This is a genomic window from Ammoniphilus sp. CFH 90114 (assembly GCF_004123195.1).
Classification (GTDB): domain Bacteria; phylum Bacillota; class Bacilli; order Aneurinibacillales; family RAOX-1; genus YIM-78166.
Genome location: NZ_SDLI01000001.1, coordinates 749731 through 807401 on the forward strand (window position 1 = coordinate 749731; position 57671 = coordinate 807401).

Below are 57671 nucleotides of genomic sequence, written 5' to 3' on the forward strand. Positions count from 1 at the left end.
GTTTAGTATGAGTGCGACCTCCATTTTGCCTGCTAGAAATCAACTAAGGAAGCTGTCGAAACAGGAAGTGGAGAGCTTGAGAGAGAAGATACTTTCCATGAGGACCTCGGATGATGTTGCTTCATTTATTAAAACTACATTTTTAAAATAAACAAAACAAGAAGCCTGACATTAGTCGGCTTCTTGTTTGTTTTTCGGGATGAAAGTGAAGATCTCATGGGATTCGAATGAATCAATTAATCGTTCTAACCATTCATAATAAGCGAGGTAATGAACAATTCGTTCAATGTCTCTCTCCGCTTTCTCTCGCAGATCTGGTGGAAGGTCCTCTTGTTTCAGAAGATTGGTGAGTTCTTGGGAAGACTTCCGCAAAGACATCTGATTGGCGTCTGTTGCCTTGCGCCACTTCAGTGAAAAATAATCGATGAAGGTCTGGTACCAATCATGCTCAACTTCATAGTGATCTTTTCTTGTACCCTTCATCCAAACTTTATTCACCATCTTCAGGTCAAGCAAAGTACGTACTCCAGTACTCATGCTTGTCTTGCTCATCCCTAAGGCGTCTCCCATTTCATCTAAGTTCATAGGCTTATCTTGGAAAATCAATGTACCGTAAAGGTGACCCACGGAGTGGGTAATCCCGTATAACTCCATATTTTGTGCTAAAGTTTCGACGATGCGGTCTTCAGCCTTTTTCACGATTTGTTCGTACTTGCTATGTTCACTCATGTGAAGAAAGGGACCTCCTGGTCATCATAATGCTTACATATTACTTTTAATTAAAGGAAAAGTAAAGAAACGCATTTGACAGGATTTTCGAGTATTTTTGAGTATACGCCACAAGAACTACGTACAGTATTTTCTGTACATAAATTATAAACTAAATTAGTGGAATATACGGTTTGTTCATTTATTGTCTATTGGTTAAAATTGTTATAGTAATTGTTGGGAAGTAAGGTGAGGTGCAGCGATGTCAATTATTAAGGTGGAGCAATTATCCAAGGTTTTCGGACGTCACCCAAGTAAAGCAATAGAAGCCTTGAATAAGGGCTGGTCCAAAAAAGAGATCTTAGATAAAATCGGTCAAACGGTCGGAGTGAACCAAGCCAGCTTCGAAGTAGAAAAGGGTGAAATCTTTGTTATTATGGGCCTCTCAGGAAGTGGAAAATCGACGCTTGTTCGATTGCTGAATCGTCTGATTGAGCCAACAGCGGGGAGAGTGCTCATTGACGGCAAAGACATCGTCAAGATGAGCCCAGAGGAATTAAGGGAAGTACGAAGGAAGAAGCTCAGCATGGTGTTTCAACGGTTCGCTTTATTTCCTCACCGTACCATTCTTGAAAATGTGGAATATGGACTTGAAGTTCAAGGCGTGGAGAAAGAGATTCGAGGTAAAAAAGCGAAAGAATCCCTTGAGTTGGTTGGGCTCTCGGGTTGGGAGAACCATCTGCCAGACCAACTGAGCGGAGGAATGCAACAGAGGGTGGGTCTTGCCAGAGCACTGGCTAATGATCCGGACGTGCTTTTAATGGATGAAGCTTTTAGTGCCTTAGATCCCTTAATTCGCAAAGACATGCAAGATGAGCTATTAGAACTACAGTCCAAAATGCAGAAGACGATTATCTTTATTACTCACGATTTAGATGAAGCTTTAAAAATTGGAGATCGAATTGCTCTCATGAAGGATGGCTCTATTGTACAGATAGGGTCGGCTGAGGAGATTATGACGAATCCGGCTAATGAATATGTAGAGCGGTTTGTCGAGGATGTAGATTTATCTAAGGTATTAACGGCAGGGCATGTGATGAAACGAGCGGAGACCATTACGGCGGATAAAGGACCTCGAGTGGCTTTGCAGCTCATGAGAGAGCGTGGGATCTCAAGTCTATTTGTCGTTGATAAAAAGAAAACGTTGCTTGGGGTGGTTACGGCTGACTTAGTTTCAAGCTCTGAATCCCAAGGGAAGACACTCGAAGAGATCATGGAAAGGAATGTTCCTTTGGTTCGTCCGGATACTCTTTTGCATGATCTGTTTGACATTGTTGCCTTTTCTCAGGTTCCAGTTGCCGTAGCGAATGAAGAGAACCGCTTATTAGGGATATTGGTAAGAGGTTCTGTTCTAGGAGGATTAGCTGGAAAGGTGAATGATCAACGCGATACCATTCTTTCCACTCTACCGGGAAAGGAGGCAAAGATAAATGGAAATCAAGTTTCCTAAACTGCCATTGGACCAATGGATTGAGGGGCTAGTTAAGTTTTTGGATAGTAACCTAGGAGGACTATTCAAAGCCATAAGTCTAAGTATAGGCAGTATGGTAGATTTATTTGCCTGGGTGTTTACATCGCTACCAGCATTTGCTTTTATTCTTGTATTTTCTTTTCTTGCATTTAAGTTAAGCGGAAAAGGCGTTGGGTTATTCACCTTGATTGGCCTTGTCCTCATTGATAATTTAGGATATTGGACGAATACCATGCAGACTTTAGCTCTCGTGCTTACTTCGGCTTTTATTTCCGTAGTCATTGGTGTGCCTTTAGGGATATTGAGCGCACGCAAGGATTCTGTAAGGAATGTGGTTACGCCTATCCTAGACTTTATGCAAACGATGCCTGCGTTTGTCTATTTAATCCCTGCTATATTCTTCTTCGGTTTAGGTAAGGTACCGGGAGTTATTGCATCTGTCATATTTGCCATGCCGCCCACCATAAGGCTAACTAACCTTGGGATCCGTCAAGTTCCAACCGAGTTAGTGGAAGCTGCTGATGCGTTTGGATCTACCCCAACGCAAAAGCTGTTTAAGGTTCAGCTTCCCTTAGCTAAAGCAACGATCATGGCAGGAGTGAATCAGAGTATTATGTTGGCTTTATCTATGGTTGTTATTGCTTCGATGATCGGAGCCAAGGGATTAGGAGCGGACGTCTATCGTGCGGTAACTCAAATTAAAATAGGGGCAGGATTTGAAGCAGGATTGGCCATTGTTATTTTAGCCATTATGTTAGACCGCCTCACACAATCTATTGGTAAGACAAAAAAAATATAAGGGGAGATTTTTTATGTTAAAAGGAAAATTGAAATCATCAATACTTACTGCGATGCTAGGTGCAGGAATGCTTCTTGCTGGATGTTCCTCAGAGACCACTCAGCCACAATCAAACACAGAAACTCCACAACAGGATGCCCCAAGCGCAGAAGCTAACATTGGGGATCAAGTTAACTTTCAATTAATTGGAATAGATCCTGGTGCCGGACTTATGAAGGCAACAGCGCAAGCGATAGAAGATTACGGTTTAGCGGATTGGGAACTAGTCGAAGGGTCAGGTGCAGCGATGACAGCGGCCCTGACTAAAGCCTATGAAAATCAAGAACCCATCATTGTAACAGGTTGGACTCCGCATTGGAAGTTTGCGAAATACGATCTAAAGTATCTGGAGGATCCAAAAGGGATATTCGGAGCGGATGAAGACATTCATACGATTGCCCGTCTAGGATTGAAGGATGATCATCCAAGTGCCCATGCTGTTCTAGATAAATTCCATTGGTCCCCTGATGATATGGCTGAAGTGATGGTTAGCACCATTGATGGAAAAGAGCCTGTAGAAGCAGCTGAAGCATGGATCGCAAAGAACGAGAGCAAAGTGAATGAATGGGTAGAAGGAGTTGAACCGGTACAAGGAGACCAGATTACCTTAGCTTATGTAGCATGGGATTCTGAAATTGCAAGTACTCATGTGGTAGCAGCCGTACTCGAACAGGTAGGTTATAAAGTGGAATTAAGTCAAGTGGAAGCAGGTCCAATGTGGGCAGGGGTTGCCGGTGGGGATGCAGATGCCATCGTGGCAGCTTGGTTGCCTACGACTCATGCAGACTATTATCAACAATTCGATGGTCAGTTTGAAGACCTTGGAGCTAACCTGAAAGGAACGAAGATTGGATTAGTTGTACCTTCCTATATGGAGATCAATTCGATCGAGGACTTAAAATAAGGTAGAGGAAGAAGGGGTATCTCATGTGAGGTACCCATTCTTTGTGTTTAGTGCTCGGTTAAGCTGTTTAAAGATACCTCTTGTTCGTTTTCAGGCTGATCAAGAGGATAGATTCTAGCTGTCTCATCGCCTTCGTCAACGTGTTGAATATAGATGGGCATTCCATTGTAGGTTACATTGACCATTACAGGTGAATCTGCAATCTCTTGTGCACGCTGGGCGTTCATAATAGACCTCCTAGTTATGTATTTTCTGTAATACTGTTTACTTGGAGGGAGGTAAGTATTCGTTGTGCTATCTAAAAAGCAAAATTATCCGGATCAGGACCAAAGCGCTTATTCTGATTTAGGCCGTCTATACGCTCCATATCCTCTGCAGATAGTTCAAAATCAAAGACATTCGCATTCTCTTCGATTCGGTGAGGGGTGATCGATTTCGGTATGGTTACCACGCCGTGTTGCAAGTCCCAGCGAAGAATAATTTGGGCTGGGGTCTTCTTATACTTCTCACTAAGTTCAGCTAGCAGAGGAAGGTTAAGATTTCCTTGCATGAGCGGACTCCAGGCCTCTAACTGGATCTTATTTTCTTTACAGAAGGTGAGGAGTTCTTTTTGTGAGAGTAAGGGATGATACTCGACTTGATTCACCATAGGTACATGTTCAGCTTCAGAGATGAGATCCTGTAGGTGGTGAATATGGAAGTTACTCACTCCAATAGCGCGAACTTCACCGTCCTTATAAAGTTTCTCTATGGCCTTCCATGTTTCTTTATACTTCCCTTTTACTGGCCAGTGGATAAGATAAAGATCTAAATAATTAAGTCCTAATTTCTTTTTGCTTTCTTCAAAAGCTTGGAGAGTGGAATCATAGCCTTGATTTGCATTCCAGACTTTTGTTGTAATGAAAAGATCCTTGCGAGGGACTCCTGCCTCCTGTATCGCCTTGCCCACACCTTCCTCGTTAGCATAAACTGCTGCCGTATCAATACTCCGGTACCCAACTTGTATGGCATGCTTTACAGAAGATACAACCTCTTGCCCTTCTTGCACTCTCCATACACCCAAACCAAGAAGAGGCATTTCTACTCCATTGCTTAGTACGCTAGAACTTTGCATCTTTTTCTTCCTCCTCATTCTTTCATGCATTTCTTGTCCAAGTGGATTATACAACAATTACCAGAGATTAGAAAGAAAACGGTATGCTATTAGGCAAACGTACAACCATTATCCGGGTATATGGCATAAGATACATCAGATGATAGACAGAAAGGAGGAGAATACATGGGAGTTCCTGTTGCTGGTGGATGGGGAGGCGGCCTTGCCTTCATTTTGGTTCTCTACATCTTGCTTGTGATCATTCTTCAACCAGGTGTTTTCTACTAATGTAGAAACGGAAGGGAACTGCTTAAGATAAGGCAGTTCCTTTGCCTTTTGTTAGACCAAACAAAATTTATTAGAAAATGTAACCGATCCTTCCAATAATCGTCTATTAAGTTGAAACATACCACTGGAGGGATAAGAGAGATGAATATGAAGAAAAGATGGTTGCAGGGTATCTTGGCTACAAGCTTGGTTTTTGCAGCTGTACCTAGTTATGCTTCAGAATTAAAAGTAAATGCTGAACAAGTAAACCCGGTCTTCAGCAAAGAAGTAGAAACGACTTTAAGTAAAATTTATAAATTGACTCCCGAATTAAAGGAGATAAATCTTGAAGAAAAAAACTATTTTGATGCGAGTGAATATGGACCGGCGGGATGGTCGATTATCTTTTCAAATCGTCCCAAGGATGCTGACCCTAACAGCCGTGATTATATAGAAGCACACATAGGGATAGAAGCTGTGACGGGAAAGCTAATCCACTTTAGCGTTCACCACCCGGAGTGGGCTTCTGAGAAACTTCCAGATGAAAAGCTAACGAAAGTAAAGGCTCTTGCCTTCGCACAAGAACTCTATGGAGAAGAGCTTAAGAATTATGAGATGGCTGAGTTTCTCAACTATGGAGCCTCTGGCCCGTCTAGCGATGATCCCCGTATTTACACCCAAGCAGGGGTGACTTTTCATCGTTTAATTCACGGTGTTGAGCTATGGAATCTAGGCTCTTTCCAGGTTTACGTTAATGAAAAGGGCCGTGTAACTCAGTTATATCACCATGATCGTGGAGATCAGAAATTAATTGAAGATATTACTAAATTCCCGCTCCCCGAGAAGGCGATTTCCAAGGAGGAAGCGAAGAAAATATACCGTGATAAAATAGAGATGGAGCTTAATTATGCTGCGGAACAACCGACATCTAGAACTCCATTAAATTGGGACAAACAGGAGAAAAAGTCTGTATTAAAGTATGATCCATCCCAATATGGCTTTCTGAACGCTGTAACAGGAGAAGAGTTGAAGCTGTTCTATGGGGGAGATGAGCAGACCCGTCAGAGATTGTCCTTGATTCCACAAAATAAGACGGAAACCGTGTTAAGCAAAGAAGCGGCAGCTTCGTTCATCAAGAAGTACCATCAATTTGACTTAGCAGATTTAGAGTACTATGAGATGGAGCATGTCATGGATGATTCACGGGTGGAATATAACTGGTCCAATAGGCGTTCTCTTCAAACAGATGGAAAGGCACAGCCGCCTACTTTTGTTTCCCTTTCAACGGATAAAAAGGGAAACGTTCTCGGCGTTCATATTCAAGTACATCCTATAGAGAACTCCAAACCATTGGAAGCGAATAAAATAACCCAGGATGAAGCACTAAAAAGAGCAATCCAATTCCTAGAGGGACAAGTGGAAGCGAAAGAGCTTGAGTTAAGTTATATTCATGATACGACGAAAGGCGAGCAGGTGCCTGAGTGGGTTAATCAGGAAAAGTTAACTCAAATGAGGTCCTACGAATCGCCGAAATATCGTTTTAGTTTTGTTGGATTACATAAGGGAGTTACGGTAAGTGACCAGTATTACTCCGTCTCTGTTGATGCAAACTCGGGACAAGTCTTAGAATTCCAACTGCCTCAGAAATTTGACTATGACGCCCTGCCAAGTGCCCAACCGGTGCTATCCAAGGAAGAAGCAGAAGATCTCTTCATGGAGAATCTTAATCTAAATCTTTATTATTATTGGCCCGAATACTATGGACAGTATGCGCCGAGTCCGGTTCTGATCTATAGATTAGATGGTAAGAAAGAGCAATATATTGACGCGCACAAAAAAGAACCAGTACCGTTTAATTAAGAAGTAATTAAGATAAGGAAATGAGGATGCAATGTGGAACTGAGATATGTGAATTTACCAGAAATGATTCTAGCAGGAATTAGTGAGAGAACAAGCAACGTTGTGGAGGCAAGTGAGGGTGGTAAGCTTCCGGGAATGTGGAATACGTTCTTTGGTGGGCAAGTAACGAATAAACTGGGAGGGGTCACGGAGATTCATCGGGAAAAAATATATTCGCTCTATACGGATTACGAGAATGGGGCAAATGGAGAGTATACGGTGGTGATCGGCCATCAGGTTACAGGAAAGAGTAATGATTTTTCTGATGGCCTAAAGAGCGTGGTTGTCCCTGAAGCGAAGTACGCCGTTTTCACAAGTAGAAGAGGGCCTGTTTCACAGGTCGTACCCGAAATGTGGCAGACGATCTGGAACTGGACGGTGTCGACTTCTGCGCGCAGAACCTTTACGGGTGATTTTGAAGTATACGAAGTAGAGAACTTCAATCCTAGTGATGCTGTGGTGGAGATTTATATCGCTGTAGAGTAGGGAAAATGAGCAATCCGTCTGAGGTCGGTCGATCAACGACCAAGCGCCCCCTCCATGATCCTTACGGTGTAATTTTATCTCCGATTAGATATGATATCGAGAAATTTTTTTTCGGACACTTCCATGGCTTTCGCCTATTGCATAGTATGGTATGACTTAATAGGAAGGGAGAAGCCATGGGTCCCATGCATAATGACGAGAGATCTTTCCAACCCTTTTGTGCTACCCGAGATGATGTGGCCCCGCTTTTTTCCGCACCCGCTCTGGTCGGGAGGGAGTTAAAAAAGCTAAGCCTGGAAGATTGTAGAGGGAAGTGGGTTGTTTTATTTTTTTATCCGAGTGATTTTACTTTTGTTTGACCGACAGAGTTAGCAGCGGTCGCTGCTCTTTATCCTCACTTCCAAGCCTTAGGCACAGAGGTTTGGTCTATTAGTACGGACAGTGTTTTTACTCATAAGGTGTTTAAAGATGTGTCGCCAAAAGCTAGAACCGTTTCCTTCCCCATGCTGTCGGATCGGAATTTAAAAATTAGCAAAGCTTACCGAGTCTTAGATGAATCGGCAGGGGCAGCGTTTCGGGCTACTATTATTGTTGATCCTGAGGGAATTATTGTATCTAAGCTTGTTTATCCAAAAGAGGTGGGAAGAAATACTTACGAAATTCTTCGTTTAGTCCAAGGGATACAATTTGGGCGTCAGACAGGACTAGGAGTGCCTGCCAATTGGGTTCCAGGGATGCCTGGAATTAAAACCGATTTTCCGAATGTGGGGACTGTTTAGAAAAGCAACAGAAGAAATAACCGGAGATTTTCCGGTTATTTCTTAATTTTAATCAATAAAGGGAAAAATAGACGGATTTTTTTCTGTTATTCAACGGAAAATGCCCATTTTTCCTCAAATTTAGGTGCATAAGCGGACTTTTTCCCCTTATTTAACCTCAAAAATCCTTAATTTCAAAAATAGACGGAATTTCTCCTCTTAGTCAAACTCGCCAAGGCTCCGAGATAACTTGCCTACTGTTTCTTCGCCTGATAAGTTCCATTTATCCATTGATACATATCATCATAAATCTGTCTTGCAAGTGGTTGGTTGCTTCTAGATGCTTGTACGAGAACTTTGGCTCCACCTAAGTAATAAGCATTGCTTGCCTGTGTATGAAGCTGATATTCTGCTCCTTTATTCAGTTGCTGATAAAAGAGGTCATAGTAATAGCGGTTAAGCAAGATGTTATCGTCGAGTTCGAGTTCAACAGCAAGATGGTGCTTATTTGCGATTTCTGCAATATTCTCCATGCGGTTGGCTGGTGGGGTATCCTTGGCATAAAAATTTGGCTGTAAGAATACATAATCAAAGCCATAGTTTGACCAATGTTCATAGCCATGGGAACCAAAGTAGGGAATCCAGAAGAATTTGTGTCCATCTTCATGAACCATACTGGCAGCTAGTTGCACGAGTTCTTTTTCATAAGGAATCGTATAGTCCATCGTTTCTTGGTACCAATAGATCCCGGCTAAATCGAGATGGGAGAAAGCAGCTTCTTCCCATTCTTTCATGAGCTCGGAATAGTACCATTGGATTGCGGATGCACGATTTTTCGCAGCATCCTCCGGTGCTACTCTTGTGTGTGAAAAGATTAGGGTGTTCGTTGGATCGACGAGCAGGCCAAACTGTTCCTGTTTTGGATGAGGGTAAGGTAGACTTAAGACAACCTTGGGTTTAGCTGAAAGTTTGTCGGCGATCGATTTTCCCGCTTCATTTAAGGCGTCTAGCTGTTGTCCTTTTTTAAACAAGTCCTCTAAATACATGATCCATTCCTCTTTTGAATTGGTGAGGTTTGGATACGGCAGGAAGAGGAAGGAATCGAATAATTGATCTTGAATATTCCCTTGTCTATCCATGTAGGCTGTCATGGGAAGGAAATCTTCTTTCTTCCATATTCCCTTATCACCATGTCCACCTGTGTAGATGAGAGCGAGATCATCTATTCCTTCAATTTTCATATATCCTTGTTCCGGTGTTCCATGTTTTGAAGCATGACCTAAGACCGTTGGCTCCACGAGGGCAGATATTGGCTCTTCTTTTAACACTAATTTGCGTGCGAAGACCCAGACATCAACTGGGAAATGTAATTTCACATATCTTGTATACATTGGTTTGAACGTAAGACCATATTGGCGGGTTAAGACATTAGGGTCAGAGGACAACACGGGGGACTTGACCTCACCGAGCTTGTTCCACTTGTGACCGTCTGCCGAAACGGTAACTTCCATATATTTAGGCAGAACAATACCTGCACTTTTATTTTGTTGAAATTCAAGGGACACTTCACTTAAGACTCGTCCCACACCTAGATCAACGATAATATCTCGCCCCTCTTGGCGAAAGAAGCCTGTCCAAGAATCGCTCTTAGAGAGTAGCCCGTCGATAGGACCTGGATATGACTTATATTCATTGCGTTTAAACAGTTCATCTGGTGCTTTTTGTTCCACGGTGTAAGTTATGGATGGGGTTACAGGGCTTGAGCCGGATTCTGCTCCCGCAGCTTGAATACTTCCAATTAAAAAACAGGATGCTAACAGCCCAATCATCATTTTTCGAAGCATGGTTTAGATGTCTCCCTTTTTCGTTATTCTGTGACCTTTACAAGGATAAATTGAGTATGATTGCCTAGTGTTACCGATAGAAACCCTTTACCTGGTGCTTTTGCTGTAAATAAGCCGCTGGTTGTAACTTGTCCGATCTCGGGATGGTCAAATCCATAGACAGGGCTGAATGCATTGTGGCCTGCTGTTGTGATTTCAATTGTTGTTTGTTCTCCTGGCTTAAGCTCTATCGTGAACGGAGTTGCTGCCCAATCTTTGTTCTCTGCTTTGGTTTGGTGTCGATCAAAGACTTGTTTGCCTAGGATCGCCATTTGCTCCCGCGTAAGACTTAGTTTTGGAGAAAAGTATCCCTGATTTCCTTTCATAATCCCAAAGTGACTCAGGGAATTTACAGCCTCTATGGCATAAGGAGCGATCTCCCCCTCATCTTTATAGGTAACAGAACTTAGCTGTAAGGCAGTCTGTTGATTAAGCCCTAGAGATTGATGGACCATTAGAGCGGCTTCTTCTCTAGTAATGGAACTGTCTCCATCGAACTGTCCGTTCAATCCTTTAACCACACCTAGTTGTGTAAGAGCTTCGAGGTAGCCATATGACCAGTCGGTAATCGGAAGATCGGAATACGAGGGAGTCACGGGATGGGAAGGTTGAATTCCAATCGCTTTTGCCAACATGACAGCAAATTGCTTGCGAGTGACAACCTCCTTCGGTCCATAGGTATGGGTTTGCATCCCGTACAAGACGCCTTGTTCGGCTAAGAATACAATGGACTCCTTGGCATAGGAGTTCTCAATGTCCTGAAACGCGGCTTGAGTAAAGGAAGGATTTCCTATAAGTCCTAGTGTTATGAAACCTGCTATGCATCTTTTGCTAAACATAGTATGTTAACCTCCATGTGTTTCGGGTAACGAACAAAACAGGATAATTATATCCTATTTAACACCATATGGATATCTATTATATAAGTCTTCTCATGACTCTCCAATTTCTGTATGATTCAAGTAAGACAAAAGATAGGAGGACGTATCAAATAATGGAGGATTCGAATTATTCCCATATTGAGAAAAAAGTAATTCCATTATGGGGACTCACGGTTTGGCTTGTGGTCATGAACACGACGATGTTTAATGTAGCCCTGCCCAGCGTGATTAGTGAGTTTCAACTTACGCCTACTGCTGGTTCTATTATTGTTTCCGGTTATTCCATTGCCTTCGCCATTTCTACGATTACATATAGTCGGTTATCGGATTTTCTTCCGATCCGCACCTTGTTGATCTCGGCCTTAATCCTGGTGGGGACCTCTTCTTTTATAGGATATCTAGCTCATTCCTTTTCTCTGCTGATTATCGGACGGTTTTTACAGGCATTAGGAGCAGGTGCTGTTCCTGGTTTAGCGATGGTGCTGGCAGCCCGCTATATCCTGCTGGCTAGAAGAGGAAGAGCCATGTCACTGATTTCATCGGCTGCGTCGCTTGGTTTTGGATTGGGGCCCGTTGTGGGTGGAGCGCTGACACAATGGTGGGGTTGGAATTCCTTATTTATGGTAACAGCACTGGTACTCTTGTTAATTCCTCTATATCATAAGTGGCTTCCTCTGGAGAAACGACAAACCGTTGAATTTGATTCGATGGGTGCTTTTCTAACGGCACTTGGAGTAGCAGGGACATTAGCCTTCCTCGTCACGTTCAAGCTTTGGGTATTGGGAGGCAGCCTAGTCGTTTGGTTACTCCTGTGGAGACACATCCATCGTTTGAAAAAGAAAACTCCCTTTATTCAACCAGCACTCTTAAAACAAAGCAGGTTTCTGATGCTGCTATTTATGGGATTTTCTGCATTTTCTACTCACTTTGCCATTCTTTTTCTAATACCGATTATTTTAGCGGTGTTGTTTGGTAAGAGCCCAGCTTTTATCGGTCTTGTAATTTTTCCAGGAGCGATGTTATCCGCTATTGCAGCCATTTTCATCGGTAAGGCCATTGATCGTTTGGGAAATACGCCTTTAATCATGGCAGGCCACAGTCTCCTTGGCTTATCGACGATTTGTTTAGCCTTTTTTTCAGATGTTTCCCCGTATGTCATTATGGTCATCTATATGTTAACGAGCACGGGCTTTACCAGCCTTACCTCTAGTCTTTCCAATGAGGTATCAAGAATCTTGGATAAATCGCTGATGGGCGCTGGAATGGGGTTGCTTCAACTCATTCAATTTATTGGAGGGGCCATTGGAGTGACCATAGCAGGTCTCTTTCTGGACTTAAGCCGTCATTTGCAGCCGGATGTGATGTATCGAAATGTCTTCTTGACATTAACCGGATTGGTTTTATCTTCTTTTGCTCTCTATGCAATCTATAGAAAGCAAGAAAAAGAAACTTCTCAACTCCAAAATTCAGCCAGATGTACATAGAATGACGAGGTTAATCAAAAGCTAATAGAGTAGGATTTTTTTGGAAGGAGAGAAAAATGATGCATCTATTAAAAAAAGCTTTGGTTATCTCAACCGTATGTTCTATGATGTTGGTTGGTCCAATAAAAGCATTGGCAGAAAACGACTCAACAGCTGAAGTGAAAAAAGTGGAATTGACTGTACAACAAAAGAGCGAGCTCGCTGCCCTCCATAAGGAGATCTTGGAGAAGCGAAAAGAGGTCATCAACAAATATGTGCAATTTGGTGTGATGACGGAGGAGAAGGGGAAAAAGGTGATCTCCCACTTGGAAGAGCATTATACTAAGATGGAGAAGAATGGGTTTATACCTAAGTATGATAAACATCATAAGAAGCATCATCGTGAATAAAGGGAGGTCAAAAGCATTATGCTTTTGACCTTTTTTCTTCGCATGAGTAATAAAAATTATGGTAAGGTATATTTTATACCATATTATACGGGAGGTGTGCTGAATGATTTCACTTAGCATTCTAGACCAGTCGCCAGTTGTCCAAGGGGAAACGGCAATACAGGCTTTCTCGCAGACGATTCGATTGGCGCAGGAGGCTGAAGCTTTGGGGTATCGTCGATTCTGGGTGGCTGAACATCACCATACAATGAGCTTGGCCGGCTCAAGCCCAGAGGTCTTGCTAGGATATTTAGCCGCGAAAACAAAGCAAATCAGGCTTGGGTCAGGAGGCGTGATGCTTCCTCATTACAGTCCTTATAAAGTGGCAGAGAATTTTCGAGTGCTTGAAGCTCTAGCACCTGATAGGATTGACCTTGGACTGGGCAGAGCTCCTGGGGGAATGCCTATCGCTACGCAAGCTTTGCAGGAAGGAAAAGTCAGTCTAGCTGACCATTACGCAAGCCAACTCGATGACTTGACTGGGTATCTGAATGATCACTTGGAACCGAATCACCGATTTGCTGGTCTTTATGCGACCCCTAAGATTAATACTACACCTGAAGTCTGGATGCTGGGATCTAGTGATTATAGTGCCTTATTAGCTGCGGAGAAGGGAGCAGGGTTCGCTTTTGCTCATTTTATTAACGGGGATGGGGGCGCAGAGGTTACCAGAGCCTACCGCGAGCGTTTTAAGTCAAGTTTACTAGGAGAGAGTCCTCGCACAATTGTTGCGATTTTTGCGATCTGTGGGGAGACAGAAGAAGAAGCTGAAAGGTTGGCAGCAAGTCTAGATCTCATGTTACTTCAATTTAGACAAGGAAAAAGGAACGTTGGGATTCCTAAGTTGGACAATGCATTACAATATAACTATAGTCCTTATGAAAAGCTAGTCGTGCAAGAGAATAGAAAGCGAATGATTGTTGGTTCGCAGGATCATGTTAGATCTCGCATCTTGTCCCTAAGTGAGGAATATGAAACAAATGAGTTTATGATTGTTACTAGGACTGCGGATACCAATGCTACGTTAAAGTCCTATCAATTGTTGGCTGAGGCCTTTGATCTCAAAGTGAAATAGTCTTAATTTGGTTCGAAGAGGTGTAAAAAGTGGAGTGGCATTTTAAAACATTTAATGAATTAACAACACAAGAATTATATAACATATTAAAGGAAAGAGTGGCCGTCTTTGTTGTCGAGCAAGAATGTCCCTATCCGGAAGTTGATGGTCATGACGTAGCTGCCCATCATCTTTATCTTGAACAGGATGGAAAGATTGCCGCTTACTTGCGAGTTCTACCTCAAAATACGATTTACCCTGAAGTTTCTTTAGGCAGGGTATTGGTTGCCAAAGATTTTAGAGGACAAGGATTAGCAAAGGAATTAATTGATAGAGCCTTAAGATTTGTGGATGAGGAATGGCAAGTGAGTACCGTAAAGATTCAAGCTCAGGACTACTTGAGGCAATTTTATGGTGCTTTTGGGTTCGAACCTATTTCTGAAGTGTATTTAGAGGACAATATTCCTCATGTTGACATGAAAAGGACTATCTAAATTTTGAACACGGAGTGTATATTCCGTGTTTTTCTTTTCTTACTATAGGTAATATTGTACTATAGTAAATAATGAAAATATCCTACTAACACATTGTTAATACTATTTAAGCGTATACATAAATTATTTTAAGGAGTTTTTTCACATGAGCAAGTGTCCATTTTCGATGGCTTTTAATATTTTCAGTATGGTGAAAAATAAGAAACAAAACCATTCCTTAATAGAGCAGAGTAAATCTTTACGTAGTAGAATGGATATATCAGCAGCAGAGCTTAAGAATCAATTGAATTTTATATCTCTATCAGAAGAAGACTTAAAATTCGTTAGATTCATTCAACCTATTATCATTGAACATATTGATAGAATCGTGGCCCAATTCTATAACAATATTATGAATCAGACCAATCTACTAGCAATAATTAATAGGCACAGCGAAGTGGCTAGACTAAAGAAAACGTTAACTATTCATATTCAGGAACTTTTTAGCGGAGAAATGGATGAGGCATTTGTTGAAAAACGAATTCGAATTGCGCATGCCCACGTCAAGGTTGGCCTACAGACAAAATGGTATATGTGCGCATTCCAAGATTTATTTGGTTCCATTCTTGAGGTTCTTGAGACACAGATTGAAAATAGAGCAGACTTAGTTCAAGCCATAAGAGTCTGCAGTAAACTACTTAATTTTGAGCAGCAGCTTGTATTAGAAGCTTACGAGCTTGAACATGAAAGACTTCGTATGATTCAAGAAGAAAACAAAATGAAGATCAGTCAAGTTGTTCGTCAAGCAGCTGAAGAGTTGGCTGCAGTTTCTGAAGAGACGAATGCCTCAACTGAAGAGTTGGCTGCTCAAGTGGATCAGCTTGCGGGAATTGCGAAGCGGGGGACAGAACTTGCCATGATGGCAGGGGACCGATCACAGAATGGGAAAGATCAGGTAGAGAGACAAAGAGAAAGTATGAGCAGCATTCGCACGAGTATGGATACGATCATAAAGGATTCAGAGGAACTTCAGGAAATCTCGAAAAAGATTCATGATATCGTGGATATGATTAAAGCGATAGCAGATCAAACCAACCTACTTGCTCTTAATGCGGCGATTGAAGCTGCTCGCGCAGGTGAGTTTGGGAAGGGGTTTGCCGTTGTTGCAGATGAAATTAGAAAACTTGCAGACCAAACCAAGCAATCTATTTCCGGTGTAGCAGAATTAGTAGCGAAGACAGATGCCCAAGTAAGTGATGTATCTCGTTCGGTTTTATTTATTCATACGCTTGTTGAAGAAGGAACTGTATTCTCGAATCAAAACTATCAGTATTTTGAAGAAATCCTTCAAGTGATGGATAAAACGAAGGAGCAAAACAGCCAGATTGAGAAAGAACTAGAATTGTTTAATCGAGCGTTCGAGGAATTAGCAAGGGCCTCCTCTCAAATCGCAGCCTCTACAGATAATCTTAGCCAAACAGCAAATGAGCTGACTGATTCCTCCTCATGAGAGAAAACAGAAGTTACAAATATCTCTTATTAGATTAAAATAGGTAGGAAAGGTAATATTTATTCTAGATTCATCGGATTACGCTAACGGAGGAACAAAAAAATTGAGGAATTCACCCAACTTTCATACAGCTGAATCCCAGATGGATATCAAATTTAAAGATGGAGTTATGCCTGAGGAATCCCTTTTAGGAGTCTACATGTACGACCAAGGGCGTTTTCGGGTAGTAAGCGGTCGCTTCGCTTCCATCTTTGGTTATAGTCCAGAGGAAATAATTCAATTATCGGATCCGTTAAAAATATTCCACGAAGATGATAGAGAGCGGATTCAGGAACAAATTGATAGTAGATTAACAGGTGAAGCCCATGCCTGGCACTACCATACAAGAGGGATAAAGAAAGATGGCTCACACATTCATCTAGAAATTTGTGGTGTCCTAACAGAACTTCAACATTTAGAATATCCAGTGATTATCGGAACCATATGTGATATTACCCATTCTCAACAGACCAGCCTTCAGTTAGAGAAGACGCTAAAGAAACTTAGGGATATAGAATGGGCACTAAATGAGTCTACCATTGTTGCGTTTACGGATTGCCGGGGAGTGATTACGGACGTCAATGATGCTTTCTGCCGTATCTCTAAATATACCAAGGAAGAACTAGTAGGAAAGGACCATCGGATCTTAAACTCGGGTTATCATTCTAAAGAGTTCTTTCGAAACTTATGGGGATCGATTCAGAAAGGACAGGTTTGGGAAGGGGAACTACGAAATAAGGCTAAAGACGGATCTCTTTACTGGGTGAAAACAACCATTGTCCCTTTTGTGAATGATGAAGGGAAACCTTACCAATACATATCCATTCGAACGGATATCTCGGAACAGAAAAGGGCGGAGAGACTTAACGAATACTTAGCTTATACCGATCCGCTTACCCACCTGCCGAATCGGAGACTATTCGAGGAAACACTAGAGTCCATGATGAAGGAAGCGAACAAAACAGAAGACCTTCTCGCCGTCTTCTATCTTGACATTGATCGTTTCAAATATATTAACGATACACTCGGACATGCTGTGGGGGATAAGCTTCTTCAGTCGATCTCAAGTCTGCTTATGGAGTTCCGCGGGGAAAAAGACTTTATCGCCCGAATGGGTGGGGATGAATTTGCTATGCTGTTTCCTTGCGGAAAAAAGCGAGAAGACGTCATTGATATTGCCACGAAGATTATTCAACGAATGGGCAGGGTCATTCATCTCGATGAATATGAGCTCATTGTAACGACCAGTATAGGCATCAGTTACTATCCATATGATGGAACAGATGCCCAGACCTTGATGAAGAATGCGGATGCGGCTCTTCATCGAGCAAAAGAAGAAGGTAAAAATAAATACCGAGTTTATAACTCATCGATTAACAATGAAACTTTGAGGACTTTTTCCATTGAAAAGGAGCTGCGGAGAGCCCTGAATGGAGAGGAATTTATTCTTCATTATCAACCGAGAGTAGACATCATTACGGGTAAAATGGTAGGTGCTGAGGCTCTGATCCGTTGGAATCATCCCGAATGGGGAATGGTGTCTCCAAGAGAATTTATCCCCTTAGCAGAAGAAACGGGGCTTATTATCCCGATTGGTGATTGGGTCATGGATACGGTTTGTCAACAGTTACAGTATTGGATGGCACTGAATATACCACCTGTTCCTATCTCCGTTAATATTTCGGCTAAAAGATTTATGCAGAGAGATTTCGTGAAATCAATGAAGGATTTATTAGATCGATACCAGATGGACACCTCTCTTATCGAAATTGAAGTAACGGAGACTTCGTTAATTAATAATGAAGAAATTGTGCAAACGACGATCTTAAAATTAAAGGAGTTAGGGGTAAAAGTGGCCTTAGATGATTTCGGAACTGGATACTCTTCTCTTTCGTACCTGACAAAGTATGATATTGATATCTTAAAAATTGATCGTTCATTTATACAAGGTTCCACCGTGGATTCGAAGGTAAGAACGATTACAACATCTATTATTCAAATTGCTAAAGGTCTTGGCATGAAGATTGTTGCAGAAGGCGTAGAGACAAAAGAACAGTTACTGTTTTTACAAGAACAAGCTTGTGAAGAAGTACAAGGTTTTTTCTTTAGTAAACCCGTACCTGTTGTTGAATTTGATCAATTGATGACTCATAGAAGTTTTTACTAAAAGGATCATTTTTTTACATGATTTTTAAGGGCGTCTTCGTGACGTCTATTTTTTTTTTTTCTGTTATACTCGTGTTATAGGATATACAAGGAAAATAGGGGTGAAATTCATGAACCGCCTAACGCTGAAGCATTCAAGAGTTACGGAAATTGCTTATCCAAACCGCTTGAAAGGTTGGCATAAGAAACAGAAGCAGTTGGAGTATCCGATCTATTATTTATTGCCATCTAAGAAGTGGCTGCGGATTGCACGACTTAGGCAACCAGGACTCGCTTTTGCTACTTTTGATGATTTAGCTAAATTAATCTTGGAGCAATCAAGTAAGTCCTATGTTGAAATGACTGAACATCAACGTAATATCTTTATGCAAGAAATAATGCTTCGAAAAAGCTCAACAACTAGTCGGGAAGAAAGAAAGCATGAGGCTCTTGCGTTCGCCAATACATACGGTCAGTTAAAGCGTCTGGGCTATACCCTGGAGCAACTTCCCACTAAATTTGACTTCTTAAGGCACGTATTAGAGGAGTATGAAAATAAATGGACGAAGGAAGGCTTTTTGGATCCGGAAAGTTTAATTTTAGAGGCTGCAGCAGAGGCTCGTAGTGGAATGAAACTGCCGATAGGCCACCTGGTCATCGATGGCTTCTTTGACCTAAGTGCTCTCCAGTACCAAATTCTACAGACCATGGTCGACCTAAATGTTCCTATCACCTTCTATCTTCCTGATATCCCGAAGGCGCAAATGATTCAGGATACTCATGATCATTTAAGTAAATTGGGATTTGTGATGAATGAAGTGGGTCCAAGGTCAGTCATGAAACTGAAAGAGCAAAAAGTATATAAGGCGACCTCGATTGAAGAAGAGATCAATGGGGTACTCGATATTCTGGTGGAGAAATCCGAAGAAACAGGGTGGGAACCCTTTGGTGTTATTCTCGTTAATGAAAAGGATTATCTAGAAAACTTCCTTCGTATAGCCAGAAACCGCGGAATTCCGCTCAAACAGCCTCATTATGTTTCGTTTGAAGATACTCAATTAAGTCGCTTGTTGAAGCTGGTGCTTAGTCGGGACTATTCCCGTTCCAACCACTGGGAGCAGGTTGAGGTGTTAGACTCTTTAATGCGTCTTGTATTTGTGTCCCCACAAGAATTTGTCGATTGGAAGGGACGTTTCTTAAGCAAGGAGAACTGTTTACCTGAGGAAATAAGCCTGTTGTTCGAGGCATTCATAAGGCTTCGATCAACGTTTAGAGACGAGATGGCTTTAGCCGATTATATCGTTCATATTCTAGAGTTCCTGAAAGAAAAGAGATTGGTATCACACTGGAAAAGGCGCTTAGTGGCTGAGGAAACTACATTATTAAAAACAGTTTCTGTGGAGTGGAAAGCCTACGATCAACTTTTACGTATGCTTGAATTTAAGTGCAAGGAGATTCGGGATAGTAAGATAGGTTCTGTTAATGTATATTTTGAGACCTTTGTTGAATGGTTCTTTGAGCTTCAGAAGAATCTGCTGGTGTTTCAAGAACGAACACCGATAGATGGGTTAACTCTTTACACCCTAAGGGACGTGGCCTTGTTTTCTGGAGGGGAGCTGTTTGCCCTCGGAATGGATGAATTATCTTTTCCAGGAACCCATCAGCTTCAAGGATACTTTCAAGAGACAGATCTAGAGTATTTTTCATTTCCTTATGCCGTACCTAATCGTGCTACGTATCTGAAGAAGCAGGAAGCGCTTTACCATCAGCTGGCTTTTCTTTCACCTTTCATAAATATCTCTTACGTGGTTGGGGTAGATCAGGAGAACCCTCTGCTGCCTTCTAAATTTATTAAGTATCGCAAGGTTAGAGTAAGTCATTGGATGGCGTATAAACGCCGCCGATTACGTGTAGAAAGCACTAGGAAGGCGCGGAAAGCTGCACTGTTAAGTACCGTGAGTCATTTTACTCGTAGAAAGAACGAGCACTTTATCTACTATAATTCAAGGGATAAAGACAAGAAGTGGGCATATCATTATGGTCTGCAGTATCGCGTAGATCAGAACACGCTCCCGGCTCACTTGAGAGAAATGAAAGAAAATATTCAACGGTTAGCTCTAGGGAACGAGCCCCTTGAGGAGAAATGGAAGAAACAATTATTTTCGGAAAAGGTGGCAGTTACCGCGCTGGAAAGCTATGCTGCCTGTCCATTTCGCTACGCTATGGAGAGGGTGCTGAGTGTACCTGAGGCAGCGGAGTGGAGCAAGGAAATGGATGCCCGCGAAAAGGGGTCGTTACTGCATCAACTTATTCAACGTTTTTATACAGAATCAGGATTAGCTGGAAAAGCTTTTGGGATATACCATGAGCAAGCACTAGCAAAGAATGCAGAAGAATATCTTCACCGTATTTTCGAAGCCATCTGGCAAGAAGCCCAAGAGCATTATTCAGAGTTAAGTCTCGTTGAATTGAAGAAGCAGAAGGAACAGTGGCTGCGAACGATACGCAAGTGGTGGTCAGCTGAACGTTATCATTTCTGGGATAATGCTAATTTGAAGGATATGAAGATCTCTGATTTTGAAAGAAAGATTCAGCTGGTGCTTCGTTTTGATGATGAGATGAAGATGACCATCGAAGGGAAAATTGATCGCTTGGACCAGGATGAAGATGGGTTTGTAATCTATGACTATAAGTCTGGGAAAGCATCTATGAATATTAATAAGGAAGTTCGCTTAGGATTAAAATTGCAAATCCCCTTGTATATTCTAGCAGTTCAAGAAGAGTTAATAGATCGACGGCCTTATGGAGCTTCTTATATCTCATTAAGAGAACCAGCTAAACGGGCCCGTAATGGGTTGTGGGATCATGAGACAGGAACCCGCTTCAATTTGTCGAGACAAGCCCAAAAGGTGAAGGCATTGGATGGCTATGCTTTTATGGATGAACATAATCTGAAGGAAAAAATAAGGGATTTATGGGTTGGCATGCATAGCGATTTTTCTGTGAAGCCCCTAGATTGTAGCCCGTGGTGTTCTTACAAGATGGTTTGTCGAGTCACCAAGACACAATTGGAGGAAGCGGAGGAACGTGGATGATAAGTATATCAGAAACTAAACGCAGACAACTTGAGGTAGAAGGCTTTAACCCGGAGCAAACTGCGGCCGTTCTAAGTGAGGAATCGCTCATCGTTATTTCCGCGGGAGCGGGATCAGGGAAGACGAGAGTACTCACGGAAAGGTATGTGTATATTTGCGAGCGACGGCTTCAAAGTTTATTGAACGGTCAAGATGATCCTTTAAGTGCTGATGTTGAACAAATGGTAGCTATAACCTTCACAAAGAAGGCAGCCCGAGAGATGAGAGAGCGGATTCGTAAGACACTTGAAAAAAAGAAGAAAGAAGCACTGCAAACATTTAGCGGGAATGAACGGATCGTAGCTGATAGATTTTGGTCTGATCAACTTGAAGGCTTGGGGAATGCGGTCATTACAACGTTTCACAGCTTCTGTCAGAAACTAATCCAGGATTATTCCTTGGAGGCGAAGGTGCTGCCAACGTTCTCTATTCTTGATGAGGTCGAGTCAAAGCTTCTTCAGGCAGACATTCTAGATTCTATGTTCGATGAAGAGGTGTGGTACAAGGATTGGCAACCCATTTACTCCTTCTTTAATGAGCATACGCTAAAAAAAAGCATACAAGAAATTTACGGGCAATTGAGAGAGTTAGACGAAGCTGTGGATCCAGTTGATTTTTTTAATCAAGCGAAGATAGTAGACGAGCTTATCCAATTAGAACTGACCGAGAAGCATCGAAAGCTAAAAGACTTTTATAAGGATGCCCAAAACTATATCGCGCCGCTACAGGAGTTACTAGAGGAATATAGTAAGAAAAAGACCAGCAGCAATACCCCTGCCCATATTCATCGCATCATGAACTATTTGCTAAGTCTTCCTGATTCGATGGAACCTCAGCTGGAGAATTTCCAAGAGATTGAGAAGGTTATGCCAACCCTTGCAGGAGCTTGGAAGAAATCAGCACCAGCTCTTTATGACCTTGTTAAGTATGGTTTTGGCCCGCTAAAAGAATTTTGGAAGGAAAATCCGGGTCTTAGAGACCATACGTTGGAAGATCTGAAGATGATTGTTCGTATCTTTGGTCAGATGATGCAAGAGTTCCACGTGAGATACGAGCTGGTAAAGAGGGAACGAGCAGTGATGGATTTTTCAGATTTGCAAAGAAGAGCAGTTGCGGTTCTTGCAAACGAAAAAGTTGGACAAGACTGCAGAAGAAAGTTTAAGCATTTCATGATTGACGAATTTCAAGATACCAATGCACTGCAAATGAACATGTTAAAGCGTATAGGACCGGAGTTTCAATTTATTGTTGGAGATGGTAAACAAGCCATCTATCGTTTTCGTGGAGGAGACGTCAGTCTGATGAAGGACTATGTGCATCTAGCGAAGGCGAGCGGAAGCGATTCCTCCTTCATCGATATGTCCAGCAATTACCGGACCTGTAAAGGGATCATTGATTTTGTTAATCTGTCTTTTTCATCTATCATGGGTACGCAGGAGACAGAGGTTCCCTATCAAATACATTATTCTCCGCTTGTAGCGGCGCGTGACTCTGAGCAGGAGCAGGAAGTTAGAGTGGAACTGTTGCAAACCGTGCTTGCGGACGATACAACTGTGAATGAGTATGAAGCTCTGGTCAGTCGAATGATGGATATGATGGAAGAGAAGCAGCCTGAGGTCCAGATTAACGGGCAATGGACAGCACCAGAGTGGAAGAATATGGCTATCCTTATCCCCAGTCGAACCCAGTTGATGCAATTAGAAATGGCCTTGCAAAATCGCAACATTCCATTTGTGGTTTATGGTGGAGTTGGTTTCTTTGAGAAACAGGAAGTTATGGATTATCTTGCCTTTCTTTCTTGGTTAAATCGGCCTTGGGAGGCATTGTATATCATGGCCATCCTACGCGGTCCCTTATTTGGCTTATCGATGAATGATTTTTTAGAAATGAATGAGCATCGAACAGATATGGAACTTTCTGATTTTCTTTACAAGGGTTACTTTCGAGACGCAGGGCTCTCGTCTAAGCTAAGGGGAAAATTAGAGGAATTCTACTTGCTGTTCGAGAAATGGATACCCTATGTTTCTCACACAAGTGTAAAGGAAACTCTCCTTCATTGGTTTGAAGAGAGTGGGTTGAAAATCACTTGTCTCTTACAATCGAATAGCTTGCAGAGGATTCGAAATGTGGAAAAACTGATTCACATCCTAGCTGACTTGAAGGCTCACTCCTTAGATCACATGCTCAAACAAGTAAAAAGGTTAATAGAGCTGTCGGAAAAAGAAGGAGAGGCCGAGGTGGAGTTAGATGAAGGTAATGTCGTCCACATTATGACCGTCCATGCTTCTAAAGGTTTAGAGTTTCCAATTGTCTTTGTTCCCAATCTTGGAAAGAATTTGCAGTCTGATCGTGGGAGTTTGCGATTCCATAAACAACATCGTTTGTTAGTTAAATATAACAAGGATCATGAGTTGCGGCCGCATGAAGAGAACACATTCTGCACCCCAATGTTTGCAGAAATAAATAAAGAACTAAAGAATCAAGCACTCGAAGAGTCTAAGCGTCTTTTCTATGTGGCAGCTACAAGAGCTAGAGATTACTTGGTTTTTTCTTCTTTGCATAAGGAAAAGGAAGACTCCGATGAAACGGATAAAACATGGTATCAGATGTTGATGACAGCTATTGACGAGGTTCCAGGGCTTGGAGATAAGGTAAGAATTTGTACCAACGAAAGGAATGAAAAGAAAGCGGATGTTCTGGTTTTGGATTATGCCGGCCCCACTTTACGGATAGGAAGGGAACTATCTTTAACTTTCTCAGTGAGCGAGGTAATGGATTTTATTAACGACCCTACAGCTTATTATTATAAACATGTGTTAAAGTTAGACACAGTGGAGTGGGAAGGGGAACTGCATTCCTTTGCGATGGAAAAAGAGCCACAGGCATGGAGCAGTGCAGAGTTAGGATCCATCGTCCATCGGGCTTGTGAGCTGCTAGATCAGGGATGGTCAAGAGGAATAGCGCTTCAAGAGGCGCTGAGTAGACTAGAAGATGCAGAAAACAGCTATCTCTATATAGCTCAGGTGGAGCGTTTCATGAATGATTATCAATCCATCGATCAAGGTTTCCTTGGAGTACCTATGGAGAATGAATGGAGTTTCACCTATCACTATCATGGTATTCACGTGGTGGGTACGATAGATAAAGTGGTCAGAAGGGAATCAGGTATTCACTTAATTGATATTAAGACAAATCAAACGATAAATCGAGATCAGTTGGTACAAAGATATTTACCACAGCTTTATTTATATAAACTCGCCTATGAACAGGTAAAAGGGGCGTCAGTGGCAGGCTTATCCTTATTTTTCTTAAGAGATCGAGAAAACGGTCTTGTTGAAATCCCATTTGATCCAAATTATGAACAGTTTGTTATTTTTACACTGGAGAGAATGGCTGAGCTGAAAAGAAAAAATGCCAATCGATCGGAATACACAAAGCTTTAGTCGCATAAAAGTTTAGGTCTAGAATGAGAATAACAATAGATTAAAACGAAGGGGAGATGAAAATGGAATTAGGGGATTTAAGTATTACAAAAGGAGTAACGAAGACCGTTCCTCTGTCAGAAATTATGGGTTTCATCCAGCGTTTTGCGGATGGTGATTATGGAGAATTCAATGTATTGAATCAAAAAGACAATCCTGTTGATGGGTATACGGGCAGATACGCGTGGAAGGATGGTATTAAAGTGCTTGTTGACCATGATATACAGGAAAACATGACTATCGTTTCACTACCAAACGAGCTAGACTAATTCCCTAGAAAGGGTATACGAAAGCTGTATTACCCTTTCTTTGCTTTTTTAGTATATGTACCAATGAGCATGGAATGATCAACTTTTTAGTTGACAAGAATACGTCTTTTATTATATTATAATAAACGTTCTCGAAGAATAATGGCGGTCGTGGCGAAGTGGTTAACGCATCGGATTGTGGCTCCGACACACGTGGGTTCGATTCCCATCGATCGCCCCATAGTTTATTCATAAATTTTTAGGTATAGGAATGCCTCACTGTGTTTATAATACATATATAAGCCATTGGCCCGTAGCCAAGCGGTAAGGCAACGGACTTTGACTCCGTCATGCCCTGGTTCGAATCCAGGCGGGCCAGCCATTTTCACATACATAAGAATAAGGTATAAGCCGATATCTCTAATGGAGATGTCGGCTTTTTTATTGTTATCTCATCCTTTGGCCATAGAACAGCACCAAAGAATGCTAGCTCCTAGTTAGTAAAGCCCTTTGCCATGTTAGTCATTGGCGAAGGGCTTTAGTTTGTTTTAAAAAAAGGATTATTTACTTGTAGCGAGAGCTTCGCGATCTACAGCTTGTGGAGGTTCTTCCATCCACCCCTCTTCTATGAATAATCTCATTCCATCACCAGCGTAAAGTTGGACTTCTGCCATTAAGCGATTATAATGAACCGTTAAGTCTCGCCTCGGGCTCATGGATAAGGATGTACCGTAATTTCCGATTCCTGTAGATATTAGAGTTACAGCGTGATACAGCATTAATTTGTCTGAAAAAGGCGGGCTTGTTGATGTCATTACATGACTATCAAACTGACTGGGGGCCGATATGTCTTCCTCTCTAAGCAGTGAGCTGAATATTTCAATATGCTTTGAAGCCATATCCTTCCCTCTCAAAAAGAATTCCTTCACTTCCTTGGATTGGGCAGATTGACTGAAACCCATGAGGAGTGCTTTGCCCAAAGAGTTCCTTAGTATATTTAAAAAGAGATGGGTAATCTCTACGGCCGTAAGCGGACGCCTTTCTCCTAGCCAACCGGTAAGGAAGCTTTGTTCCTTAGTGTATTCTACTTTTTCAGGCGGAGAGATATAAGGGGGGCGAATGTAAACCCCTTTATTTAGGAGGAGCTGTGTTGTTTGATTATCAAGGGCTTGCGATGCCGCTAAGCACTCATTAAAGAACAGACGCACATCTTCTCGAGCAGATATGTAGGTCGAATCGCTATAGGTTAGCATTCCAATATTAGCCACTTGTTTTAAATACTGAAGGACATATACATCGGAGTACATTCGAGGAGCCTCAGAATGTACATCGGAATCCGTGAATCCTATAGGAAGAACTGCCCCTTCAGTTTGAAATATTTCACCTATGTGCAGAATCTGACTATTCGTTTGATGGAGAGATTGTTCAATTAAAGGCTTTACATCTGGGTCTTCTGCTACCTCTAAAAAGTGAATCAGGACACAGCGGCTTAAGGTATTAGCAATATAAGTGCTCCATAAACTGCCTAACTCAGCTGAAGTTAAATTTACTGGTTTCAATTCCATTCCTCCAAAACGTTAATCTTTAAGTTTAAGATGAACTATGTGTCTAAGATTTATGTTGGTAATGACTAGGATATGTAACCTGTCTGTTATTTAAAGATCAATTAGTATAATATGGGGGTACAAATACTGTTGAAAAGAAGGAGACTGTATGAATAAAACAATAGAACAACTTTTAAACCATCGGTCGATTCGAAAATTTAAAAATCAGCCACTAAACCAACAACAGATTCAGCTCCTAGTTAAAGCTGCGCAATCGGCGTCCACATCGAGTCATATTCAAGCGTATTCGATTATTGGGGTAAGCGATCAAGAAAAGAAACAACAGTTGGCTGAACTAGCGGGCAATCAGTCCTATGTTGCGAATAACGCTCACTTTTTTGTATTTTGCGCTGATCTTTATCGTCATGAAAAGATCGGGGAATGGAAAAATGGAGAGGTCCAGGATTCTTTGGAAAGTACGGAAAAGTTTATGGTTGCTGTCATTGATGCGGCTTTGGCCTCACAGAATATGGCTGTTGCAGCTGAATCCATGGATTTAGGAATCTGTTACATTGGCGGCATTCGAAATAATTTGCCAAGAGTTCAACAGCTTCTCCAGACACCTAAGTTAGTCTTGCCTTTATTTGGACTGGCTGTTGGTATGCCAGAACAGAATCCTGAGCCTAAGCCAAGACTACCGTGGGAGCATGTTTATCATGAAAATAGCTATAACGATGATTGGAATGACATGCAACGGCAACTAGATGAGTATGACCAATTGATGGAAAATTATTATGAAGAGAGAACGAATGGAAAACGAAAAGATAGTTGGACAGAATTAATGATACGTATGCTTGAAGGCAAGAGTCGGATGTACATGAAGGACTTTGTGGAAGAGCAAGGTTTTAATCGAAAGTAAGACCAGGAGTCAAAAATTAAATTAGAGTCGGTGGAGGAGAACCGTTGATTCTGCTCCTTCCCAACTCCAATCGCCATATTTGGTTTTATCCAAATTAGAGATATGAATACTTAAGGTTCCTCCGCTATCAAAGACAAATTCTAAGACAGATTGCATTAGCCGTACCTCGTTCAATATGGTTGTAGTCCTATATTGATATTTATCCCTACCGGTGATGGTTAAGGTAACAGGGTACCCAACAAGACTGTCCATCAGCTCCTGCAACTTTAATTGTTCATTCATAAGAGAACCTCCGCCCATTATGTAATAGGATAATTTTACCACAGAGCAAACCAAAATAGTTCCCGATTCCTGATTGCTAATTAATTCATATCGTGTTAAGATAATAATAACAAAAAAACATAGAACTTAAGTATAATTCACGTTTTAAAAAGGGTTATCACTTTTGGTATTGGTTACTCTTTTTAATATGTGAATTTTTTTATTTTACTAAGTAGCAACAAGAACCAAGTGAATAAGAAGAACATATTAAATAAACTTTTTGGAGGCAACAACAATGCAAAACGGAACAGTTAAATGGTTTAATGCAGAAAAAGGATTCGGATTTATCGAAGTTGAAGGTGGAGACGATGTATTCGTACACTTCAGCGCTATCACTGGCGATGGCTTCAAGACTTTAGAAGAAGGACAACGCGTTTCTTTTGAAGTTGTTCAAGGAAACCGCGGTGCTCAAGCTGCTAACGTAGTAAAGCTTTAATAAGCAAAGAGAAGGAGGGTGTCCTTTAGGTCGGTAAAACCGACTCTAAGGCACCCTCCTTCTCTTTTTTACTTGATTACATCAAAAGAGGGTGCTTAGAGCACCCTCAAATTCAATTATTTAATTATTATTGGATACGGCTTCCAGCAAGGGCTTGCTCTGCAAATTGGACAAGACGCTTCGTAATTTCTCCACCAACAGAACCGTTAGCACGAGATGTTTGCTCAGCACCTAGTTGAACACCAAACTCTTGAGCGATTTCGTACTTCATTTGGTCAAGTGCTTGAGCTGCACCTTGTACTAATTTTTGGTTGTTGTTTGAGTTGTTAGGCATTTTGAAAGTCCTCCCTTTGTAGAAGTAATTTTTGCAGAAAGGTTATCTGCCTTTATATTTTTGTTTATTGCGTATCATAATATACTGGATGATCATCCCAGTGCACCAAACTATCTATAGTCGTCATCTTCATCTAAATCCCAAGTAGTAGCTCCAATTCCTCCGACAGTGGACATAATCCCATACTCATCCAATTTTCTTTCATAGATCTCATGCACATCATTATTAGCGATTCCAATAAAGTTCCCTTCAATGTCCGCAAGTAAAAATCCTTCAATAGCTTCTGTAAATCCAATGGGTTCATCGGATTCAACAAACATTTCATTGTAATGATTTTTCTCCTGCTCCCAAAAATCGGACGGGGTTTCCGAGGTTCCGTAACGGGAAACTTCTTGCCATGCATCTTCAGCATCATAAAATGTTGCATCTTGCTCATCATACTCAAATTTACCAAAGGCAGGACGTAGGATATCTTCCTCGACTGGACGTCTTTCTGAAACAAAGTGATTTGGTGTATGCTCAATGCAGCGTGTTGCTGTAGGAAGAGCTTCAAGTCGCTCAAGCGGGATTTCTTTATTACAAACTTCGCAGACACCGTATGAACCATTTTCAATTGCGTCTAAAGCACGTAAAATATCTTGCAGATGCTCTTCCTCATGTTCATTTAGTGCGATATCCTTTTCTCGTTCGAACAGTTCACTTCCATGGTCAGCAGGGTGGTTATCATAATTAGACAGATCTCCGACTGACTCTTTTACAAGCGAGTTCTCAATATCAAAATGATCATTCTGATCTAGACGTTGGAGAAGATCTTCTCTTTCGGCGATAAGAGTCTGCTTGAGATTCGATAGTTGATTGGGTGAAAGCATACCGTTTTTCACCATCCTTATATTTGTGTTCCTTGTTAGTGTGGTTCACTTTTAGCGAGTTCACTCCAGCCCAATGTTGGAATGGAAAATAAAAAAATCGAACGAAATAAAAAGATCGTACCAATATAGGTTGAAGAAGAAAAGAAAGGAGGGAGACAGATGGATGATTCAAATGAACTTCATGAACTTGTTAGACTCACAAAAGCAGGGAATCATGAAGCTTTTGGTGAGTTGTATGAAAAAACCATTAAACAAGTGAATCAAACGGTGCATTTTCTCGTTGAACATCCCTCAGATAGGGAGGATGTTATTCAAGAGGCTTATATTGGCCTGCACAAATCGTTAGGAAACTACGATATTAATCGCCCATTTAAGCCATGGCTCATGGGAATCGTTATTAAACAAGTAAATACTTACCGAAGAAAGAGATGGATGACTTTTCGAATTATAAACAAAAAATCACAAGAACCGATGGACACGGTGGAGTCGGATGTAGCCATTCAATTCCAAGAAAAGTTAATCCAGAGAGAACTTATTGAGGAAATTAAAAACTTATCCTATAAGCTTAAGCAAGTTGTGATTCTTCACTATCTGAACGAATATACCCAGGAGGAAGTTGCAAAAATCCTGAACATTCCCATTGGGACAGTTAAATCCAGAATTAATGCTGCACTAAAGAAACTTCGTGAAAAGAAGAAACCAACATTACAAGTTAGAAAGGTGGAGGCCATTCATGAACTTAGAACAGCACATTCGCAGCGCACTTCAGAATGAAGCAGAAAAACTAAACCCTGTACCTCGAGTGAAACAACAAATCTTAAGAAAAATCGATAATAGGAGTATTAAGCCAATGAAAAAGCGACTAGTGGCCTCGATGATTGCGGCGTGCCTTTTGATACCAACGGCAGCGTTCGCGGGTTATAGTTATTTAGCGGACGAAATATGGGGTTCTCGTGAACAAGCAGAGCAAGTAGGGATGACGCAAGAGGAGTATGATCGTTTTGATTCTAAACTTCTTCAGGCGCAGAGAACTCTCGGAATAAAAGAATTTGCCGAGTTTATGCTTTTAGTAAAGGATCTTACTTATTATCATGTCAAAATGATGGATCGTAATGGAGAGTTCCAGAAGGAAAAATTAACAGTAGATCAGCAAAGGTCATATGAAGAAGTGGTGGCAAAAATTCAACCTTATTTTGATCGATTGAATGCTACGTTAATGGCAGATCAAGGTTTGAAGGTACTATCAGTGGAAGAAGCCCAAAGCAAAATCTCGTTCACGATCAAGCGACCCCAATATATCCCGGAGGGCTATGTGCTTCATACTGAAGAAGGTATTCAATGGACTCATGGAAAACAAGATACTCCCCCACAGATTAGTACCCAGTATATCTTCGGAGACCATAGCATGTTCATTATGCAATATGAACAGAACGATCTAAATGAGTATATGCCTCATTCTTTTGAACATAAGAATGAGTACATGTTAGGTGAATTTCGAGCAGTCTACGGAGAGAAAAGTGAGCACGAACAGGATCATAATGGGTTGTTAATCCATATTCCACAAAACAGGGAACAAGTGGCGCATGTGATTTACATCATAGGGGAATTAGAAAAAGAGGAACTCGAGAAGATTGGGTTGTCCATGTTAGAATGACTTGGGTAAGGCTGTCCTAAGACAGCCTTTAGCTCGGCTATTCATCTTTACTTAAGCATGAACGAGTCACCTTGATCATAAGCAGCCATTTTGCCCACAAAGAAAACATCTTGACCATTTCGACTTGAAATGGTTTCTTGTTGTTGTTTATTGTAAAAATAAAGCTATCGTTAAAATCCAATCTTTTTTGCTCATTTTTAACTCCTCCGTAATAGACTATTAATAATAGGCATAGTATCCATTTAGACTATATGTTAATCAAAAACTGTTTTAGCTTTAATTGTAATGAAGGACATTTTGGCTAAAGTGAAGAATAATGTAAATAAAGTATTTAAAACGGAGGAAAAGATGAGACGTAGTGTTCCATTGACGAAGTCCCTTCGAGTAAGCCAAGGCTCGCATATTTTATATTTTTACAATGAAATAGATAAGTATATTGAGAATGCTGTTTCTTTTATTGAAACGGGCCTAGAGTTAGGTCAGCATGTTATCATTATTGACAGCAAGAAAAGATACGAGATGATCCTTCCGTATATTACAGGTATAGACAAGACAATGGTCCATCACGTCGATAATTTTGACTTTTATGAGATGTATCAGGATTTCCACTTCGAGAGGGTTTTAAGTAATCTACAGGATATTATCCATCCTTATGTAGAGAGTGAGGTCACCGTGCGCTTATGGGGACATGTAGATTGGGTGGAACAGGATCATAATCACTTGCTCAATAAGCTTCATACCTACGAGTGCCGTAGTGATGTTACGATTGCTGAGTTGGGCTACACAACGGTTTGTGCATATGACGGTTCAACGGTAACAGCCAGTATTCAAACGGAAATGATGAAGTGTCACGAATATCTCATGACGGATAATGAACTGGTTCGTTCTAACCTCTATAAGATCTCAAATCAATTTAACCCAACTATTTTTCCCTCTCTCTCCGTTCAGCAGAAAATGGAGTCGGAAGTAGATTTATACAAACAGAAACTTGATTTTGTACACGTTGTATCCCACGAAGTCCGAAACCCATTAACCGTGATTAAGGCCTATGCTTCCTTGCTTGAGCAAGAAGAAGAAAACGAAGAGCGTCGTAAAAAATTAGAAGCCATTCGTAACTATGCCCTAGTCATTGACAGTGAGATCTCACACATTATAAACACTGAGCAGATGCTATCAACCGATGCTTTGTGGCAGAAGAAGTTTATTAAAGCTCTTCCTGTAATAAGAGAAGTTTTGGATACCATGAAGGTGAAAGCCTTAACTCAAAATATTGAATTACAGGCTGATATTCAATTGAATGGAAAAGAAATTGTTTTGTGTAACCTGATCGGCTTCAAGATGATTATCTCAAACTTGTTAAGCAACGCTATTAAATATAGTTCGGAAGGTTCATCTATTCAATTGAATATCAAGAAAGAGAGTCATATGCTGTGCATTGAGGTTAAGGATGAGGGTGTCGGTATGACAGAGGTACAGCTTGGTAAGCTATATCAAAAATATGAAAAGATGAATCAGGAAAAGAGTGGGCAAGGGATTGGGCTATTTATGGTGAAGAAGTTAGTCGATCATTTTGAAGGAAATATACTGGTAGAGAGTCAGCTTCATAAAGGTACGACATTCCGTGTATATCTGCCCTTATAGTAAAGGAAAGCCGTTAGGACATTTTTTGGTCCCTGACGGCTTTTCTTATTCAAACCACGCACGGTAAAGACACTCGATGCCGACGGGGATATCCTCCTCCTTGATATTACTGTATCCGAGCAAGATGGTCGGCCGATGGGAAGGAAGGACTTTTATCCAATAACGGGAAGTAGGATAGACATTTACTCCTTGTTTCTTTGCTAATTCAATAAGTTTAGTTTCTGAACGCTGATCATCTAATTCAAGAAGGATATGCATTCCTGCTGCACTGCCTAGAATACGTGAGCGATCTTTCATCCAATGATCAATCTCTTTAATTACCAGGGAGTATTTTTTTTGATTCGCCTTCCTCATTCTACGGATATGTCGTTCGAAGTATCCCGTGCGCATAAATTCACTTAGTGTAAGTTGATGCCAGGTGGAGGCCGTTTGTTCATAGAGGTGGCACATATTTTGATAGCTTGGTAACAGGGCTTTAGGCAGTACCATATAGCTAATACGTATCCCAGGCAATAGCGATTTAGAAAAGGTCCCCATATAAATAATAGGAGCGTCTGGCATGAGTCCCTGTAAGGCAGGGATCGGCAGTTCATTGTAACGAAATTCACCGTCATAGTCATCTTCAATAATGAGCCTATCCTTTTCAAGTGCCCATTGAATAAGCTGTAGGCGCTGTGTAATAGGGAGAGTCATGCCCATCGGAAACTGGTGAGATGGTGTGATATACACGATGGAACAGGAACTTTCATTCAGCTGAGATATAGAGATCCCTTCCTCATCTAAGGTAATGGGGATGATCTTAAACCCATGATTGTGAAATAGTGCTCGTGCACCATCATAGCCTGGTTCTTCAAACCCTACATGTTTTTCCTTATTGATAAACTGACAAAGGAAGCTTAACAAAGTTTGTGTACCTGATCCGATCACGATCTGTTCAGGCTCACAGACCACCCCTCTAGAGAAATAGAGATACTTTGAAAGTTCTGTACGTAAACTTATTTCACCTTGAGGATGACCATAGTGGAAGGAACGAGGGTCTTGAAGAATAAGATTGGTTATTTGCCTCCATTCCTTTACGGGAAAATGTCTTATATCCGTTGCCCCATACCGAAAATCAATGAGTGTTTGAGGAGTTGGTGCTGTGACTGTGATTATCTCTTCTTCTTGTTGAGACAGGTGTGGAGGATGTATAGAGTCAAAGGGTAGTTCCTTTGTATAGAAGCCGCTCTTAGGTCTAGATTCAATATAACCTTCAGCGAGGAGCTGATGATAAGCCCATTCTACTGTCGTACGGCTGATGGCTAAGTGTTGAGAGAGTCTTCTGATGGAAGGAAGCTTGCTGTTTGGTTCAATTCGTAGACAGCGAATTTCTTGAATGATATAGTGGTAGATTTGTTGATAAATAGGTTGCTGAGCTGTAGGTTCTAACTTTAGAGTAAATTCATACATGGATATCCCTCTTCGTCTGACCTGATATAAAAAGTTAAAAGTGGATCTGTAAAGAGGTCAGTTTTTTGTTTATAAATAAGTATATCAAATGATTGGGGGGTTCGCGATGAGTGTAACGATTCGGAAAGCAGAGAGTAAGGATGTTTCATCCTTATTAATATTAATGAATAGCTATATTGTAGATTTTTATAAAAGAGAAAAACCAAACCAAGAAGATTTAACTAGATTAGTGATGAATTTATTAGACAATCCTTCAGCAGGTATACAGTTTGTAGTGGAAGAAAAAGAGGAGATTATAGGTTTTGCCACTTTATACTACACATTTAGTACGTTGCAAGTAAAACGAGCTGCTATCTTAAATGATCTATTTATACATGAAAGAATGAGAGGAAAGAAAATAGGGGAAAAACTGTTTGAAAAGTGTGTGGAATATATCCGAGAACAAAATTTTGCTTACATGACTTGGGAAACAGCACATGATAACCTCGCTGCACAAGCATTATACGATAAAATGGGAGGAAAGCGTTCAGAATGGTTGTCTTATAGTATTTCATGAAAGTAGGGGAAAGGAGGCTGTCTTATAAGGATCTAAGTCCTTGTTTGAGAGCCTCCTAGTCTTTTATTGAGTGTCTTATGTTTCAAGTTGGTCCACAATGGAAAGGAAAGCGTCTACAACTGCAGGGTGATACAAGGTGCCTCTATACCGTACAATTTCATAGATCGCTTCTTCTTTTTTCCTTCTAAGATTATAAGGTCGATCTGTTGTCATCGCATCAAAAGAATCCATTACGGCTACAATTTGTGCTTCAATTAATATTTCATCTTGCTTTAATCCACAAGGATAACCCGAGCCGTCATACCGCTCATGATGTTGTTCTACGATGAGTGCTGCACCGCTTAAATAAGGAATTCCAGAGTTTCGAAGGATCTCTGCCCCATGTACAGCGTGAGATTTAAGAATTTCCCACTCTTCCTGAGTCATTTTGGTTGTTTTCCTTAGAATTGTCTCGGGTATTTTCAACTTTCCTATATCATGAAAAAAGGCCCCGAATGCCAGATTAAATAATCGATTGGGAGGTAAACCCAGAGCACGGCCAATTAAATTAGAGTTATTGCGAATGCGATGGCAGTGCTCGGAAGTATATCCATCCTTCTCCTCCGTTTTTATAGCCATGTCCATGAGTTCAATTAAGTCAAGACTATATAGATGGAAGACAGGGAGTGTGGATACATATATGAATTCTACTTCAGTTTGAGCAATGAAAATAGAGTACTCGGTTACCGGACAAAAAGAGATACTGCTACCTGGTTCTAGAATCTCATCCCCTTGTTCCCCTTGCTTAATTAATGTGCCTCGAAGAATATAAAGGAACTCAAGCCCATTCCACCCTTCCTCAGGATAAAGAAACCAGTAGGCCCCTTCCTTTAAGGTGTGGTGTATGACTTCTTTTCCTTGGTGAGAAGCAAGGAGGGAAAGTGTCAGATTTTTATGATATACGGTTTCAAGAGATTGGCCTTGAGAAAGAATTGTGTGGCTCAGTTGAATCACCTAATTGTTATAAATTTAAGAATACTATACCATAGTTGCAGGAATATTGTCCTGTTTTGATTTAACCTCCTTTTTAGCCTATGGTATTATAGGGATATGAAAAGAAACTTAAACCTGCACCCAGAGTGTGCAAAAGCGATAAGGGAATTACTAATGTTGAAGAATCCTAGTTTTGCTGACTTTACAGCTTTGAGAACTTATGGAAATGACGATTATTCCGCAATGGGATGGGAGGACCTACAGGCCTACTTAAATGAGGAAACCGTGATCATTGTGGAACAGTTTGAGGACGAAGCTAATATTCTGAATGCTCTGCGCTGGGTGGCAAGAGGGTTACCTGTGAACTATGCCATCCGCAAGGCAAGAGCAGATCACTCCATGTATCGGTACAGAAGTCCTTAATAAAAGAGGGGAACAGATGAACGACGACATTGAAGCAAAAAATTGTACACTGTGTGGTCAAGACAATCAGTGCGGCAATTTGCAGAGTGGGTCAAAGGAGCCGTGTTGGTGTGTGAAGGAGTCCTTTCCAGAAGGATATTTAAGCTTGTCTATGTCGAGAGTGCCTTATTTCTTATCAAAGAAATGAAGGAAGTTAGCGGAGCTTTTTCCGCTATTTCTTATTTTGAGGAAAAAAAGCTCTAATAAGCGTAAAAAGTTCCGCTATATTCAGTTTCAAGACTATATATTGCCCCCAAAAGAATCATAGCGGAAAATCTTCCGCTTATTATAGTGAAAAACCTAGCTTACTTTAGTTTAACGGAACTTTTTACCGTTATTAAATCTTTAGTCTGGTCATAAGTCCACCCATTATAGACTATAGGCATAAATGTCTTCGCATATACCCTATATGGGGTATATAGAATGTTTCCGAGCATTCACACCAAACTCAATTGAATGGTAAAATAAAGTATGAGGGAGGGATGGCGTTGTTATTAACTCGAGCTCAGAAAGAATTAATTCTTGCCATACTGGAAAAAGAGCAAAAAAGCCTGTTTTCCAAATATAAAGGGAACCTCTTGGATCAGACGGTAGAGGATTTTGCCCAGATGTTAAGAAATGAAAAGATTAATAATCCAAATAACAAAGGAAACGAATTATAAAGCACTGCTAATTACGAAAGAAAAAGGATAGTCTCTTTCCAATAAGGGGAACTCTGACTATATCGTTTCGGCGAATTACCCTCAACAATATCAAGAGCAGTAGATATAGGAACAGTGAACTTACAATAGCCATCATCGTTTGAAAAAGTAATCCGCCTTTAAGATGGTTAAAGAAAATTAACCCCATATACCCCATGAGTAGACCAGAAAAGACAACCTTCAGTAGTTCAAATGTCTTTAAATGATATCCGATTAATTTTACCATCGAGAAAAAATGAAGGAACGTTTCTAATATAACCCCAATACTCATCGCTAAGAGTACTCCCTTAATTCCGAGAACAGGATTTGAGCAAAGAGGATAGATCAGAGCAAGACTTACAGCACGAGAAAGTAAATTATTCATCATAGCCGCTTTTGCATATCCTAGTCCTACCAAGGTGGATTGCAGAGGGGCATGGAAATAGTGGAATAAAAAGAAGGGGGCTAGTACTTTAAGTAGGACAGCCGCTTCGGGTGCATGATAAATAACTTCCATTAGTGGCTCAGCAAATACATAGAGAATCACTGTACTCGGAGCCCCTACGATTAAAGCAATTCGAACGGCTTGATATACTCGTTGATGAATTAATCGATAATTCTTTTGAGCATTTGCTTCGCTTATGGCGGGAACCATGGCAGCTGCCAGGGAATGATTAATAAATCCAGGGAAAAAGAGTAAAGGCATGACAAATCCAGCCAACATACCAAACTGTTTGGTAATCAGGACAGAACTCATACCGGCTTTAGCTAATCCCTGGGTGATCAGAATAGGTGATATCACTCGGGCGATGGAATGGATAAGACCATTTCCTGTGGTTGGAAGTCCTGTATGTAATAACTCTAATAGGGTATGTTTACCTTGACTCCAGATCTTTCTCTTATGAGGTTGTCTTAAATTAACTTTATAGCGGTTGGATGTCCTAAACTTGAATACTAGGTAGAATAAGGAAAAGGCTTCTCCTATCACACTACAAAGGATGGCTCCAGCTGCTGCATATTCAATTCCATAGGGAAGTAGCCACTGGACAATAAAGAATATGAGGGCTATTCGAACGATCTGTTCTAGTACCTGGGACACAGCAATAGGTGTCATCGTTTGCCTTCCGCGAAAATACCCCTTTAAGACGCCAGAGACCGCAAAGATAGGAATAATCGGTATCAAGGCTAGTAGGGAGTAGTAGGAACGTTGGTCGGTAAGTAAATGAGTAGAAAAAATAGGTCCAAGACCAAGTGTGATCATAACGAACAAAATGCTAAGGGATCCCGTAACCACTAACGATACCACAAGAATCTGCTTGATTTGGGTAGTTTTGTTTTGTACCTCTGCCTCAGCAACTAGTTTCGAAATGGCCACAGGTAATCCTAATGTCGTTAATGTCATGAGTAAACCCATCAAAGGCATGACCATCATCACTAATCCAATGCCTTCTGAACCAAGAATTCTAGATTGTATGATACTATTTGCAAATCCTAAGATTTTAGTGATTAAGGCAGCTATGGTAAGGATAAGGGCTCCTTTTAATAGACTTTGTTTTTTCATTCCTTCACCTTCTTGTCCAATATAGGACATGTATATGTTCCAATTGTTTAAGCTAGAATACTGAAGGTTGTTAGGTACAATGTGAACCCAAAGAATGGGGGAATATGTTAGAATATTCTCCAATAGATAAAATAGGTTGGTGGGGAAGAAGTAAATGAATTTTTTAAAGTGGTGGAAGGGGAAAGAAAAAAAGAACACTTCGGCTGAGGAATCAAGCACGAACTCCGATGTGAAGGTGATTGACAAGACCGCAGATACCACGACGAATTATCGAAAGGCTGATCATCTTGTCGTCAATCGATTAGGTAATACTCATCATGGGATATACTCTGGAGAGGGAAATGTTATCTATTACAACTATTATACAGGTGTTATCGTAGAAGCCACACTGAATGAATATGCTAAGGGAGACCCGATTAAGGTCGTGTATAGCCCGCAGATGTACAATAGTTCAACCGTTTTAGCAAGAGCCAGAAGTCGAGTAGGAGTAAGAGAGTATAACATGATGCTTAATATTGGGGAACAATTTGTGCGTTGGGCAAGAGGTGGAGATACGTACTAATGTTTCAACCTCTATGAAGTGTCAAGCTGGAGAGGATTGGTGTTTGCTATGAGTGTTTATCAGTTCACCGCTAAGGATATCCGTGGTGAGGAAGTTTCTCTAAGTCAATTTGAGGGGAAGGTTCTCCTCATTATCAATACGGCTAGTAAATGCGGTTTTACCCCGCAATACAAAGAGCTGCAAGAACTCTATGAAACCTATAAAGAGAGGGGATTGGTTGTTTTAGGGTTTCCTAGCAATCAATTTGGTGGACAAGAACCTGGATCGGAAGAACAGATTGCAGAATTCTGTCAAATAAATTATGGGGTAAGCTTCCCTATGTTCGCGAAGACGGAGGTTAAGGGAGATCATGCTCATCCCCTTTTCACGTATTTATGCGATCAAGCGCCAGGAATATTAGGGACGAAGCAAATCAAATGGAACTTCACAAAATTTCTAGTCGATAAGCGTGGGGAAGTAGTCAGTCGGTATGGTGCCAACACAAAACCGATAAAGCTGAAGGAAGAAATAGAATCTTTATTATAAGGATGGGATATTTTACCTAAACCTTTTCTTGAGTTAAATTATTGACAATTGTGTGACAAGCGTGTATATTTTGCTTATAAGGTTCTGGGAGGCTGCTAATGTGAAGCCGATGATCTATAGTGCAGGGCAAATGAAACAAGAGCTAATTAGGGACTATCAAGAGATTAACCAGCATCTTTTTGAAATCGGTACCAAACAACAACGGGTTGAATTCGTCTCTGATAAGATTCTTATTATGACAGTGCATCGCAGAGCCCCAGCTATTCGTTCTCTTGACATGAAGAGGAGAGATGTTACGCGGGTCATGGATATCCTTTTAGTTGATGAGTTTAAGGAACATTTTAAGAATAAGTTGGAAACCAAATATGGGTTTAAGGTCGTTACCATACTTAAGGATTATGATCCATTGACAGAGCTGTCGGCTACTGTTGTGGTAATTGATCGCGAAGTTGAAGACTACCTTGGATAAGCCTTGGTGACCCATTGTCTGACTGGCCAAATGAACTCTGTAATGAGAGCAGGCAAGCCGTCGGTAAATGAAGCGGTATTAGGAGCATATTGCCCCTAGACCCTTGTTTACTGGCGGCTTTTTTTATACATCTGCTAGAGACAACACAAGAGAGGGGCATGAGAATGACAACCGTACAAGACGTAGTTCAGGAGCTTTATCATTTGACAGGTGGGAGGGTTTTGCTATCGAAATCGGTGCCGAAAGAAGATCATCCTTTTGTGATTTGGAAGAGTTCAGGGATTGAAGGAAAGGAGGTGTTAGAGAATCCAGGGCTTGTATATGGAGATCCAAACCGAAGGATTCAAAAAATTGCAGTTGCTATGACCCTATCTGAACAGGATATTGAATTAGCCGCTGCAACAGGAGTCGATGCCATTGTTGCTCACCATCCCATTGCGGATGGGGCGAGCTCGGGTGGAGTCACCTTAAGAAATTACTTGGACTTATATGATATTGCAGTGATTGAGTTGCATGAAGCTTTTCACGGATTACACCCAGGGATCCCCTTCTTACACGGGCATAAAGTCAGGCATGCCGATATCCACTATGGAGGCAAAGAAGGGAATGTGATGTATATAGGAACTCCTTTTTCTGAGATCAAGACCTTGGGAGATATACTGGATCGATTGGATACCTTTATGGCTTTAGAGGAAGAAGAGATGACATTAGAAGCGGAACGAGGTTTGAAGGGACTGTCATCATCTGTGACGGAAACCTCTCTTGTGACACGCGGTCGTATTTTTCTAGGTGAAACGAACACACCTGTTCAGCATATACTGCACATCTTTCCCCACACCGGATTTACACCAGAGGACTTGGTGGAGGCTAAACGAAGTTTTCCTGAAATTGATACTGTGTTAGCTTCCATTAGTCGTGTTAGAAAAGATAGCCCGCTAGTTCATCAGGCGAGGAAATTAGGGTTGAACTTTATTATCGGAAATTGCCATGTTTTAGAAATCTATGAGAATGGTCTGCCTTTAGCCTATGCGTTAGAAATGCTCTTGCCGAACTTAGAAGTGGTCATATTCAGAGAAAAGGTAACTTCAATCCCTTTAAGAGAGATGGGGAACTCTCGATTGAGAGAATACGGCGAGCGAATGGCTGCGAATCACTTGGTAAATAGGGTCAAAGTTTAAACAATAAAAGGGGGAATTACCAATGGCACAGGCACAGGAGAAAGTGCAACCGCTTTATGATGCAGGGAGAGAGGAAGTTGTAAGAGAGCCGAGAAAGATTGAGTATGTCGGAATGGCCTTAGTAGGTATGCTTGTTTTGGTCTTGTTTGCCAAACCAGAATGGATTGGTGGAGCTTTCACTGCTATGCTGGATAAGGTGAAACCTATTGTTGTCGATGTTTTCTTAACGGGTAGTGTAGGTGTAGCTATCATACTAAGTGTTATGACTGGAAGGTTGCTGGAAAGACTGGGTTTTACCGATGCTCTCATGCGTTTGTTTGTGCCACTAACTAAAAAAATTGGAGTGAATCCAGCTGTTGTTGTTCCTGGTGTATACAATATACTAGGTGACATTAATGCTGCCGGAAGGATTGGCGGTCCTATCTTAAAGCAAGCCAGAGCGACTAAGGATGAACAAAAAATCGCTATTGCTGCCATGGTACAGTCCCAACAGTCATTCTCCTGTTTTATGCTTGGTTTAATTGCTTTATCCGCTGCAGGGATCAACGCCTTTCCCGTTGTTATCCTTACGATCTTCGCTCCGTTGGTCCTCGTTCCGTGGATACTAAGCAAAACGTTGTGGAGAGATACCAGACCTGTTCCATTAAAGGATTTGCCTTCCTTTACCCCTGATCGACCCTTTTTTCCAACGCTCTTTAATGGGGCTAAGGAAGGAGCAGAGCTCTTATTCTTATTAGTCATTCCAGCTGTAGCAGTTATTTTTGGGATTATCGGTTTGTTGGACTATATCGGCATTTGGGCATCTATTGAGGCTGCTATGTCCACTGTACTAGGCTGGATCGGTGTTCATCCACAAACGGGAATTACAGCCATTATGGCATCTCCTACTCTGGCTATGGCCCAATTAAAAGATATTGCCGCAACCCTTGATCCTCGCCTAGTTGTAGGAGCGTTTGTCCTAGCGGCATCTGGACTGCCTTTGTCCGATATCTTTGGGCAAATTCCTGCGATCTGGTCCGCTAATTCTGAACTTAGTCCCAAGGAGGCTCTTCAGGCAGCCGTATTGGGTATGGTGATGCGATTAGTAACAGTGGCCATTATTGCTTTTGGATTAACCCCTTTTTTACTTAGCTAAAGATCGATGAAAAAGGATAAATGACCCGTACCACGAATCTTGTGATACGGGTCATTTTACCTTGATAAACTAATTCTCTTTCGTGGCAATCGATGGTCTTTGTTCTTTGTAACTCGGTCTAGCTCTGTTTTTTAGAATAAACTGGCTGATTTCCTTCTTAGATAAGGAGTTCTTCTGAAGGGTAATTTGATCCAAGTATAGAATTAGCAATTCCGCCGTATTGATAGCATCATCAATTCCGCGATGAGCTTTACCCACGGCTTCAATACCGGCAAGCTCAAGGGCGCTTTTAAGTCCTAATTGACTTTTGGTATCGGGTCTTATGATCTTGCCAATCTGTTGCTGAATATCATTATAATTCTGGAACCAATCGAGCTGAATTCGATTCCTAAGACATTGGTTAATCAAATGTAGACGATCATCTTTTCCCCATGAACATAAAAAATACGAGTCGCCTAGCCAATTCACGAACTGTTGAATCCCTGTCGGGAAGGGAACAGCATTTTTTACATCTTCTTTGGTCATATTTATAAACTTTCTAGTACTTTTGCTTACATAACCACTGCGAGGAGAGATGTATATCTGAAATTGATCGGTGATCCTTTTGGTTTCTAGGTCAACTTTACAAGCCCCAATTTCAACAATTTCACTTGGTTGACCTTTCCTGAATCTTTTCACTAGTTCCAAGTCAAATACGACGGCATCCAAATGCAATCATCCTTTATTTTTATTAAAAATCTAGTTATTCATGGTTAAGCTCGGGTATGGAATAATGTGTATGAAGGAAAAATAAAAAGCAACCTATTTGGTTGCCTAATCTCGTATCTATATTATACCATGAAAAATGGATAAATATGAGCTTATTTTAGGATTCCATGCCCATTACAACTAGAGCAATCGTAGGCTTGGAATTCATTAATCAAAGGATAAAGCCCCGTCCCACCGCAGCAGTCTGGACATTTCCCTTGTGATCTTAGTTTGACTGACCTGAGTTCATCTCTGGATTTTATCCACGATGAGAGTTCATTAAAAAGCTTCATTCTTCCACTCCTATTTGCATTTATTCATTTATTATGTGGAAGTTTAAGGATATTATTCAATGGAAAGAAAATTTACTAGTAGGAATCAAAGGGAGAAGGAGGTAGTAATTTTATGGATGATATCATTTGGTTTAAGGAGCTTCATGACTTAGAGCTTGAAGAGATCCGGCAATTAAAGTTATATATTCGACAAGGGGTGTTTCCCGATAGTGATTGGCATAAAAGGCCAAGCGATGAGGATTCTGAAGGAATTACCATGGAGGAATGGATTGAAACGTTAGAGACAGAGTTTAAGCGGCTAGGGCTGTAAGAAGTGGAGTGGATGGACACACCCCACACCTACGGGGGTCCCTCAAACGAGGTTAGCAGAAGTTATACTGAATAGTCCATCTTTGAGTCGGCAATGATGGTTAATTCTTGATTTTCTTGGTCATATTTCACGTTTCCATACCTAGTGTAATACCAAGACTTCTGACTTGTCTGACCTTCTGTTACGACAAAGATATTAAGCTCATCTCGATGGTCTACAATTGCTTCTGCCATTCTCCTATCTAGGATATGTATGGTTATAGCCCATTTTTCATCTAGAAACTGTAACGAATAATTCACGTTATGCTTCTTGGTGTCTAGAAACAATCGGCCACCAACGGTATGTCTAATGTACATATGTTCCAAAAGAAAACCTCCGTCTCTAGTTATGATCTTGACAAAAGGAATTATAACATAATAAGATACTTACATAAAGTTAGTTATAAAGAATGGAGATGATGTTTTCGTGATTAAAATTTATCCTGCTGAAAACAGGTATTCAGCTAACCACGGATGGCTCCAATGTAATTTCAGCTTTTCTTTTGCTGATTATCATGATCCTGAAAATATGAATTTTGGCCCACTTCGGGTGTTCAATGATGATTACATCCAGCCCAAAGAAGGGTTTGGAACGCACCCACACCGAGATATGGAGATTGTAACGTTCGTCGTTAAAGGCCAATTGCAGCACAAAGATAATACGGGTGGAGAAGAAGTATTACGACCTGGGGAAGTACAGCGGATGACAGCAGGTACGGGTATCTTGCATTCGGAAATCAATTCATCCGAAGATGAGGTGGCCAATACCTTGCAACTCTGGTTCTTACCGAGCGAAAGAGGATTGACCCCTTCCTATGAACAAAAAGCTTATAATCAAGAAGCGACGAAGAATGACTTGTTGCCCGTGGTGTCTAATCGGATTCAGTCCGAGGATACTGTTTTCATCCATCAAGATATGACGATTTACATGTCTAATCTAGAAGCGGGCAATAGTCTGACTTTCAATCAAGAGGAAGAACGAAAGATTTATGTATTCCTCATTGAGGGAGATCTCGTCTTAAACGAGGAATACCGGTTGAAAAGACGGGATGCAGCAAGAATTATGAATATTAAGGATCTGAAGATCGTCTCTGAATCAGGAGCAAACTTTATGTTGATGGATTTGCCTTAAATTAATTTCTTTTCATTTAAAGGATCTAATGTCCGGCTGGGTGCTCAAAGAGGAGCTAACCGGCTGTCAAGATCCTTTTTCTTAGCATGAAGTAAGATAACATACAAGAGATCAAAGAAGAACACTAAAATATAGAGAAGTAATAATAATACCGATGTAGGATATAATGCGTAACTGACCAAGGAGGCAAATACAGTACCAGCAAGTTTGCAAATAGCGATGGTCATAGACTGACCTAAGAGATGATTCCTACTTAACCGCAAGTGTACAAAGAGGATAGACATCATAAGATTAAGACCGTAAGCGGAGTAAACTCCAGTGAAATTAGAGAATTCCAAAGCGATGAAATAATGGAGGCTAAAGGCAGTGGCTAAGGATACGACTAGAGTTGGCAGGAATAACTGATGGGATAGCGGCTTAGGCAAGTCATCTCTCGAGTACAATAGAAATTGAATAAGAATGATAATATCGAGTAAAAACCATATATAAATGATATAAATCCCTGGACCCGGAACAGGAAAAATAAACGAAAAGATATATTCCCACGTAATATTACCGCACAGCGCAGCAAAAGGCATGCCACATTTCCTATCTCGAAATCCTCTGTAGATGAGAAGAAGGTAAGTTAGTATCCATAATCCTCCTGCAGCTATGGTAAAGATCAATACTGTATTCATCCCCTGTCCTCCTTTCTGTTAATAGATTATACATTCCTTAAGATAGGTTTATGACGACGTATAAGCAGGATTCAATTGTGTAGGGAAATGATATAATGAGTCTATTGTAAGGAGGGAGTTTATGATTAAGAACGAAAAAATCAAAGCATCGGAAGTTCAGCTAACGGGTTTAGATGGAGAGGATCTTGGAATAGTATCAACTAAAGAAGCTCTACAAATGGCTAAAAACCTCAAGGTAGATTTGGTTTGCTTATCGCTGACTGCAAGTCCGCCTCCTTGTCAACTCGTTCATCCTGTCGATTTCAAGAAGCAAAAGGATCAGGAAAGGAAAAAGGAGCGTCAAGCGGAAAGAGGAATGAAGACAAAGGAAATCAGACTAACTGCATTTATAGAGGATCACGACTACGATACGAAGAAGAGACAAGCGGAGAAGATTCTACATGCAGGTGATGCCGTTCAGTTCACGGTTCGCCTGGAGAGAAAAGAAGGACAAGAAGCGAAGAGACTCCTTGAAGGTCTAGTCAAAGAACTAAAGTCCTGTGGAAAGCAAGAAAAGGGAATACAGGTAAGTGGAAAGCAAGTGGTTGTGCTGCTATTTCCCCTTAAGGGATAAGATGAGATTATTTGTTTGGAGTTGAGAACCTATGTCTTCCAATGGACAGGAACGTAAAAATATTCAACCCGGTGTGGAGGTGGATATCGTTCTAAAAAAAGATCAAGTATCAGGAAAAACAACCAGGGGAATTGTGAAGGATATTCTGACGAACTCATCTCAACACCCTCATGGAATCAAGGTGCGTTTACAAGATGGTCAAGTTGGGCGAGTGAAGAAGATCTACATAAAATAATGAAGTGATCCTCGATTAGAAGCGGGGGAGGAGAGAATGCATACTCAACCAACAGGTATAATCTTTTCCATAGACGGTGCAGAAGCGACAAGACTGTGTTATATCTGAAGTGATTAATCAAATATTAAAAAGAAATTGGTGGAATAGTTCCGATAAAGATGGAGGACCCCTTACTTGAGATAAGTAAGGGGTTTTCTTATGTGTTTAAAATCTCACTTTACTCTCAAGCAAAACATAGTACAATATTCTAGTTAAGAATTAAATTCATTTAAGGGGTAGCTATGATACGCTCACTTAGATCTTCAAACGATAAACCTCTAACCATTAAACGACTCCTTAGATACCGAGTTAGTTTACTTATTATCCTTATGGGATTATTGAATTTCATCCCTATTGCTTTAATTGAAAGAATCCACCATATTGATGAAGCAAAGAAAAAGATTGAACATGTAGTAGCTATACAAGGGATGTTTATTGAGCAATGGCTAAAAGAGCAAGCAAATGATATTGATTCCTTGGCCCATCTCCCATTGGTTAGGGACCTCGATAAACATGCGATGGATGAGGCTTTTCGGGCTTTTGTTCGTAGGCAGAATGATTACTATACAATTGGATATGTGAACAGGAATGGGATATCTGAAGTGGATACCACTTTTCCAACGGGTATAGATATCAGCGACCGAGAATATTTTAAGCGTGCTGTTGAAGGGAAGAGTACGATATCTGACGTACTGATAGCAAGAAATAGTGGGAAGCCGACTATTTTTATTTCATCCCCTGTGTATGATGACAAAGATCAATTTCAAGGAGCAATTGTTGGAGCCGTACAGCTTGAAACCATAGATCGTGTAGTTAACTTGGCCAATCATGGCCAATTTACCGATACGTATCTAGTCAATGAAGAAGCTCTAATGATTACCGAATCACCTTATACACAGGAGTTGATTCAGAGTGGTCAAATTAAAGATCGTTCTCGCTTAGAATTAAAGATTGATTCTAACATTGTGAACTTGGCTAGAGAAGGTAAGGGAATAGAGGGTACTTACAAGAATTATCGCGGAAAAGAAGTGTATGGAACTTATCAATGGATTAATAATGGGAAATGGTTAGTTATCGTTGAGGTGGAAAAAGAAAAGGTCTTGGCACCATTCATTAAATCGGCAAAGATTTTATTTATCGTCTTAGTTCTCGTCTTTGTCATTAATCAATTAGCCGTAATACGCCTATCAAAGAGATTTACTGACCCTATCAGACATCTGCTAGATGGTACGAGGAAGCTGCGCTCTGGTGATTATGGGTTCCAGATTTCTGAAGGGGACGCGAAGAGAACCCCATCAGAATTAAGGGAACTCTCTCTCACATTTAATCAAATGGCAGATACAATACGAATTCGAACTCATCTTCTTCAAGAAAGCGAGGCCAAATATCGCATCATTACGAATAACATGTCGGATGTGGTTACTGTTCTCGGTGCAAAGGATGGCCAAGTACAATATGTATCTCCCTCCCTTGTCCGCTTTGGTATTCAGCCTGAGGATTATGTCGGGAAGTATCCTCACCCCTATATACATCCTGAAGATATGGAAGAGGTACAACGTATTTTTCACGAGGTAATCCGTACGAAGAGCTATCTAGAAATGGAATATCGGTGGAAGCATGTTAATGGGAATTGGATTTATATCGATGTGCATGGGGCACCAGTTGTAGAAGAAAACGGGGAGGTTCATCAAGTGGTCACTGTTTCTCGTGATATTACAGAACAGAAACTCGCCGAGCAGAAGCTGCAAAGAGCCAATTGGATCCTCGAGAAGGCGTCCAAGATGGATGGTCTAACAGAGATAGCCAATAGGAGATATTTTAATGAGAAGTTAAAGGAGGAATGGGAACGCGCGGCTGTTTCCAAGACACCACTAACTCTTATTATGTTTGATATCGACTTTTTTAAAGCGTATAACGACACGTACGGTCATCTTGGAGGAGATGAGGCCCTAAGGCAAGTAGCTCAGACCCTAACCAAAGCTGTGCAGCGGACAGGGGATTTAGTTGCCCGCTATGGGGGAGAAGAATTTGCTCTGATTCTGCCAGGGACCAACCAAAAAGGTGGATTAAAAGTAGCCCATCGTCTTCGAACGTTAATAGAAGAGGTAGGAATTCCTCACGCTGGGTCTAAGGTTAGTGAGATTTTAACTCTAAGCATGGGGATATGTACCATGATTCCTAGCCAACTTGAAAATCCGGAGATCATCGTCAGTCAGGCGGATATGGCCTTATATCAGGCTAAACAAGAGGGGAGAAATCAGATCGTAATATTTGAATAAAGCCAACGAGCAGCAGAGGGACTATTCCTTCTGCTGCTTTTTATTCCTTAGACTCTGCCCAATCGGTAAACAAGCCACTCCCGTTACAACCGGGACAGTCTAATACGCTGGTATAATAAAATCCACTTAACATCACAGGGTTAAAGCCTCTCCCAAAACAATCGGGGCATTTTCCCTGGGCCCCCATTTCCGAAACTTTCCTCTCATGATTTGCGTTTTTCCAATCAATGAACGCTTGAATAAGTCCCATTATATCCCTCCAATAGGTGTCCTATCTTTAGGATGAGGAATAAAAGGGTGTTTTATGCCTGGATTTTCCTATCTTTTCCTTAAGCTCTTACAAAATGGACTTAACCTGCAGAGTTGGTTCTTGTTTTTTCTTACTGATCGCGGAGACATCTTCTCCAGTTTGGATATAATGCGACTTGCTATAACTGCACCGTCTGTCCTAATTCTCTTAAATTTATTTTGAAAAATAGAACGCCGCTTTAGAGCCTGTTTAATCTTTCGTTCCAGTTGTTTAGGCTTTTTGACGTACCCTAGATCGCTTTTCATAATTTTCTTTAACATTTGGACCTTTTGTTTTCGCTCTGATGTATCCGGCGGCAACATAAGGATCGGTGTTCGGGTAGAGATGCAGTCAGAAAGGATCCCCATTCCTGGTTTAGTAATCACAAGCTGGGCCGCTTGTACCAAATCCTTTCCATTGGGGAAAAGGGGGGCTTGAATCACTCTCTTGTTAAATGAAAATCTTTCATTCTTGAACTGACCAGCAACCACGAAACGATATTTCTTGGATAGACGGTTGACCGCTTTATACCATTTGCGTATCGAATTATATCGGCCGTCTCCAAGTCCTGAACCCATCTGAACCAGAATAAAGGATTCGTTCCTCTTTAAACCTAATTTTTTCTTCACTTTTGCTCTGGATTTTGTTAATTTTCTTGTAATCAGAGGGACAGGAATATAAACGCACTTAAGTCCTCTGGGTGCTTTTTTTGGTGGGAGTAAATTCATGTGGAGAAATACATGGGTTTTACCGGCTACTTTAAGAATCTGCCGTTTAAATTTCCGCATTTTACGATCATCGACCCGACGGACAAAGAAGTCACTATGATAGAGCGATACAAGCTTGGTACGCTTATTAAACGCATGCATTTTCTTAAGTTTCGTAATTTCGGGTCTCCAGTCATGGATGACGACATGAGCCTTTTTACAGCCACTAATTCTTCCTTCTTGATAAGGCTTTATCTTAATTTTTCTGGAGAGGTTTTTTCTTAAATATTTATGAGTCTGCCGGAATGCAAAGACACGGACTTTTTTTCTCTTTTTTCGTAAACGATTAGAGATACTGATACATCTTCCCAGATGCCCCATTCCACGTCCGACTATGAAAGAAATCATGTCTTCTCCCCCGCTCATTTTTATATTACAAACTCCTACATTCTATTCCATATAAACAGCTGTGAGATAGGGATTTGACCCATATGCACATAAATTAGGTTTGTGTCTATCCAAAAGTGCTATAATGCTTAAGAATAAGATATATGGGGGGATAAAAATGCTAATTGCGCAAAAGCAATATGAAAAAATGGCAGAAGGGGGTTCAAGGAGATTATTTGATTTCGAAGGATATCGTTTATTGGATGCAGTGGATTCCGAGGATCATCAATCTTACATTCTGATTGATTATGATGAAGATCATTTTCATTCCATCACCTTGAAGGAAGCCTACGGACTTGTTGCCATCTACCTCTCTGTTCAGAACGGAGATGTTTTTGAACAAACCATTCTTGATGCCATTGAGCAAGTGATCGAGAAAAAGACAACATAAGTTTTTTTGAAAAAAACGCTCATCCAATCTTTGATGAACGTTTTTTGGTTTGCCTATTTATAAAAGGGATGATATAATGAATGGATTGACGAAAGAAATGCCAAATTTTGAGTATAATTCACATGTTACAAAAGAGTTATCACTTTAGATGATGGTTACTCTTTATAATATGTGAATTTTTTAATTGGAAGAGATTTCCATAATAAAGAAATTGGACTCCATAACTCAAAATAATGAAATTTGATGCATTACATAGGGTGATTTCGTCAAAATTAAATCATATGAACAATATAGAAGGAGTTTTGTGTATGACAACATTTCATGAATTAGGCATCAGCGGACCTATCCTTAGGGCGATTACGGATATGGGGTTTGAAGAGGCATCTCCTATACAGGAGAAGTCCATTCCTATAGCATTGTCAGGGAAAGATATTATTGGGCAAGCACAGACTGGTACTGGGAAAACGGCAGCTTTTGGGATTCCCATCCTAGAAAATGTAGATACGAGTAAAGATCATGTGCAAGCTATTGTTATCGCACCAACAAGAGAGCTGGCTATACAGGTTTCTGAAGAAATTAACCGCTTAGCAAAATATATGGGTATCCGTTCTCTCCCTATCTATGGGGGGCAATCCATCGATCGTCAAATTAATGCACTAAGAAAACGTCCACATGTCATTACAGGAACACCTGGACGATTACTCGACCATATCCAGCGTAAAACTTTAAAGTTGGATCGTGTTTCGATTGTTGTTCTAGATGAAGCGGATGAGATGTTAGACATGGGCTTCCTTGAGGATATCGAACGGATCTTAAAGGAAACCCCTGAAGGAAAGCAAACGCTACTGTTCTCCGCGACTATGCCTAGACCAATTCAAAACCTTGCGGAAAAATTCATGACCAATCCGGAGTTAATACGGATTAAGGCCAAGGAAGTTACGTCGCCAACTATTGAGCAAGTTTACTACGAGGTTAATGAACGAGAGAAATTTGATGGATTAAGTCGTATATTAGATGTTGATAATCCAGAACTTGCTGTAATCTTCGGTAGAACCAAAAGACGCGTAGACGAATTAACGGATGCATTAAATAAGAGAGGATATCTCGCAGATGGACTTCATGGCGACTTAAATCAGCGTCAACGTGATGTTGTCATGAATAAATTCCGTGAAGGAACCATTGATATTTTAGTTGCGACGGATGTAGCGGCGAGGGGAATTGACGTGTCTGGTGTAACGCATGTTTATAACTTTGACATTCCTCAAGATCCTGAAAGCTATGTGCACCGTATTGGACGAACCGGCCGTGCGGGTAAAACAGGCCTAGCCAGTACTTTTGTTACCCCGCGTGAGATGGGGCAGTTAAGAACCATTGAAAAAGCATCCAAAGGAAAAATTTCTCGTAAGCCTATTCCAACGGTTGCCGAAGCGATGGAGTCCAAACAACGCTTGGCATCAGACAAGATGATTCAACTTATCGAAGAAGGTCAGTTTGCTCAGTACAAGCAAACAGCCAGTGAACTGTTAGATCAATATGATTCGATTACGCTTGTTTCTGTAGCTTTAAAAATGATGACAAAGGAACAAACCGATATCCCTGTTCAACTAACAGCTGAAGAACCTCGCTTTGCTAAGAAGCCGAAATTCAAGGTAGAAGGAAAGTCCGATCGGGATCGTCATTTTAAAGGAAACAAAGGCCACGGAGGCGGTAAAGGATATGCCGGCAACAAGGCAAAACCTAAGCGTGATCGTGGACCACGAACTGGTCGCCAACTTGAAGGAGCTTTTAAATAATTTACCAAATAATAGCCTCGAAAAGAGGCTATTTTTTTAAATATTAATTCTCGTTGAGCGTAGGTGTTTGTTTCTGCTAAAATAAGGTTTGGAAGGAAACTTGAGAGACCACACATAAAGGGTGAATAAAGGAGAGAGACAAAAATGGAAAAGATCTTTATCTTCGGACATAAAAATCCTGACACGGATTCCATCTGTTCCGCAATTGCGTACGCGGACCTAAAGAAAAAACTAGGTTTTGATGTTGAACCTATTCGTTTAGGCGAAATTAATGGAGAAACACAGTTTGTATTAGATTCCTTTAAGGCCGAATTACCACGCTTAGTTCAAAATGTTGCTACAGAAGTGAATGGTGTCATTTTGGTCGATCATAATGAGCGTCAACAAAGCGCAAATGATATTGATCAGGTTCGAGTACTTGAGGTTATTGATCATCATCGTATCGCTAATTTTGAAACGGCTGACCCTTTATATTATCGTGCAGAACCTGTTGGTTGTACGACAACCATCTTAAATAAACTGTATAAAGAGCATGGTGTAGCTATTCCGAAAGAGATCGCGGGATTAATGCTTTCTGCCATTATCTCTGATACCCTTTTGTTTAAATCTCCGACATGTACAGAACAAGATATTGCAGCCGCTCGCGAGTTTGCAGCTATAGCTGAAGTTGATTTAGAGAGCTATGGACTTGCCATGCTCAAAGCAGGAGCTGACTTAAGTGACAAGACCATTGCACAGCTTATTTCTCTTGACTCTAAGGAGTTCCAGATGGGAACTTATAAAGTTGAAGTGGCTCAGGTCAATGCTGTAGATACAAACGATGTGCTTTCTCGTCAACAAGAGCTTGAGGCTGCCCTTAATGAGCGTATTGCCGAGAAGAATCTGGATTTGTTCCTGTTTGTTGTCACTGACATCTTAAATAATGACTCGGTTGGTTTAGCTTTAGGTAAACAAACAAAGGCAGTCGAACTAGCTTATAATGTATCACTAGAAAATAATACAGCTTTGCTTAAGGGTGTCGTTTCCCGTAAGAAGCAAATCATTCCGGTGTTAACGGACGCATTTAATAAGCTATAATATAATGAGAGCCCGATTGGGCTCTCATTATATTATGAGGATAAAATTTAGAATTTTCGATTAGTTGTAAATGTTTTATGGTATAGTGAGAAAGATCGTTTCTAGAAGTTTCTTTGGAGGATAAAATGAACCCAATAACTAACAAAGTATGGAATTCCCCTTATTTGTTGCTGTTATTTGCAAGCCTATTTTGGGGAGGAAATGCTGTAGCCGCAAGGTTCTTTTCGGAGATTGTACCGCCTTTTACTCTGTCCCTTATTCGATTGGGGATTTCAAGTCTCATTCTTCTTCTCTTTTCCTATCGGTGCCTAGTAAGGGAATGGGGAGTAGTGAAAAACCACTTTAAGCTCATTCTTCTTTTAGCTATAACAGGTGTTATTGGTTTTAATCTCATTGCTTATTGGGCAGCTCATTACACGAAAGCGTTTAATATTTCCTTGTTAAATAGTACGACTCCTTTTTTCATGGTGATCTTATCGTATTTCCTGATGAAAGAAAAGCTGAAGATCAATGTCATGATGGCTATCATTGTTTCATTTTCAGGGATTCTATGGGTAATGACAGAAGGCTCCATAGCTAGGTTAGTCTCGTTACAGTTTAATTTTGGAGACTTAGTCATGCTTGTGGCTGTCTTGTTTTGGAGTGTCTACTCGATATATGTTAAGAAAACTGCAGGGGTATTATCTCCACTCTCTTTATTTGGATATAGTTCTCTACTGGGAACTCTTCTATTGATTCCTACTTCCTATATAGAGCTTTTATTTTTGCCTTTGGGGCCACTTGGTGTAAAAGAGTTTGCAGGATTGTTATACCTGGGTATTTTCCCTTCCATTGGGGCCTTCCTGTTTTGGAACCGTGCCCTATTATTAATAGGACCTTCTAGAGCTTCTCTCTTTCAGAATCTCATTCCCATCTGGGGAGCAGTGCTTGCTTATATAATTCTAGGTGAACAGATAACCAGTGCCCATCTGATCGGAGGACTATTGGTTTTCACCGGAATATTGATCAGCAGAAAAAAAGAGGAAAGCAAAGAAGTTCACCTGGTTTCCGAGCCTGCTGGGAAAGCGCAGGGTTAGATTATAGTTCTTTTAGCTAGTGTCACGACATATTACCATAGGTAAGGAGGTGATGACCTTATGATCGTGCTTCTGTGGTGTGCGATCATTATCGCTATCTTATTTGGGATTTATTCTTTGTTTGGCAACACCAAATCTTACTCTCCTAATCAAGTCATGGCGGGAACCGGTTTGGCTGGAGGCACACCCAGTGCGGATAAGGGCCAGGGAGAAAGTACAGAGGGCGGGGAGTAGTACATACTTTACCTGCAGAGTAAAGAGGCTGTTCGTCAGCCTCTTCTCTTTTTTGCTTAAGTTACCCATTCTTTGTGCAGGGTAAGAAGCTCCTTTAAATCATCTTGTGACAATTCTGTAATCCACTGTTCACTTGAACCTACTATTTGTTCACTTAAACCCAGCTTGCGTTCCATCATGTCATCAATTTTTTCCTCGAGTGTACCTAAGGTAATAAATTTATGAACTTGCACGCGGCGAGTTTGTCCGATTCGGTATGCGCGATCCGTGGCTTGGCTTTCAACAGCAGGGTTCCACCAACGATCAATGTGGAACACATGATTGGCTGCTGTAAGATTCAATCCTATTCCACCAGCCTTTAAGGATAGAATAAAGATATTTGTTTGATTCTCGTTAGATAGGGATTCGTCTTGGAAGCGAAGGATCATTTCATCTCGTTTTTCTCTCGGTGTACCACCATGCAGGAACTGTACAGATTCATTAAGTTCTTGTTCAAGAGTGTTCTTTAGGATATTTCCCATCTCTACATATTGAGTAAAAATGAGACATTTATCACCTTCCTGTCGAAGCTCTTCGACCATTTGAAGGAGTCGCTCCACCTTGGGGGAAAAGTCTATTGTTGATTTTTTGTTATCGGCTTTTAGGAATAGATCAGGATGATTGCATATTTGTTTTAGCTTTGTTAAAGAGGCAAGTATAATTCCTCTTCTTTCCATTGGTGAGACGAGTTCAATCTTAGAGAAAAGCTCTTGCAAGACAACCTCATACAAGGAAGCCTGTTCAACGGTGAGAGAGAGGTATTCCTTGCTCTCAAACTTCTCCGGCAGATTTAGTTGTATCTTTGGATCTGTCTTTACTCGACGAAGCAAGAAAGGTCGAATCATCCGCTGGATTTGCCTAATTAACTCCTTATCTTTTTCCTTTTCAATAGGGTTGACAAATCGTCTTGTAAAATCCCTTAGGCTACCTAGATACCCAGGATTGATAAAATCAAAAATGGACCATAACTCCGTAAGTCGGTTTTCAATCGGGGTACCTGTCATGGCAACGCGGTGACGCCCTGATAACTGGCGTACCGCAGCTGCCTGTTTCGTATAGACGTTTTTAATGTTTTGTGCTTCATCTAGTCCAATGGCATTCCACTTTACTGATTGAAGTTCATCACTATCTAAGTGAGAGAGATTATAAGTAGTCAGTACAATATCAGCATTGTGGACTACAACGCTAAATTCCTCGCCCTTTTTCCGAGCACCTCCATAGTGGATGTATACCTTCAAGGAGGGAGCGAACCGTCGAAGCTCCTTCTGCCAATTTCCAAGAACGGAGGTTGGACAAATCAGAAGAGAAGGCTCCTTCAACGGTTCGTTCTCCTTGAGATAAAGCAGGTAACTGATCCATTGGATCGTCTTCCCGAGTCCCATATCATCTGCCAAACAGCCGCCAAGTCCGAATCGCCGCAAGAAGAGAAGCCAGGAATAGCCTTCCATCTGATAAGGTCGCAGGGTAGCTTGCAGCGATGCGGGGGGTGTTACGATTGGCAGTGTCGAGATTTCCTGTAATTGTTGAAGCATCGTTAGTAGAGAGCTGTTTAATTCAACCTGTATGTCAGTGGGGTGCTCGGTGTCCTCCTGTTGAAAGTGAGATTCAAGGATTTGGCCGAGTGTTAAACCTTCTTTGTTTTGAAGCTCACGCATGAGTTTGTGAAGCCGCTCTAGCACTGAAGCATCTAATTGAATCCACTTCCCATTCACCCGAATCAGTTGCTTCTTTTGCTTCATGACTTCTAGGAACTGTTCTTCGCTGAGAGTGATATCTCCAACGGATAGCTTCCAATCGAATCGCATGAGCTGATCTAGACCTAGCTCACTTTGGGTAACAGAAGATTGCACACGGGCAACAAGTCTAGGTTTTCTCTTTTCTAATTGAGACCACCAAGACGGCAGGAGGACGATAAACCCAGCCTCTACAAGCATCCGGCTTCCTTCTGACAGAAAAAACCAAGCTTCCTGGTCTTCTAATTCCCGAGAAAGGTAATCTATGTGGAACCACGGTAGGAGAGTTACCAGCCTTTCTAGATATCGATCAACTTGTACTATAAAAGGAATCCAATCACTTGGTATATCAGATAGAACAAATGGATAAGCATAATGAAGATCTTGATGTGTAGGGTCCTGGAGAACCAGTTGAAGCGACCAACTTTCATTTCCTGTTGGTTCCAGTAGTTTAAGTGCGATGCGAAAAGGAACAGGATCTTCCTTCCAACCGATCGCGATTAACCATTCCTCTTCCGTCCAATGCTCTCGTTGTTCAGCTTCCGAGCGCAGGAGAGGATGATGGATCATGTCCATCCCTTCTTGTTTTAAAAGAATTTCTGCCCAATCCTGTGTGTAAGGTAGGAGCGATTCTTCGGAGATCGGAAAAGTCCAGCCCCATTCCCCTTTTTGCCATAGAGAGAAGTTTGGCTTGTACGTTTTTTCTGTAATGGCCTGTTCTAATAGTGGGGCCAACTCGAGGATCTGCTCTGTTTCTTGGCTCCACTCTAGTTGCTGGTGGACTAAGGGGGAGGGATTGCAGAAATAATCCAATGACATCTTGGGTGAGAGCAGAACCCCCTCCCAACCCTCCCCATCCTTAGTTTCTAAAAAGGTGCCGTAAAAGGATGGCTCATGCCAGCTGAAAAGTCGAGTCTTTAATTCAAGTACATCGAGGGGATATCCACCTTGATTCCTCGCCCAGATCAGGTGACCGGTATGGGGTACCCAACGGCTATATATGATGATTT

58 protein-coding genes, 2 tRNA genes and 1 pseudogene (2 of these 61 only partly in view) are annotated in these 57671 nt (G+C 41.1%); 43 read left to right on the forward strand and 18 right to left on the reverse strand.

All coding sequences use genetic code 11. From position 1 onward, the window contains the following. Window positions 1-151 carry the 3' portion of a phosphoenolpyruvate--protein phosphotransferase gene (gene ptsP, locus EIZ39_RS03970; RefSeq protein ID WP_129197616.1) on the forward strand. Its footprint begins 1568 nt before the window's first position, so the window shows 151 of its 1719 coding nt (coding positions 1569-1719); its start codon lies off the left edge, out of view; its stop codon occupies window positions 149-151. A 20-nt stretch (window positions 152-171) separates the two neighbouring features. Here the strand turns inward: ptsP and EIZ39_RS03975 are convergent, their stop codons facing one another. Continuing rightward, on the reverse strand, window positions 172-729 hold the full coding sequence (locus tag EIZ39_RS03975) for a GbsR/MarR family transcriptional regulator (protein ID WP_129197618.1): 558 nt from the start codon (window positions 727-729) through the stop codon (window positions 172-174). Between the two features lie 241 nt (window positions 730-970). Between EIZ39_RS03975 and EIZ39_RS03980 the strand changes: the two genes are divergently transcribed. The 3 genes from EIZ39_RS03980 to EIZ39_RS03990 are packed head-to-tail and all read left to right on the forward strand — an operon-like array spanning window position 971 to window position 3981. Beyond that, window positions 971-2218: a quaternary amine ABC transporter ATP-binding protein gene (locus EIZ39_RS03980; protein WP_129197621.1), complete on the forward strand. Its 1248-nt coding sequence runs from the start codon at window positions 971-973 to the stop codon at window positions 2216-2218. After that, the gene (locus EIZ39_RS03985) at window positions 2199-3038 is read left to right on the forward strand and encodes an ABC transporter permease (RefSeq protein ID WP_129197623.1); all 840 of its coding nucleotides are present in this window, start codon (window positions 2199-2201) and stop codon (window positions 3036-3038) included. The genes EIZ39_RS03980 and EIZ39_RS03985 overlap by 20 nt, the downstream gene beginning before the upstream one ends. 13 nt (window positions 3039-3051) lie before the next feature. Then, entirely contained in the window at window positions 3052-3981 is a 930-nt protein-coding gene (locus EIZ39_RS03990; RefSeq protein WP_129197625.1) for a glycine betaine ABC transporter substrate-binding protein, read from the forward strand. Between the two features lie 47 nt (window positions 3982-4028). On the opposite strand, the gene EIZ39_RS03995 is transcribed toward EIZ39_RS03990, so the two are convergent. Further along, a complete protein-coding gene (locus tag EIZ39_RS03995; RefSeq protein ID WP_129197627.1) occupies window positions 4029-4208 on the reverse strand; it encodes a small acid-soluble spore protein H in 180 nt (59 codons plus the stop codon). A gap of 71 nt (window positions 4209-4279) precedes the next feature. Continuing rightward, complete coding sequence (locus EIZ39_RS04000; RefSeq protein WP_129197628.1) at window positions 4280-5095, reverse strand: aldo/keto reductase; 816 nt, start codon at window positions 5093-5095, stop codon at window positions 4280-4282. Window positions 5096-5260: 165 nt separating this feature from the next. Between EIZ39_RS04000 and EIZ39_RS04005 the strand changes: the two genes are divergently transcribed. From EIZ39_RS04005 to EIZ39_RS04025, 4 genes are all read left to right on the forward strand, one after another. Further along, entirely contained in the window at window positions 5261-5362 is a 102-nt protein-coding gene (locus EIZ39_RS04005; RefSeq protein WP_129197630.1) for a sporulation protein YjcZ, read from the forward strand. Window positions 5363-5503: 141 nt separating this feature from the next. Next, the gene (locus EIZ39_RS04010) at window positions 5504-7201 is read left to right on the forward strand and encodes a YcdB/YcdC domain-containing protein (RefSeq protein ID WP_129197632.1); all 1698 of its coding nucleotides are present in this window, start codon (window positions 5504-5506) and stop codon (window positions 7199-7201) included. A gap of 33 nt (window positions 7202-7234) precedes the next feature. Then, window positions 7235-7726: a GyrI-like domain-containing protein gene (locus EIZ39_RS04015; RefSeq protein ID WP_240675684.1), complete on the forward strand. Its 492-nt coding sequence runs from the start codon at window positions 7235-7237 to the stop codon at window positions 7724-7726. Window positions 7727-7911: 185 nt separating this feature from the next. Continuing rightward, on the forward strand, window positions 7912-8505 hold the full coding sequence (locus EIZ39_RS04025) for a peroxiredoxin (protein WP_240675705.1): 594 nt from the start codon (window positions 7912-7914) through the stop codon (window positions 8503-8505). Between the two features lie 233 nt (window positions 8506-8738). On the opposite strand, the gene EIZ39_RS04030 is transcribed toward EIZ39_RS04025, so the two are convergent. Further along, window positions 8739-10328 carry a DUF4855 domain-containing protein gene (locus tag EIZ39_RS04030; RefSeq protein WP_129197634.1) on the reverse strand — a complete coding sequence of 530 codons (1590 nt, stop codon included), beginning with the start codon at window positions 10326-10328 and terminating at the stop codon, window positions 8739-8741. Between the two features lie 23 nt (window positions 10329-10351). Beyond that, window positions 10352-11206 (reverse strand): S-layer homology domain-containing protein, encoded by an 855-nt coding sequence (locus EIZ39_RS04035; RefSeq protein ID WP_129197636.1) that lies wholly within the window; start codon window positions 11204-11206, stop codon window positions 10352-10354. Window positions 11207-11361: 155 nt separating this feature from the next. Between EIZ39_RS04035 and EIZ39_RS04040 the strand changes: the two genes are divergently transcribed. From EIZ39_RS04040 to EIZ39_RS04090, 11 genes and pseudogenes are all read left to right on the forward strand, one after another. Beyond that, the gene (locus EIZ39_RS04040) at window positions 11362-12732 is read left to right on the forward strand and encodes an MFS transporter (protein ID WP_129197638.1); all 1371 of its coding nucleotides are present in this window, start codon (window positions 11362-11364) and stop codon (window positions 12730-12732) included. A gap of 56 nt (window positions 12733-12788) precedes the next feature. Next, the gene (locus EIZ39_RS04045; RefSeq protein WP_240675685.1) at window positions 12789-13121 is read left to right on the forward strand and encodes a YckD family protein; all 333 of its coding nucleotides are present in this window, start codon (window positions 12789-12791) and stop codon (window positions 13119-13121) included. 103 nt (window positions 13122-13224) lie between these two features. Continuing rightward, window positions 13225-14235 carry an LLM class flavin-dependent oxidoreductase gene (locus EIZ39_RS04050; protein WP_129197640.1) on the forward strand — a complete coding sequence of 337 codons (1011 nt, stop codon included), beginning with the start codon at window positions 13225-13227 and terminating at the stop codon, window positions 14233-14235. A 29-nt stretch (window positions 14236-14264) separates the two neighbouring features. Then, window positions 14265-14708 (forward strand): GNAT family N-acetyltransferase, encoded by a 444-nt coding sequence (locus tag EIZ39_RS04055; RefSeq protein ID WP_129197642.1) that lies wholly within the window; start codon window positions 14265-14267, stop codon window positions 14706-14708. Window positions 14709-14982: 274 nt separating this feature from the next. Continuing rightward, window positions 14983-16098, forward strand: a pseudogene (locus EIZ39_RS04060) (protoglobin domain-containing protein); the annotation flags it as partial. A 202-nt stretch (window positions 16099-16300) separates the two neighbouring features. After that, window positions 16301-18403: a putative bifunctional diguanylate cyclase/phosphodiesterase gene (locus EIZ39_RS04065; RefSeq protein WP_129197646.1), complete on the forward strand. Its 2103-nt coding sequence runs from the start codon at window positions 16301-16303 to the stop codon at window positions 18401-18403. 109 nt (window positions 18404-18512) lie between these two features. After that, window positions 18513-21476, forward strand: a complete 2964-nt coding sequence (locus EIZ39_RS04070; RefSeq protein WP_129197648.1) for a PD-(D/E)XK nuclease family protein — start codon at window positions 18513-18515, stop codon at window positions 21474-21476. Continuing rightward, the gene (locus tag EIZ39_RS04075) at window positions 21473-24958 is read left to right on the forward strand and encodes a UvrD-helicase domain-containing protein (protein ID WP_129197650.1); all 3486 of its coding nucleotides are present in this window, start codon (window positions 21473-21475) and stop codon (window positions 24956-24958) included. Before EIZ39_RS04070 ends, EIZ39_RS04075 begins: the two co-directional genes overlap by 4 nt. A 62-nt stretch (window positions 24959-25020) precedes the next feature. Beyond that, window positions 25021-25266, forward strand: a complete 246-nt coding sequence (locus EIZ39_RS04080; RefSeq protein WP_129197652.1) for a hypothetical protein — start codon at window positions 25021-25023, stop codon at window positions 25264-25266. A 144-nt stretch (window positions 25267-25410) separates the two neighbouring features. Then, window positions 25411-25486: transfer RNA gene (locus EIZ39_RS04085), tRNA-His, on the forward strand. 66 nt (window positions 25487-25552) lie between these two features. Further along, window positions 25553-25627, forward strand: a tRNA-Gln gene (locus tag EIZ39_RS04090). A gap of 178 nt (window positions 25628-25805) precedes the next feature. Here EIZ39_RS04090 and EIZ39_RS04095 read toward each other — a convergent pair. Then, window positions 25806-26804, reverse strand: a complete 999-nt coding sequence (locus EIZ39_RS04095; RefSeq protein ID WP_164984884.1) for a DUF3231 family protein — start codon at window positions 26802-26804, stop codon at window positions 25806-25808. 154 nt (window positions 26805-26958) lie between these two features. On the opposite strand from EIZ39_RS04095, the gene nfsA reads away from it, so the two are divergent. Next, window positions 26959-27708, forward strand: a complete 750-nt coding sequence (gene nfsA, locus EIZ39_RS04100) for an oxygen-insensitive NADPH nitroreductase (protein ID WP_129197656.1) — start codon at window positions 26959-26961, stop codon at window positions 27706-27708. A 21-nt stretch (window positions 27709-27729) separates the two neighbouring features. On the opposite strand, the gene EIZ39_RS04105 is transcribed toward nfsA, so the two are convergent. Beyond that, entirely contained in the window at window positions 27730-27990 is a 261-nt protein-coding gene (locus tag EIZ39_RS04105) for a hypothetical protein (protein ID WP_129197658.1), read from the reverse strand. Between the two features lie 274 nt (window positions 27991-28264). Here EIZ39_RS04105 and cspD point away from each other — a divergent pair, with 274 nt between their 5' ends. Further along, on the forward strand, window positions 28265-28465 hold the full coding sequence (gene cspD / locus EIZ39_RS04110) for a cold-shock protein CspD (protein ID WP_129197660.1): 201 nt from the start codon (window positions 28265-28267) through the stop codon (window positions 28463-28465). A 127-nt stretch (window positions 28466-28592) separates the two neighbouring features. Here cspD and EIZ39_RS04115 read toward each other — a convergent pair whose 3' ends face one another. Together EIZ39_RS04115 and EIZ39_RS04120 are read right to left on the reverse strand one after the other, a co-directional pair. Beyond that, complete coding sequence (locus EIZ39_RS04115) at window positions 28593-28799, reverse strand: alpha/beta-type small acid-soluble spore protein (protein WP_129197662.1); 207 nt, start codon at window positions 28797-28799, stop codon at window positions 28593-28595. A 110-nt stretch (window positions 28800-28909) separates the two neighbouring features. Further along, window positions 28910-29668, reverse strand: coding sequence for a yteA family sporulation protein (locus EIZ39_RS04120; protein ID WP_129197664.1), 759 nt, complete (start codon window positions 29666-29668; stop codon window positions 28910-28912). Window positions 29669-29827: 159 nt separating this feature from the next. Between EIZ39_RS04120 and EIZ39_RS04125 the strand changes: the two genes are divergently transcribed. The 3 genes from EIZ39_RS04125 to EIZ39_RS04135 all read left to right on the forward strand — a co-directional run bounded on the left by EIZ39_RS04125 (window position 29828) and on the right by EIZ39_RS04135 (window position 32963). Then, the gene (locus EIZ39_RS04125) at window positions 29828-30442 is read left to right on the forward strand and encodes a sigma-70 family RNA polymerase sigma factor (RefSeq protein WP_129197666.1); all 615 of its coding nucleotides are present in this window, start codon (window positions 29828-29830) and stop codon (window positions 30440-30442) included. After that, window positions 30402-31322, forward strand: a complete 921-nt coding sequence (locus EIZ39_RS04130) for a DUF3600 domain-containing protein (protein ID WP_129197668.1) — start codon at window positions 30402-30404, stop codon at window positions 31320-31322. Before EIZ39_RS04125 ends, EIZ39_RS04130 begins: the two co-directional genes overlap by 41 nt. A gap of 348 nt (window positions 31323-31670) precedes the next feature. Then, window positions 31671-32963 (forward strand): MEDS domain-containing protein, encoded by a 1293-nt coding sequence (locus EIZ39_RS04135; RefSeq protein WP_164984885.1) that lies wholly within the window; start codon window positions 31671-31673, stop codon window positions 32961-32963. 45 nt (window positions 32964-33008) lie between these two features. Here the strand turns inward: EIZ39_RS04135 and pdxR are convergent, their stop codons facing one another. Next, window positions 33009-34412, reverse strand: coding sequence for a MocR-like pyridoxine biosynthesis transcription factor PdxR (gene pdxR / locus EIZ39_RS04140; RefSeq protein ID WP_129197672.1), 1404 nt, complete (start codon window positions 34410-34412; stop codon window positions 33009-33011). A 106-nt stretch (window positions 34413-34518) separates the two neighbouring features. Between pdxR and EIZ39_RS04145 the strand changes: the two genes are divergently transcribed. Then, window positions 34519-34968 (forward strand): GNAT family N-acetyltransferase, encoded by a 450-nt coding sequence (locus EIZ39_RS04145; RefSeq protein WP_129197674.1) that lies wholly within the window; start codon window positions 34519-34521, stop codon window positions 34966-34968. A gap of 75 nt (window positions 34969-35043) precedes the next feature. Here EIZ39_RS04145 and EIZ39_RS04150 read toward each other — a convergent pair whose 3' ends face one another. After that, window positions 35044-35961 (reverse strand): HD-GYP domain-containing protein, encoded by a 918-nt coding sequence (locus EIZ39_RS04150; protein WP_129197676.1) that lies wholly within the window; start codon window positions 35959-35961, stop codon window positions 35044-35046. 153 nt (window positions 35962-36114) lie between these two features. Here EIZ39_RS04150 and EIZ39_RS04155 point away from each other — a divergent pair, with 153 nt between their 5' ends. The 3 genes from EIZ39_RS04155 (at window position 36115) to EIZ39_RS26395 (ending at window position 37064) form a co-directional block, all read left to right on the forward strand. Beyond that, on the forward strand, window positions 36115-36363 hold the full coding sequence (locus tag EIZ39_RS04155) for a hypothetical protein (RefSeq protein WP_240675686.1): 249 nt from the start codon (window positions 36115-36117) through the stop codon (window positions 36361-36363). Between the two features lie 16 nt (window positions 36364-36379). Beyond that, window positions 36380-36550: a cysteine-rich CWC family protein gene (locus EIZ39_RS27690; RefSeq protein ID WP_164984886.1), complete on the forward strand. Its 171-nt coding sequence runs from the start codon at window positions 36380-36382 to the stop codon at window positions 36548-36550. A 340-nt stretch (window positions 36551-36890) separates the two neighbouring features. Then, the gene (locus tag EIZ39_RS26395; RefSeq protein ID WP_164984887.1) at window positions 36891-37064 is read left to right on the forward strand and encodes a hypothetical protein; all 174 of its coding nucleotides are present in this window, start codon (window positions 36891-36893) and stop codon (window positions 37062-37064) included. Between the two features lie 7 nt (window positions 37065-37071). Here the strand turns inward: EIZ39_RS26395 and spoVB are convergent, their stop codons facing one another. Then, window positions 37072-38643: a stage V sporulation protein B gene (gene spoVB, locus EIZ39_RS04165; protein WP_129197682.1), complete on the reverse strand. Its 1572-nt coding sequence runs from the start codon at window positions 38641-38643 to the stop codon at window positions 37072-37074. Window positions 38644-38797: 154 nt separating this feature from the next. Between spoVB and EIZ39_RS04170 the strand changes: the two genes are divergently transcribed. From EIZ39_RS04170 to EIZ39_RS04190, 5 genes are all read left to right on the forward strand, one after another. After that, window positions 38798-39205, forward strand: a complete 408-nt coding sequence (locus EIZ39_RS04170; RefSeq protein ID WP_129197684.1) for a lecithin retinol acyltransferase family protein — start codon at window positions 38798-38800, stop codon at window positions 39203-39205. A gap of 48 nt (window positions 39206-39253) precedes the next feature. Further along, window positions 39254-39730: a glutathione peroxidase gene (locus EIZ39_RS04175; RefSeq protein ID WP_129197960.1), complete on the forward strand. Its 477-nt coding sequence runs from the start codon at window positions 39254-39256 to the stop codon at window positions 39728-39730. Between the two features lie 109 nt (window positions 39731-39839). Further along, entirely contained in the window at window positions 39840-40199 is a 360-nt protein-coding gene (locus tag EIZ39_RS04180) for a Na-translocating system protein MpsC family protein (RefSeq protein ID WP_129197962.1), read from the forward strand. Window positions 40200-40363: 164 nt separating this feature from the next. Continuing rightward, window positions 40364-41377: a Nif3-like dinuclear metal center hexameric protein gene (locus tag EIZ39_RS04185; RefSeq protein ID WP_129197686.1), complete on the forward strand. Its 1014-nt coding sequence runs from the start codon at window positions 40364-40366 to the stop codon at window positions 41375-41377. A gap of 22 nt (window positions 41378-41399) precedes the next feature. Beyond that, complete coding sequence (locus EIZ39_RS04190) at window positions 41400-42512, forward strand: hypothetical protein (RefSeq protein WP_240675687.1); 1113 nt, start codon at window positions 41400-41402, stop codon at window positions 42510-42512. A gap of 69 nt (window positions 42513-42581) precedes the next feature. On the opposite strand, the gene EIZ39_RS04195 is transcribed toward EIZ39_RS04190, so the two are convergent. Next, window positions 42582-43220, reverse strand: coding sequence for a 3'-5' exonuclease (locus EIZ39_RS04195; RefSeq protein WP_164984888.1), 639 nt, complete (start codon window positions 43218-43220; stop codon window positions 42582-42584). A gap of 444 nt (window positions 43221-43664) precedes the next feature. Between EIZ39_RS04195 and EIZ39_RS04205 the strand changes: the two genes are divergently transcribed. Next, window positions 43665-43862: a hypothetical protein gene (locus EIZ39_RS04205; protein ID WP_129197692.1), complete on the forward strand. Its 198-nt coding sequence runs from the start codon at window positions 43665-43667 to the stop codon at window positions 43860-43862. 62 nt (window positions 43863-43924) lie between these two features. Here the strand turns inward: EIZ39_RS04205 and EIZ39_RS04210 are convergent, their stop codons facing one another. Beyond that, complete coding sequence (locus tag EIZ39_RS04210; RefSeq protein ID WP_129197694.1) at window positions 43925-44227, reverse strand: hypothetical protein; 303 nt, start codon at window positions 44225-44227, stop codon at window positions 43925-43927. A 100-nt stretch (window positions 44228-44327) separates the two neighbouring features. Between EIZ39_RS04210 and EIZ39_RS04215 the strand changes: the two genes are divergently transcribed. Continuing rightward, on the forward strand, window positions 44328-45032 hold the full coding sequence (locus tag EIZ39_RS04215) for a pirin family protein (protein WP_129197696.1): 705 nt from the start codon (window positions 44328-44330) through the stop codon (window positions 45030-45032). A 44-nt stretch (window positions 45033-45076) separates the two neighbouring features. On the opposite strand, the gene EIZ39_RS04220 is transcribed toward EIZ39_RS04215, so the two are convergent. After that, entirely contained in the window at window positions 45077-45709 is a 633-nt protein-coding gene (locus tag EIZ39_RS04220) for a transmembrane-type terpene cyclase (protein WP_129197698.1), read from the reverse strand. A 121-nt stretch (window positions 45710-45830) separates the two neighbouring features. Between EIZ39_RS04220 and infC the strand changes: the two genes are divergently transcribed. From infC to EIZ39_RS04235, 3 genes are all read left to right on the forward strand, one after another. Next, on the forward strand, window positions 45831-46322 hold the full coding sequence (gene infC, locus EIZ39_RS04225) for a translation initiation factor IF-3 (RefSeq protein ID WP_129197702.1): 492 nt from the start codon (window positions 45831-45833) through the stop codon (window positions 46320-46322). Between the two features lie 31 nt (window positions 46323-46353). Then, on the forward strand, window positions 46354-46557 hold the full coding sequence (locus tag EIZ39_RS04230; protein WP_129197704.1) for a YwbE family protein: 204 nt from the start codon (window positions 46354-46356) through the stop codon (window positions 46555-46557). A 281-nt stretch (window positions 46558-46838) separates the two neighbouring features. Beyond that, window positions 46839-48875 (forward strand): diguanylate cyclase domain-containing protein, encoded by a 2037-nt coding sequence (locus tag EIZ39_RS04235; protein ID WP_129197706.1) that lies wholly within the window; start codon window positions 46839-46841, stop codon window positions 48873-48875. A 40-nt stretch (window positions 48876-48915) separates the two neighbouring features. On the opposite strand, the gene EIZ39_RS04240 is transcribed toward EIZ39_RS04235, so the two are convergent. Together EIZ39_RS04240 and EIZ39_RS04245 are read right to left on the reverse strand one after the other, a co-directional pair. Further along, complete coding sequence (locus tag EIZ39_RS04240; RefSeq protein ID WP_129197708.1) at window positions 48916-49125, reverse strand: methionine aminopeptidase; 210 nt, start codon at window positions 49123-49125, stop codon at window positions 48916-48918. Window positions 49126-49193: 68 nt separating this feature from the next. Beyond that, window positions 49194-50279 (reverse strand): glycosyltransferase family protein, encoded by a 1086-nt coding sequence (locus tag EIZ39_RS04245; protein WP_129197710.1) that lies wholly within the window; start codon window positions 50277-50279, stop codon window positions 49194-49196. A gap of 157 nt (window positions 50280-50436) precedes the next feature. Here EIZ39_RS04245 and EIZ39_RS04250 point away from each other — a divergent pair, with 157 nt between their 5' ends. The 5 genes from EIZ39_RS04250 to EIZ39_RS26400 all read left to right on the forward strand — a co-directional run bounded on the left by EIZ39_RS04250 (window position 50437) and on the right by EIZ39_RS26400 (window position 54889). Further along, window positions 50437-50709 (forward strand): hypothetical protein, encoded by a 273-nt coding sequence (locus EIZ39_RS04250; protein ID WP_129197713.1) that lies wholly within the window; start codon window positions 50437-50439, stop codon window positions 50707-50709. Window positions 50710-51017: 308 nt separating this feature from the next. After that, window positions 51018-52502, forward strand: a complete 1485-nt coding sequence (gene cshA / locus EIZ39_RS04255) for a degradosome RNA helicase CshA (RefSeq protein ID WP_129197715.1) — start codon at window positions 51018-51020, stop codon at window positions 52500-52502. Between the two features lie 144 nt (window positions 52503-52646). Next, on the forward strand, window positions 52647-53579 hold the full coding sequence (locus EIZ39_RS04260) for a manganese-dependent inorganic pyrophosphatase (RefSeq protein ID WP_129197716.1): 933 nt from the start codon (window positions 52647-52649) through the stop codon (window positions 53577-53579). A gap of 125 nt (window positions 53580-53704) precedes the next feature. Then, window positions 53705-54655, forward strand: coding sequence for a DMT family transporter (locus EIZ39_RS04265; RefSeq protein ID WP_129197718.1), 951 nt, complete (start codon window positions 53705-53707; stop codon window positions 54653-54655). A gap of 60 nt (window positions 54656-54715) precedes the next feature. Next, window positions 54716-54889 carry a hypothetical protein gene (locus EIZ39_RS26400; protein ID WP_164984889.1) on the forward strand — a complete coding sequence of 58 codons (174 nt, stop codon included), beginning with the start codon at window positions 54716-54718 and terminating at the stop codon, window positions 54887-54889. A gap of 56 nt (window positions 54890-54945) precedes the next feature. On the opposite strand, the gene EIZ39_RS04270 is transcribed toward EIZ39_RS26400, so the two are convergent. Next, a protein-coding gene (locus tag EIZ39_RS04270) for a DEAD/DEAH box helicase (RefSeq protein ID WP_129197720.1) crosses the window boundary here: on the reverse strand, window positions 54946-57671 show its 3' portion. 16 nt of this gene lie beyond the right edge of the window; 2726 of the gene's 2742 nt are visible here — the last part of the coding sequence; its start codon lies beyond the right edge, outside the window — the gene reads right to left on this strand; its stop codon occupies window positions 54946-54948.

Coding starts and splice junctions, on each gene's coding strand:
- EIZ39_RS26400 (WP_164984889.1), top strand. CDS start 54,716: ATGATCGTGCTTCTGTGGTGTGCGATCATTATCGCTATCTTATTTGGG.
- EIZ39_RS04050 (WP_129197640.1), top strand. CDS start 13,225: ATGATTTCACTTAGCATTCTAGACCAGTCGCCAGTTGTCCAAGGGGAA.
- EIZ39_RS03975 (WP_129197618.1), bottom strand. CDS start 729: ATGAGTGAACATAGCAAGTACGAACAAATCGTGAAAAAGGCTGAAGAC.
- EIZ39_RS04070 (WP_129197648.1), top strand. CDS start 18,513: ATGAACCGCCTAACGCTGAAGCATTCAAGAGTTACGGAAATTGCTTAT.
- EIZ39_RS04045 (WP_240675685.1), top strand. CDS start 12,789: ATGATGCATCTATTAAAAAAAGCTTTGGTTATCTCAACCGTATGTTCT.
- EIZ39_RS04180 (WP_129197962.1), top strand. CDS start 39,840: ATGATCTATAGTGCAGGGCAAATGAAACAAGAGCTAATTAGGGACTAT.
- EIZ39_RS04185 (WP_129197686.1), top strand. CDS start 40,364: ATGACAACCGTACAAGACGTAGTTCAGGAGCTTTATCATTTGACAGGT.
- EIZ39_RS04235 (WP_129197706.1), top strand. CDS start 46,839: ATGATACGCTCACTTAGATCTTCAAACGATAAACCTCTAACCATTAAA.
- EIZ39_RS04240 (WP_129197708.1), bottom strand. CDS start 49,125: ATGGGACTTATTCAAGCGTTCATTGATTGGAAAAACGCAAATCATGAG.
- infC (WP_129197702.1), top strand. CDS start 45,831: ATGATTAAGAACGAAAAAATCAAAGCATCGGAAGTTCAGCTAACGGGT.
- EIZ39_RS04010 (WP_129197632.1), top strand. CDS start 5,504: ATGAATATGAAGAAAAGATGGTTGCAGGGTATCTTGGCTACAAGCTTG.
- EIZ39_RS04080 (WP_129197652.1), top strand. CDS start 25,021: ATGGAATTAGGGGATTTAAGTATTACAAAAGGAGTAACGAAGACCGTT.
- EIZ39_RS03990 (WP_129197625.1), top strand. CDS start 3,052: ATGTTAAAAGGAAAATTGAAATCATCAATACTTACTGCGATGCTAGGT.
- EIZ39_RS04135 (WP_164984885.1), top strand. CDS start 31,671: ATGAGACGTAGTGTTCCATTGACGAAGTCCCTTCGAGTAAGCCAAGGC.
- EIZ39_RS04130 (WP_129197668.1), top strand. CDS start 30,402: ATGAACTTAGAACAGCACATTCGCAGCGCACTTCAGAATGAAGCAGAA.
- EIZ39_RS04030 (WP_129197634.1), bottom strand. CDS start 10,328: ATGCTTCGAAAAATGATGATTGGGCTGTTAGCATCCTGTTTTTTAATT.
- EIZ39_RS04120 (WP_129197664.1), bottom strand. CDS start 29,668: ATGCTTTCACCCAATCAACTATCGAATCTCAAGCAGACTCTTATCGCC.
- EIZ39_RS04175 (WP_129197960.1), top strand. CDS start 39,254: ATGAGTGTTTATCAGTTCACCGCTAAGGATATCCGTGGTGAGGAAGTT.
- EIZ39_RS03985 (WP_129197623.1), top strand. CDS start 2,199: ATGGAAATCAAGTTTCCTAAACTGCCATTGGACCAATGGATTGAGGGG.
- pdxR (WP_129197672.1), bottom strand. CDS start 34,412: ATGTATGAATTTACTCTAAAGTTAGAACCTACAGCTCAGCAACCTATT.
- EIZ39_RS04170 (WP_129197684.1), top strand. CDS start 38,798: ATGAATTTTTTAAAGTGGTGGAAGGGGAAAGAAAAAAAGAACACTTCG.
- EIZ39_RS04250 (WP_129197713.1), top strand. CDS start 50,437: ATGCTAATTGCGCAAAAGCAATATGAAAAAATGGCAGAAGGGGGTTCA.
- EIZ39_RS04035 (WP_129197636.1), bottom strand. CDS start 11,206: ATGTTTAGCAAAAGATGCATAGCAGGTTTCATAACACTAGGACTTATA.
- EIZ39_RS04125 (WP_129197666.1), top strand. CDS start 29,828: ATGGATGATTCAAATGAACTTCATGAACTTGTTAGACTCACAAAAGCA.
- EIZ39_RS04265 (WP_129197718.1), top strand. CDS start 53,705: ATGAACCCAATAACTAACAAAGTATGGAATTCCCCTTATTTGTTGCTG.
- EIZ39_RS04105 (WP_129197658.1), bottom strand. CDS start 27,990: ATGAATGAACAATTAAAGTTGCAGGAGCTGATGGACAGTCTTGTTGGG.
- EIZ39_RS04230 (WP_129197704.1), top strand. CDS start 46,354: ATGTCTTCCAATGGACAGGAACGTAAAAATATTCAACCCGGTGTGGAG.
- nfsA (WP_129197656.1), top strand. CDS start 26,959: ATGAATAAAACAATAGAACAACTTTTAAACCATCGGTCGATTCGAAAA.
- EIZ39_RS04000 (WP_129197628.1), bottom strand. CDS start 5,095: ATGCAAAGTTCTAGCGTACTAAGCAATGGAGTAGAAATGCCTCTTCTT.
- EIZ39_RS04075 (WP_129197650.1), top strand. CDS start 21,473: ATGATAAGTATATCAGAAACTAAACGCAGACAACTTGAGGTAGAAGGC.
- EIZ39_RS03995 (WP_129197627.1), bottom strand. CDS start 4,208: ATGAACGCCCAGCGTGCACAAGAGATTGCAGATTCACCTGTAATGGTC.
- EIZ39_RS27690 (WP_164984886.1), top strand. CDS start 36,380: ATGAACGACGACATTGAAGCAAAAAATTGTACACTGTGTGGTCAAGAC.
- EIZ39_RS04155 (WP_240675686.1), top strand. CDS start 36,115: ATGTTGAAGAATCCTAGTTTTGCTGACTTTACAGCTTTGAGAACTTAT.
- EIZ39_RS03980 (WP_129197621.1), top strand. CDS start 971: ATGTCAATTATTAAGGTGGAGCAATTATCCAAGGTTTTCGGACGTCAC.
- cspD (WP_129197660.1), top strand. CDS start 28,265: ATGCAAAACGGAACAGTTAAATGGTTTAATGCAGAAAAAGGATTCGGA.
- EIZ39_RS04245 (WP_129197710.1), bottom strand. CDS start 50,279: ATGATTTCTTTCATAGTCGGACGTGGAATGGGGCATCTGGGAAGATGT.
- EIZ39_RS04190 (WP_240675687.1), top strand. CDS start 41,400: ATGGCACAGGCACAGGAGAAAGTGCAACCGCTTTATGATGCAGGGAGA.
- EIZ39_RS04005 (WP_129197630.1), top strand. CDS start 5,261: ATGGGAGTTCCTGTTGCTGGTGGATGGGGAGGCGGCCTTGCCTTCATT.
- EIZ39_RS04145 (WP_129197674.1), top strand. CDS start 34,519: ATGAGTGTAACGATTCGGAAAGCAGAGAGTAAGGATGTTTCATCCTTA.
- spoVB (WP_129197682.1), bottom strand. CDS start 38,643: ATGAAAAAACAAAGTCTATTAAAAGGAGCCCTTATCCTTACCATAGCT.
- EIZ39_RS04040 (WP_129197638.1), top strand. CDS start 11,362: ATGGAGGATTCGAATTATTCCCATATTGAGAAAAAAGTAATTCCATTA.
- EIZ39_RS04260 (WP_129197716.1), top strand. CDS start 52,647: ATGGAAAAGATCTTTATCTTCGGACATAAAAATCCTGACACGGATTCC.
- cshA (WP_129197715.1), top strand. CDS start 51,018: ATGACAACATTTCATGAATTAGGCATCAGCGGACCTATCCTTAGGGCG.
- EIZ39_RS04205 (WP_129197692.1), top strand. CDS start 43,665: ATGGATGATATCATTTGGTTTAAGGAGCTTCATGACTTAGAGCTTGAA.
- EIZ39_RS04220 (WP_129197698.1), bottom strand. CDS start 45,709: ATGAATACAGTATTGATCTTTACCATAGCTGCAGGAGGATTATGGATA.
- EIZ39_RS04115 (WP_129197662.1), bottom strand. CDS start 28,799: ATGCCTAACAACTCAAACAACAACCAAAAATTAGTACAAGGTGCAGCT.